The organism is Streptomyces sp. NPDC048484 (genome assembly GCF_040651415.1).
In the GTDB taxonomy this organism is placed as follows: Bacteria; Actinomycetota; Actinomycetes; order Streptomycetales; family Streptomycetaceae; genus Streptomyces.
This window is the reverse complement of sequence record NZ_JBEZJY010000014.1, coordinates 1-57,671: the sequence shown is the minus strand read 5'-3', so window position 1 is coordinate 57,671 and position 57,671 is coordinate 1. Positions and strand designations below refer to the sequence as shown.

The following is a 57,671-nucleotide window of genomic DNA, read 5'->3' as shown; positions in this document are numbered from 1 at the left end:
GCCGCGCCGCCCAGCCGAAGGCGGAGCGCGCCGCGACCCCCACCGCGACCGAGCCCGCCGAGGCCGTTGTCCGCGACGAGCGCAGGGAGGCCCCCGTGGCCGCCGCCAAGGACGACCGGTCCGCCGAGACCGAGGCCCCCGCCGACGCCGAGGACGCCACCCCGCGTCGCGCCCGCCGCCGGGCCACCCGCAAGGCGGCCGGAGGCTTCTCCGCTCCCGCGCCGCGCACGGCCGCGCAGGCCGAGGAGGAGTCGGGCCGGCGCCCCGCCCGCCCCGCCGTCGCCGTGTTCCAGGCGCCGGTCTTCGCCGAGCCCATGTTCCAGACGCCGGAGCGTGCCGCGGCCGCCGCCGCGGCAGAGGCCGCCGAGGAGACCGAGGACGTCACGGAGCCGGTCCAGGAGGCCGCCCCCGTGGTCGTCGAGGAGGAGACCGGCGGATCGCGCCGTCGCCGCCGCAGGAAGTCCGAGGAGCCTGCCGCACCGGTGGAGCGGCCGGTGGAGCGGGCCCCCGAGGCCCAGGAGCCTGTCACCGAGGAACCCGCCGAGGAGGAGTCCGCCGAGGACACCGCCGACGGTGACGACGGCGAGGAGACCGGCTCGCGCCGCCGTCGCCGCCGTGGTGGCCGCCGTCGCCGCCGTGGCGAGTCCGCCGACGCCGACGACGAGTTCGGCAGCGAGCAGAGCGAGCAGACCGAGCGCGGCGAGAAGGGTGCCCGGGCCACCGAGGCCACCGAGGACGCCGCCGAGCAGGGCGAAGAGGACGCCGCGGACGCGGAGGACGAGCACGAGGACGCCGGCGGCTCCAGCAGCAGCCGTCGTCGTCGTCGCCGTCGCCGCCGCGCCGGTGACTCCTCCGGTGAGGCCGAGCCCGTCGGCAACAGCGACCCCGAGCGCACGGTCGTCAAGGTCCGCGAGCCCCGCAAGAAGGACGAGCGGTTGGCGCACGACGGCTCGGACGAGGTGCAGTCCATCAAGGGCTCGACCCGCCTCGAAGCCAAGAAGCAGCGCCGCCGTGAAGGGCGCGAGCAGGGCCGGCGCCGCGTCCCGATCATCACCGAGGCCGAGTTCCTGGCCCGCCGTGAGGCCGTCGAGCGGGTGATGGTCGTCCGTCAGAGCGGCGAGCGCACGCAGATCGGTGTCCTTGAGGACGACGTGCTCGTGGAGCACTACGTCAACAAGGAGGAGGCGACCTCGTACGTCGGCAACGTCTACCTGGGCAAGGTCCAGAACGTGCTGCCGTCGATGGAGGCCGCCTTCATCGACATCGGCAAGGGCCGCAACGCGGTGCTGTACGCCGGTGAGGTCAACTTCGAGGCGCTGGGCATGGCCAACGGCCCCCGCCGCATCGAGAGCGCCCTGAAGTCCGGCCAGTCGGTCCTCGTACAGGTCACGAAGGACCCGATGGGTCACAAGGGCGCCCGTCTGACGAGCCAGGTCTCGCTGCCCGGCCGCTACCTGGTCTACGTGCCCGAGGGCTCGATGACCGGCATCAGCCGCAAGCTGCCCGACACCGAGCGCGCCCGCCTGAAGACCATCCTCAAGAAGATCGTCCCCGATGACGCCGGTGTCATCGTGCGCACCGCCGCCGAGGGCGCGAGCGAGGACGAGCTGCGCCGTGACGTCGAGCGGCTCCAGGCGCAGTGGGAGGACATCCAGAAGAAGGCGAAGAGCGGCGGCAGCTCGAACGCGCCGACGCTGCTGTACGGCGAGCCGGACATGACCGTGCGAGTCGTCCGGGACATCTTCAACGAGGACTTCACCAAGGTCATCGTCAGTGGTGACGAGGCGTGGGACACCATCCACGGGTACGTCGCCCATGTCGCGCCCGACCTGGCCGACCGGCTGTCGAGGTGGACCTCCGAGGTCGACGTCTTCGCGACGTACCGGATCGACGAGCAGCTCGCCAAGGCGCTTGACCGCAAGGTCTGGCTGCCGAGCGGTGGTTCGCTGGTCATCGACAAGACCGAAGCGATGATCGTGATCGACGTCAACACCGGCAAGTTCACCGGTCAGGGCGGCAACCTCGAAGAGACGGTAACCAGGAACAACCTGGAGGCGGCCGAGGAGATCGTGCGCCAGCTGCGGCTGCGCGACCTCGGCGGCATCGTCGTCATCGACTTCATCGACATGGTCCTGGAGTCCAACCGGGACCTGGTGCTGCGACGCCTCCTGGAGTGCCTGGGCCGCGACCGTACGAAGCACCAGGTGGCCGAGGTCACCTCGCTGGGCCTCGTCCAGATGACCCGTAAGCGGGTCGGCCAGGGCCTGCTGGAGTCGTTCTCGGAGACCTGCGTCCACTGCAACGGCCGTGGCGTGATCGTGCACATGGAGCAGCCGACCTCCGCCGGAGGCGGCGGCAAGCGCAAGAAGCGCGGTCGCGGCGGTGCCGAGCAGACCCACGAGCACGAGCACACGCACGAGCACACGTACGAGTCGGAGACGGCCGACGTCTTCGAGCCCGTCGAGACGGCGGCCGAGGTCGCCGCGGAGGTTGCCGCGCCCGTCGCGCTTCCCGAGCCCGAGTTCGTACCGGACGAGGATCTCTACAACAGCGCCGCCGAGGCGGAGGCCGCGGCCACTCGTGGTGGTCGTTCGCGTCGTCGTGCGAGCCGGCGGGCGTCCGCCCCGGCCGGTACGCCGAGGTCTGAATCCCGCAGGTTCGACGGGTCCGACAGGTCCGAGCGTCGGAGCGAGGCTCCGACGGCGCAGTCCGTGACCCCGGAGGACGAGGTCGCGCGTCCCGTGCAGCAGGAGCCGGCCACGGTCGCACAGGCCGCGCCCGCCGCCGCCGAGGACCCGGTGGTCGAGGCTCCGGCCGTCGCCGAGGCCCCTGTCGTCGACGACGCCGCCCCCAAGGGCCGTACGCGCCGTCGGGCGACCCGCAAGGTGTCCGCGCCGGCCGGTTCGCCCAAGGCCGCCGAGGACGCCGTGGTGACGGTGACCGAGCCGGTTGCCGCGCCCGCCGAGCCGAAGGCGGAGCAGACCGCCGAGGCTGCCTCCACAACGGAGCGGACGGCGTCGACGGAGCCGACGGAGCAGTCCGGCACCGACAGCGCCGCCCCGGCCCGTCCGAGGCGTCGTGCGGTCCGTAAGGCCACCGCGCCGGCCTCGTCCGCGGAGACCTCCGTCGTGGTCGTCCCGTCGTCATCCTCGCAAGCCCCGGCGCAGGCAGCCGAGGCGCCGGTCGAGGCTCCCGCGGAGTCGTCGCCGGAATCGGCGGAGTCGTCCGGCGAGGGCGACGAGGCTCCGGCCAAGAAGACGGCCCGCAAGACGGCCAAGAAGGCGACCGCCAAGAAGGTTGCCGCGAAGAAGACGACGCCGGCGGCGGCCAAGAAGACGGCCGCCAAGAAGACCACGGCCAAGAAGGCGACGAAGACCGCCAAGACGGCCGCGAAGTCGACGTCGAAGAAGACCGCGGCGGCGGAGCAGCAGACGCCGTCCGGCGTCACGGCCTCCACCGACGAGGGCTGACGGGTTCGAGTACGGCCTGAGGCGCGAGTAGCACCTGAGGCACGAGTAGCAGCACCCGAGGCGCGAGCCTCGAACACGACGCCCCCCGACCGGCGGTCATCCAGCCGGGCGGGGGGCGTCGGCGTACCCGGCGGGGGAAGGGGCCGGTCCACCGGCAGGGGCGCCGTCGTCGCGCGTACGACCCGCGCTGTTACCTGAACTGCCGTCCAGGGCGCCCTGTTTGACGTACCGTGACCTGCTTTCGGAAGCGCCTCGGAGGCAACAGGGCCATCACATTCACCCCCCGCCTCTTGGAACGCGATCGCTTACCTGTAAAACTCATGCGGTCACACGTAGTCATCACACGAAGTTGTCACACGAATTCGTCACACGAAGTCATCGGTACGCACACGCGGGTGCGCGTTGGGGAGAACGCTCGCACGTGTCAGGGGAGGGGAACACATGGCGCGCGTGCGCCTGAAGAGCACTGGGCGACACCGCGCTGTGAAGCCGGCCAAGGGAGCCCGCCAGGCCGTCGCGCTGGCGACGGTACTGTCCGCGGCGGGCGTCCAGGCCGTCACGTCGACGGGTACGGCGGAGGCTGTCCCCGACCCGACGTGGACCGAGGGGCCGATCTTCAACGATCCGCTCGGCACCACCGACCAGCAGGCCGCGATCCGTACCCGGCTGATCGAGCTGACGGACTCCGCGTTGCCCGGCTCCACGATCAAGGTCGCGGTCTACCACGTCTGGGAGGCAGGCGTCGTCAGCGCGCTCGTCGCCGCCAAGGACCGCGGCGTGGACGTGCAGGTGCTGCTCGACGAGTCCAGCGTCAGCGACCGCCCGACCAACACCGCGTACGGGACGCTCGCCTCGGGCCTCGGCACGGACCGCACTCAGGGCTCGTACGTCGCGACCTGTCCGGCGAACAGGTCGTGTCTCGGCGACCCGCAGTTCGGGCAGTCGATCATGCACAACAAGTTCTGGCTGTTCTCGGCGGTCGAGGGCGCCACGAACGTGGTCGTCGAGACCACCTCGAACTCCACGCCGTCCGCGCACACCCGCTTCTTCAACGACGCGCTGCTGCTGCCGAACAACCCGACGATGTACGACGCGTACGCGGACTACTTCGACACGATGGTCACGCGGGACTGGAAGTCCTGGAACTACCGCACGGTGAGCAACGGCCGCTACAAGGCGTACTTCTTCCCGCGGTCGGGCAATACGCGGGCCACCGACACGGTGTACTCGACGCTCAACAACGTCACCTGCAAGTACAAGGACACCGCGGGTGTCACCCAGTCGACCAAGGTCCGGGTGGCGATCTTCAAGATCACGCGGTTGGCGATCGCGGAGAAGCTGGTCTCGCTGAAGAAGGCCGGCTGTTCGGTGAGCATCGTCTACGCGGAGTCGGACAGCGCCAAGAGCAGCGGCGGGACCAAGGGCACCTGGGAGAAGATGCACACCACGGGGGGCCCGACCGTACGCTGCTACAACGACGACCGGGACCCGCTGAACCCCGGCCAGAAGCTGGCGGCGCCGTACATCATCCACTCCAAGTACATCCTCGTCGACGGCATGTACGACGGCGTGAGGAACAAGATCAGCTTCACCGGCTCCGGGAACTACACGGGCCCCGCGCTGCGCGAGAACGACGAGTCGATCGTGAAGGTCGACGACGACGCCGTGCACGACATGTACAAGATCCACTTCGACCGGGTGACCAGGGTCGCCTACCCGGGGACCGCGGACACCACGGACCTGTGCAGGGGTGTGAAGCCGCTGCCCGCGGACGGCGAGCCCACCTAGGGCCTGTCCAGGCGGCCAGGTCGGGGCCCGGTTTGACCCCCAGGTCGGGGCCCCGTAACCTTGACCCTCGGTGTGTTTAGTGATGCACCGCATTCCCGTAAACCTCTTCCTCCCGACGGCTCGCGCCCCGGGAGAGGCTGCCTGCTTGCTTACTTCGGTGGCTGGACTGCGGGGATTCCGGTTTCGAGCGAAAGAGAGATCCGTGTACGCCATCGTGCGCAGCGGTGGTCGACAGCACAAGGTTGCTGTCGGCGACATCGTTGAGGTTGACAAGATTCCCACCGCCCTGGTTGGCGACACGGTCGAGCTCTCGACCCTGCTCGTTGTCGACGGCGACGCTGTCACCAGCGACCCGTGGGTACTGGCCGGCATCAAGGTCCAGGCCGAGATCGTGGATCACCACAAGGGTGTCAAGATCGACATCCTTCGCTACAAGAACAAGACCGGTTACCGCCGTCGTCAGGGCCACCGCCAGCAGTACACGGCGATCAAGGTCACTGAGATCCCCGCGGCTGCGAAGTAAGGGACTGAGGAGAGATGGCACACAAGAAGGGCGCATCGTCCACCCGGAACGGTCGCGACTCAAATGCTCAGCGGCTCGGCGTGAAGCGCTTCGGCGGTCAGCTCGTCAACGCCGGTGAGATCCTGGTCCGTCAGCGTGGCACCCACTTCCACCCCGGCGTGAAGGTCGGCCGTGGCAAGGACGACACGCTGTTCGCGCTGGCCGCCGGTGAGGTCGAGTTCGGCAAGCACCGTGGTCGCAAGGTCGTGAACATCGTTCCGGTCGCCTGACCGGATCTTTCGCGAGGCGGACCTCACTTCCCGTACGGGAAGCGGGTCCGCCTTTCGCGTGTTTTAACTGAGTAGTGATCACTGTGACCGCGACCGCGACTGCGACCGCGTGGTGATCACCGATGAGAGATTTCCCGTACGTAACTGGAGGCACATCCCATGACCACCTTCGTGGACCGCGTCGAGCTGCATGTCGCCGCGGGTAGCGGAGGTCACGGCTGTGCCTCCGTCCACCGGGAGAAGTTCAAGCCCCTCGGTGGCCCGGACGGCGGCACCGGCGGCCGTGGCGGTGACGTGATCCTGGTCGTCGACCAGTCCGTCACCACGCTCCTCGACTACCACCACTCCCCGCACCGCAAGGCCACCAGCGGCAGGCCCGGCGAGGGCGACAACCGGTCCGGCAAGGACGGGCAGGACCTGGTTCTGCCGGTGCCGGACGGCACGGTCGTCCAGGACAAGGCCGGCAACGTGCTCGCGGACATGGTGGGCCACGGCACGACGTACGTGGCCGCGGAGGGCGGCAGGGGCGGCCTCGGCAACGCGGCACTGGCCTCGGCGCGCCGTAAGGCTCCGGGCTTCGCGCTGCTGGGCGTTCCCGGCGGCATGCAGGACATCGTCCTGGAGCTGAAGACCGTCGCGGACGTGGCGCTGGTCGGCTACCCGAGCGCGGGCAAGTCCTCGCTGATCTCGGTCCTGTCGGCCGCGAAGCCGAAGATCGCCGACTACCCCTTCACCACGCTCGTCCCCAACCTCGGTGTCGTGACGGCCGGTTCGACGGTCTACACGATCGCCGACGTGCCGGGACTGATCCCGGGGGCCAGCCAGGGCAAGGGCCTGGGGCTGGAGTTCCTGCGCCACGTGGAGCGCTGCGAGGTGCTGGTCCACGTTCTGGACACGGCGACCCTGGAGTCGGACCGTGACCCCGTCTCCGACCTCGACGTCATCGAGGAGGAGCTGAAGCAGTACGGCGGCGGTCTCGACCGCCGGCCGCGGATGGTCGTCCTGAACAAGATCGACGTGACGGACGGCAAGGACCTGGCCGAGATGGTCCGCCCGGACCTGGAGGCGCGCGGCTATCAGGTCTTCGCGATCTCGGCGGTGGCCCACACGGGCCTCAAGGAGCTCTCCTTCGCCCTGGCCGAGCTGGTCTCCCAGGCCCGTGCGGCGAAGCCCAAGGAAGAGGCGACCCGGATCGTCATCCGCCCGAAGGCGGTCGACGACGCCGGCTTCACGGTGGTGCCGGAGGAGGACGGCCTCTACCGCGTGCGCGGTGAGAAGCCGGAGCGCTGGGTCCGTCAGACCGACTTCAGCAACGACGAGGCCGTCGGCTACCTCGCCGACCGCCTTGCCCGTCTCGGCGTCGAGGCCTCGCTGATGAAGGCGGGCGCCCGCACGGGTGACGGCGTCGCCATCGGCCCCGAGGAGAACGCCGTCGTCTTCGACTGGGAGCCCACGGTCATGGCCGGCGCGGAAATGCTCGGCCGCCGTGGCGAGGACCACCGCTTCGACGCGCCGCGACCTGCCTCGCAGCGCCGTCGCGACAAGCAGGCGGAGCGGGACGACTCGGACCAGGAGTACGACGACTTCAACCCGTTCTAAACGGCTGCCCCCGCCTGCCCTCGGCGCCTCCGAGGGCAGGCGGGGGATTCCCTGCGGACCCGGTGGGGGTTGCCCGCGCAGTTCCCACCGCCCCGCAGCCGACGACGCACCACGCACCACGCACCACAAGAACGAGGGGCCCGGAGAATCTCCGGGCCCCTCGTTTCACTTCACTCGCTCACCGCGGCAGCGCTCACGGCTTCGCGGCTACGCCGCTACGCGTTGACTGAGTCCTCCGCCTCGTTCGGATCCTGCGCGGACTCCTCCGCCGCATCCTCCTTCGCCGACCGAGGCGAAGGAATCTCCGCGGCGAGCCGCGACTCCATCCGCACCCGCCGCTCGTCGGCCTTGGTGCACAGGTCGTCGATCGCCGCGTTGAAGCGGTCCATCGACGGCGGGTCGGAAGGACCGAGCAGGTGCTCCTTCAGCGCGGCACGGGCAGCCGTGAACTGGTCCTTCTCGGGCCGCCGGACCGACTCCAGGAGCGTCGGCACGGCCTCCGCGCCGGGCGCGAGCACGACGCCGGCGGACACGGTCGGGAACCCCGTGCGGAACGCCGACTCGGACATCCCCGAGGTGTTGGCGACCGCGTACGGCTTCTCGCTCGACAGCCAGTCGGAGACGACCGACGAGACATCGCTGACCAGCAGGTCCGCCTGGTTGAAGCAGGCGAAAATGGCCGGCCGGGCCTCCGTGATGATCTGGTGCTCCCACTCGGGGAGAGACGCCCAGTACGCCTTCTCCCAGGCCAGCGTGGCGTCCGTGATGGCGGCCTCGCGGTTGCCCCGGGGCGTGCCCTGGAGCAGCATCCGCTCCATTTCGTCGGCGCTCTGCCGGAAGTCGGTCGAGGTCAGCTTGTCCAACTCGGCCGTACGACGCGCCAGTTCGGCGGCGGCACCGGCGTCGGGACGGGCGCCCGACCGCTTGGTGTTGGCCTCGCGGATCATCGCCTTGATGCGCTCGTTCGCGGCGCCCGCGCGCAGGTCGACGGAACCGGTCATCGGGTGCGGCTTGTAGAGGAGCCGTACACCGTCGTCGGCCAGCAGCCGCCGCACGATGTTCTCGCCGGCCAGCACCACCGACGTGTTGCCGGGGTTGCCGTCCCAGCCCTCCCAGGTGGGGGCGTACAGCACGGTCGTGAACGCGCCCGTCGGCGCTCCCGAGTACGGGCGGATCGGCGCGAGCTGAGGGCGGCCGACCTCCACGATGTCCTTGTTCTCGACGCCGACCTCGGCCAGCTCGTACCGCTCGCGGGCCGCGGGGCCGGCCACCCACACCTCGTCGTACGCCTTCGCGTACGGGTTGCAGGAGGAGAGCTTGTCGCTCTCGCCGTGGTTGATGAAGGCGTGCTTGACGGTGGGGATGCGCAGGGCCTGCGAGGTCTTCGCGGCGTTGGCGGGGTGCAGCATCATCTTCAGCGTCGAGTTCTCCAGCGAGAACATCGTCGAGACCTTCGGGAAGCAGATGACCGGCACGTCGGTGGCCTCGATCTTCTGCACCATGAACCGCTCGCGGAGCACGATCAGCGGCTTCGCATCGACCGCGGAGACCGTGGAGAGCCACATGTTCGCCTGGTACGCGGAGGTCGTACCGCCGGAGAAGTACATGGCCACCGTCGGCCGGTAGTCGGCCAGCCACTGGTCCAGCCACTCCATGACCTGCTGGTCGCTCTTGGCGCGCTTCTTCGGCAGCAGCCAGGTGGCGAGGTAGGCCGTGCCGCCGCCGATCAGGGCGAGGGCGATCCCGAGGCCGATGGCGCCCCAGTACGCGTCCGTGGTGGCCGCGGTGACCAGCAGGCCGGCCGTGGTCGGGACGGAGAAGGTGAGCAGCCGGTGGCCGGGGCGGCGGGCCAGTATGCGCGGCGGCGCGGTGGTCAGGCGCAGCGCGGACGCGTCGATGTTCCGGGTGACGATAGGCAGCGTACGGGTGCGGCGGACCATGATCGCGGCGGCCTGGCAGGCGAAGTGCAGGGCGTAGAAGAAGCACAGTCCGACCAGCAGCGGCGCCTGCTCGTGCGTCGGGTTGACGCCGTCGATCCGCAGGAGCCCCACCAGGATCAGCATGTCGCGCAGCAGCTGCCGGACCGTGGCGTCGAAGCGGACCTTGCCGAGCAGCGAGAGCAGGCCGGGATCCCGGTACTGCAAGTACACGTCGAGGGTCAGGCCCGCAGCGCTGGCGGCGATGAACACCGGGACGTTCGGCAGCAGAGCGGAGACGATCTGAGCCGTGAAGAGCGCGAGCATCGAGAGCAGTACGGACAGCTGCACGATGCGGCGGGTGGCGAGTCCGGCGGAGGGCACGGAATGGGCTCCTGCAAGGGATGCGGCGGATGGGGGGAAGCGTGGAGGTCGGGCCTCGCCGTACCTCCCTACAGCTCGTACGGGAGAGGCCGATCCCTGACCGTATGACCTCTGGCGCCGCCTAGCAATCTTGCGTGAGAACTATCACCGGATATGGGTTTAAAACGATGAGAGCCTGTGGGGCTCCTTTGTCGCCCTCCGCAGGCCCGTCACCTCGCCTCCACCCCGCGTCCGCCCCTCGAAACACGAAGGCGTCCGCCACCCACTGTCACGTAGATTGCACGGACCGGGCAGGTCGGAACATTGGGGTACAGCGTGTCAGCGGCTAGGCAGGCGGCAAGCAGGCAGGGTGTGGTGGAAGCCCGCAGAATCGTCGTCAAGGTGGGCTCCTCATCCCTGACCACGGCGTCCGGAGGCCTCGACGCAGACCGCGTGGACGCCCTCGTCGACGTACTCGCCAAGAATCACCGGGGCGGGGAGAAGGAGGTCGTCCTCGTCTCGTCCGGTGCCATCGCCGCGGGCCTCGCCCCCCTGGGCCTGCGCCGCCGCCCCAAGGACCTCGCCCGCCAGCAGGCCGCCGCCAGCGTCGGCCAGGGCCTCCTCGTCGCCCGCTACACCGCGTCCTGCGCCCGCTACGGCATCCGGGTCGGTCAGGTGCTGCTCACCTCGGACGACATGAGCCGCCGCGCCCACCACCGCAACGCCTCCCGCACCCTCGACAAGCTCCTCGCGATGGGCGCCCTGCCGGTCGTCAACGAGAACGACACCGTCGCCACGGACGAGATCCGCTTCGGTGACAACGACCGACTCGCGGCCCTCGTCGCCCATCTCGTCCGCGCCGACCTGCTGGTCCTCCTCTCCGACGTGGACGGCGTGTACGACGGGGACCCCAGCAGGCCCGGTACGTCGCGGATAGCCGAAGTGCGCACTCCGGCGGACCTCGCCCACGTCGACATCGGCAGTGCGGGCAGGGCGGGCGTCGGTACCGGAGGCATGGTCACCAAGGTCGAGGCGGCCCGGATCGCGGCCGCGGCCTGCATTCCGGTGGTGCTGACGAGTGCCGTCCACGCCGCGGACGCCCTCGCGGGAAGGGACACCGGCACCTACTTCCACGCCACCGGCCGCCGCTCCGCCGACCGTCTGCTGTGGCTCCAGCACGCGTCGACCCCGCAGGGCGCCCTGGTCCTGGACGACGGGGCCGTGCGCGCGGTCGTCGAGCGGCGTACGTCACTGCTGCCCGCGGGTATCGCGGCCGTCGAGGGCGACTTCACCGCGGGCGACCCGGTCGAACTGCGCGACAGCGCGGGGCGGGCGGTCGCCCGGGGCCTGGTCAACTTCGACGCCAAGGAGATTCCGCAGCTGATCGGGCGCTCCACGCACGAACTGGCCCGCGAGCTGGGCCCCGCGTACGAACGTGAGGTCGTCCATCGCGACGATCTGGTGCTGCTGCACCCGTGAGACGCCGTGAGGCGTTGTGAGGCGTTGTGAGGGCCCGCGGAGTCGGCGGGGTCGTCGGGGAGGCCTACGCCGGCGTACGCCTGGTGCCGTGGCCGACAGGGGGCGCCGTGCCCGGTCGTGGCCGCGACCGGCGGCCGGGCCCCCGGCCGAAAACAGTGGGGAACGCCGGACAAAGCCCCTGCCTGGAGGGGGACCTTCGGTAAAAGTGCCACGCGGCGCGTTCCCACCTGCTCAACTTTGTCTCAGGGAGACCCCCTGGAGTCCGAGCGGACCCATTGCGTAAAGGAGGCCGTCGTGAGACGAGTGCGCCCTGGGACGGTGGCGTCCCGAGGTGTTGCCGGCTCCCGCGCGGCAGGCGAGGAGCGGGCGCTCACCAGCGTCGCGGCCGGTGTCACGTACGAGGCCGAGGAGCCGCAGGACCTGCCGAGGCTGTGGCACGTCACGCTGAGCGTCTCGGGCGGTGAAGCCCCGCTGAAAGAGGTCAGGCGCGGTCTGGAACAGCTCGCCCACGACCACCCCTTTCTGCTGACCAGCCGGTACGCCAACGACCATGCGGAGATCCGTTACTGGGAGGAGGCCCGCGACCTGCACGACGCGGCTGCGGTCGCGCTGCGGCTGTGGGGCGAGCACCGCCAGACCGCGAAGCTGCCGCCCTGGGAGATCGTCGGCCTGGAGGTCATCGACCGCGAGACCTACCACCAGCGGATCGCGGAGGGGTACGGGCCGCTGCCCGCCACCCCCGTCGGCGTACACCCGTTCTAACCTCTACCCTTTAACCCCTGGCCTCTGGTTCTCTGCGAACCTCTGGCCTCTGAACCTCTGGCCTCTGAACCTCTGGGGTTCCTGGGGGTACACGCTTTCTACGGTCATTTCAGGACCTGTCTCGCGGTGTGGGACAACGGCTGAACACCCCTCGCGGGCGCACTACCCTGCGGGATATGACCACGCTCTCGCCGTACGACTCGATGTCCCCGGTCACCCAGGCCGCCTACCGGGCCAAGGGCGCCGCCGCCGATCTCGCTCCGCTGCCCCGGGCCGAGAAGGACGACGCGCTGCTCGCGATCGCGGACGCCCTCGAGGTCCGTACGAGCGAGATCGTCGAGGCCAATGCCAAGGACATCGAGCGCGCCCGCGAGGCCGGCACCAGCGAGACCGTCATCGACCGGCTCACGCTCACCCCCGAGCGGATCCGCGCGATCGCCTCCGACGTGCGCGACGTGGTGGCGCTGCCCGACCCGGTCGGCGAGGTCGTCCGCGGGTCGACCCTCCCGAACGGCATCGACCTGCGCCAGGTCCGTGTCCCCCTCGGCGTCGTCGGCATCATCTACGAGGCCCGCCCGAACGTGACGGTCGACGCGGCCGCCCTGTGCCTGAAGTCCGGTAACGCGGTGCTGCTGCGCGGCTCGTCCTCGGCGTACGAGTCCAACGCCGCCCTCGTCCGCGTCCTGCGCGACGCCGTCGGCGGCTCGGGCCTGCCCGCCGACGCCGTCCAGCTCGTGCCGGGCGACAGCCGCGAGTCCGTACGGGAGCTGATGCGCGCCCGGGGTCTCGTCGACGTGCTCATCCCGCGCGGCGGCGCCTCGTTGATCCGTACGGTCGTCCAGGAGTCCACTGTCCCGGTCATCGAGACGGGCACCGGCAACTGCCATGTGTACGTGGACGCGCACGCCGACCTCGACATGGCGATCGACATCCTGATCAACTCCAAGGCGCAGCGGCCCAGCGTCTGCAACTCCGCCGAGACGCTCCTTGTCCACCAGGACATCGCGCCCGAGTTCCTGCCGCGCGCCCTCGACGCCCTCGCGGCGGCCGGCGTCACCGTGCACGCCGACGAGCGCGTCCTCGCCTACGCCAAGGGCTCCAAGGCCACCGTCGTCGAGGCGACGATCGAGGACTGGGAGACCGAGTACCTGTCGTACGACATCGCGGCGGCCGTCGTCGACTCGCTGGAGCGGGCCGTCGACCACATCCGGCTGTGGACCTCCGGGCACACCGAGGCGATCGTCACCACCTCGCAGCAGGCGGCCCGCCGCTTCACCCAGCTGGTGGACTCGACGACGGTGGCCGTGAACGCGTCCACGCGCTTCACGGACGGCGGTCAGTTCGGCTTCGGCGCCGAGATCGGGATCTCCACGCAGAAGCTGCACGCGCGGGGGCCGATGGGGCTGCCGGAGCTGACGAGCACCAAGTACATCGTCACGGGCGACGGGCACATCCGGCGCGGATGAATCTCCCTACTGTCTGCCCAAATTGACCACCCCGGTTTACTCTGGATTCGTGCCGGAGGACGTGGGGGGCATGCCGTTCCCTGACGGCTGGGAGCCCGACGACGACCGCGACCGCGGGGGTGCGGACGAAGAGTTCGCCTCCGTGGTCTTCGACGAGGCCTTCGTGCGGGCGGCGACGGTCCACGAACCGACCGCCGTCGAGCGCCTCCTGGCCGCGGCACAGGCGAGAGTGGAAGCCTCCGAGGCCGAGGCACGCCGGGCGCACGCCCGGGGCGTACGAGGGGACGACGAACTCTACGAAGACGGGTTCGGCCCCGATGGCCTGGGTGATGTCGGCCATGACCCGGATCTGGACGACCTGAACGACAGAGACGTCCTCCACGGCGACTACAACGACCCTGGCACGTACGGGAAGCAGACCCGCTGGCACCGCCCCGTGGCCTGGATGCTCGCTCTCGTGATGGGCGTCGGCATGGTCGCGCTGGCTTTCGCGGCGGTCTACCGGGGTTCCTCCTCCGGCAGCGGGGACCAGGCCCCGCCGCCCGCCTCCACCGGGCTCGAACAGGGGAGCGGTGTGGGCCCCTCGGCCTCCGCCGACTACTCCCAGCCGGCCGCTTCCGCGGAGCCCCGCTTACCGTGAGGGTTTCCGCGAGCCCCCGTGAGGCCTCACGGGGACCCGTGAGGCCCCGTGAGATCTCGTGAGATCAGCGCCAGATCTCGTGAGATCAGCGCCGGAACAGGTTTGAAAAGCCTCTTCCGCAGCCTGTGAGGCCGGCCCGGGACGCTGTGGCGCATCTGGTGAGAACCTGTCAGAACTTGTCGTGTAGCAGGGCGTTTACCTGAGGTCCAGGAGACCTACTCTGAAAGTATGGGCAGTCCTGGAGAGCCACCTGAAGGGACATCCGAGGGTGTTCCCGGTGGTGGCGAGGAGGAGTACCGGTCCGTCGTCTTCGACGAATCGTTCGTCAAGGCTGCCCGCCTCCAGGAATTCTCCGCGCAGGAGCGGATCGGCGACCACACCCCGGCCGTCCGCCGCCGCCCGCCGATGCGCCGCGGTCTGTCCCGGCAGGCGCTGATCCTCGTCGTCCTGATCGCCGTGGCGTTCGGCACGGCGATCTACATGGGCGTACGCCATCCGTACCAGACCCCCGTCGCGAAGCACCCCGAACCGCTGCGGATGACCGTGATACCGCTCGCGCCACAGAGCCGCGTGCCGGGCTCGGTCGATGTGGACGGGCTCTTCGCCCACAGCCCCGCCGACCAGTTCCGCATCGGCGCCGACGGCATCACCCTGCCGGCCTCCCGGCGCACCGCGCACTTCTCCGACAGCCAGGTCGTCACCGCGCTGACCACGGCGAAGGACTACCTCGTCGAGTCCTCGCTGGACCCGGACGTCCTCACCGGCGGCGTCAGCCGGTCCGTACGGATACTGCTCGACCCGCAGCAGCTCGACCAGTTCGACCAGAGCTTCCAGCGCCCCACCGCGGACGGGCGGCACGCGCCCACCGGCTGGCTGGTCCGCTTCGACCCGAAGCAGGCCGAGCTGGCCGACCCCAAGATCCGGGTGCAGGGCACGCTGACCACCGCCGAGACGGACTCCGACAGCCTTGAGGTCAGCTCCGACCACACCTTCGTCTACGCCCTGCGGCCGGCCGGCTCGGACGAGACGGCCGAGGTCTCGCTGTTCACCGTGCGGCGCGAACTGCACTTCCGGTTCGACCGCGACGACCTGCGCATGCACCAGGCCGAGCTCCTCGTCTCCTACGTCCAGGCCGGGCCGCTGGCCTGCGCAGAGGACGCGACGAACCAGCTGCGTCCGCTCCTCGCGGGAGAGACGGCCAAGGCGGGCGGCCCGGCCGGCACCGACCCGTTCGCCACGGGCAGTGCCACGGCGCTGTGCGGGTCGCTGGCGGCCAGTGCCCAGCCCAAGCTCTAGAGCTTGAAGAGCTTGAGCAGAGCTCCGGTGGAGCTTCAGCAGAGCTCCGGTCGGCCGTGGTCGAACGCTCATGCCCGGATCGGATCAGGCGCTTCCGTTGGGGCTCTCGTCGTCCGGACGGTCGGTGGGCGGCTGCTCCTTGGGGGAGCTGCTGGAGCCCCCGCTGTCACCGCCGCCGCTGTCACCGCTGCTGCTGCCGCTCGCGAAGCCGCCGAAGCCGCGCCGGACCCGGCCGCCGAGGTCGCCCGCCCCGCCTGCGATGTCGGTGACCAGCTTCATCAGCGGGTCCTTGGAGTTCTTCATGTCGGTGGCGTAGCTGGCCGCCGACTGGCGGAAGGAGTCCGTGACCGAGGTGTCGCGGTCCTCGTCGCGGCGCGGGTAGTGGCCGTCCATGATCCGCTGGTAGTCGCGGGACTCCGCCCACTTCTTCAGCTCCGCCGCCCTGACCGTGGTGAACGGGTGGGAGCGGGGCATCACGTTCAGGATCTTGAGCACGGAGTCGCGGAGGTCGCCGCCGGCCTCGTACTCCTCGGCCTGCGCGAGGAACGCGTCCACGTTCATCTCGTGCAGGTGGTTGCCGCCCGCGATCTTCATCAGGCCGCGCATCGAGGACCGCAGGTCCTGGCCGACCAGAAGGCCCGCGCGGTCCGCGGACAGCTCGGACTTGCGGAACCACTCGCGCAGGGCGGTCACGATCGCCATGATCGCGAGGTTGCCGAGCGGGATCCACGCCACGCGCAGGGCGAGGCTGGTCAGGAAGAGCAGGATCGTGCGGTAGACGGAGTGGCCCGACAGCGCGTGGCCCACCTCGTGGCCGATGACCGCCCGCATCTCCTCCTCGTCGAGCAGCTCGACGAGGCCGGTGGTGACGACGATGATCGGCTCGTCCAGGCCGATGCACATCGCGTTCGGCTGAGGGTCCTGGTTGACGTACATCGGCGGGACCTTCTCCAGGTCCAGGATGTAACAGGCGTCGCGCAGCATCACGTTCAGGTGGGCGAACTGGGCGTCCGAGACACGCACCGAGTCCGACAGGAACAGCAGCCTCAGACTGCGCTCCGGGAGCAGGCCGCTGAGCGCCTTGAAGACCGTGTCGAAGCCGCTGAGCTTGCGCAGGGCGACCAGAGCCGAGCGGTCCGCAGGGTGCTCGTACGCCCGGGAGGAGATCCCCTCGAAGCGCCTGCGCTGCCTGCTCGGTACGTTCTCGTGGCTGTCTTCTGGCATGTGGTCCCCCATGCGTTTGATTGCCTTCTGTGCCCCCAAGGCGGGGTCCAGCCTAGGCGGAGATACCGTGGACGGGCAGTACAGCGAAGGAGTAGTACGTCATGGAGCATCTCCCCGGATCCTGGCTCACCGAGGCCGCGAGCGCCGCCCAGCAGCAAGGGGCCGGCAATCTCCTCCGCATCGTGCTGATCGTGATGGTCGTCGGCTGTGGGCTGGCCGCCTGGTTCCTGTTGCGCGGCTACAAACGGGACGACTGAGACCCCGCGGAAGGTTCCCGCCCCGGCGGGTTCGGGTGGCGGACTCCGACATTCCCGATGGCGGAGTCGAAGTGAGGGGGGAGAGGGCATCCGCTTACGATGTGCGGAAGTCTTTATCCCGCCCTCCCCCACTTTCGGCTTCGTCCGAGCGGGGGACCCCCATCGGATAGGTCCTGCCGAAGATGAGCCTCCACAGCACCGCTGCCCAGTTGGTCACACTCGCCGCCGAGGGCGAGGAGCACGGCGGCAACCACCAGAGCCTCAACCCCCTGTTCGTCGGCGGTGGAGCCTTCCTCGCCCTCCTGCTGCTGTTGTGGATCACCACCCGCTTCAACCGGGACCGCTGACGCCCGTGCGACCGAGCCCGCCGCGCGGGCCGGTAGGGTCTGCACGCATGGGAGAGCAGGACATGCCTACCGGTCCGGCGGGCGGCACGGCGCACGGCGTACGGCGGGGCACGGGAAACGGCCCGTCGAACCCGGGCAAGCGCCGCCTCGGTGTCATGGGCGGAACGTTTGACCCGATCCACCACGGACACCTCGTGGCCGCCAGCGAGGTCGCCGCGCAATTCCACCTCGACGAGGTGGTGTTCGTGCCGACCGGCCAGCCGTGGCAGAAGTCCGACCGCAGCGTCTCTCCGGCCGAGGACCGCTATCTGATGACAGTCATCGCGACCGCCGAGAACCCGCAGTTCTCCGTGAGCCGCATCGACATCGACCGCGGTGGCCCGACCTACACCACGGACACGCTGCGCGACCTGCGCGCGCTCAATCCCGACACGGACCTCTTCTTCATCACGGGCGCCGACGCGCTCGGCCAGATCCTCACCTGGCGCGACGCCGAGGAGCTGTTCTCCCTCGCGCACTTCATCGGGGTCACCCGGCCAGGCCACATACTGACCGACACCGGTCTGCCGGAGGGCGGCGTCTCGCTCGTCGAGGTTCCCGCGCTCGCGATCTCGTCCACGGACTGCCGGGTCAGGGTCGCAAAGGGTGATCCGGTCTGGTACTTGGTGCCGGACGGTGTGGTGCGCTACATCGACAAGCGAGACCTGTACCGCGGCGAGTGAGCCGAGAGGGGCACCGGTGAACGACCGATACGACGCTGGGTACGGGGGCGACCAGTACGAACTCGTCGGCTACGACGAGTTCGGGCAGCCTGTGTACCGGCAGGTGCCGCAGCCCGGGCAGTCTCCGCAGTACCCGCCGCACCCCGGGCAACAGGACGAGTACGGCTCGTACGACCCCTACGGCGGGCAGGGGCAGGGGCACGACCCTGGTCAAGGGCAGGGCCATGGGCAGACGCAGACGCACGCTCAGGGCTACGGGCAGGGTGGGCAGGAGTACGGCCAGGGGTACGGGCAGGGCTACGGCTACGACCCGTACGCGGGTCAGCAGGCGTCGCCCGGCGGGTCGTACGACACCGGGCAGCAGCAGCCTGTGTCGTCCTATGACACCGGCCGGCAGCAGCCTGTGTCGTCCCATGACACCGGCCGGCAGCAGCCCCATGTCGCCGAGCAGACCGCCTACATCCCGCAGCAGGCGGGCCCCTCGGAGTCTCCGACGCCAACGCCAACGCCAACGCCGTCGCAGTCGCCGTCGCCGGGTGAGCCGCGGAGTGAATCCGACTACCGCACCGAGCAGTTCGCGTTCGTCGAGGAGCAGCCCGAGGACTCCGAAGACGTCATCGACTGGCTGCAGTTCACCGAGAACCGCACCGAGCGGCGCGAGGAGGCCAAGCGCCGGGCGCGGGGCCGGGTCGTCGCTCTCGTCGTCGTGTTCGCGCTGGTCGCGGTCGGCGGATCCGGTTACCTCTGGTACGCCGGGAAGCTGCCCGGAGTGTCGTCGGACTCGAAGGCCGGGACGACCACCGCGGCCGGCGCCCAGAAGCGTGACGTGATCGTCGTCCACCTGCACAACACCAAGGGCAGTGGCACCTCGACGGTGCTGCTCGTCAACAACACCACCACCAAGCGGGGCACCACGGTCCTGCTGCCCAACTCCCTTGCCCTGACGGACGACAACGGCACCGCGACCACTCTCTCCAAGTCGGTCGACGACGACGGTTCCTCGGGGACGCGCGACGAGCTCGACACCGTACTCGGGACGGACATCGAGGGCACCTGGCGCCTCGACACCCCGTATCTCAACAACCTGGTCGAGCTGGTCGGCAACATCGACATCGACACCGACACGGACGTGCCGGACCCCGAGGCGAAGAAGAAGGGCGAGGCCCCGCTCGTCAAGAAGGGCGAGGAGCAGACGCTCAGCGGCAAGATGGCCGTCGCGTACGCCACGTACCGCGGTTCCGGGGAGCCGCAGAACGCGCAGCTGCAACGGTTCGGTCAGGTCATGCAGGGAGTGCTGCGCAAGCTGTCCTCCGACGCGCAGGCCGCGACGACCACCGTGCAGTCGCTCGCGCAGATCCTCGACCCGTCATTGACCGACAACGACCTGGGCACGTTCCTCGCCAAGCTCGCGGACCGTGCCAAGGAGGGCGACTTCAAGACGGCGCTGCTGCCCGTCCAGACGGACGGCCGGCTCAGTGCCCAGGCCGCCGACGGCGTGGTCAAGGAGGTGCTGGGCGGCGCCGCCAAGAGCCCCGGGAAGGGCGCCGCCGTCCAGGTCGGCATCCGCAACGCCACGGCCGACGAGGACGCCACCGAGCAGGCCCGTGTCGTCCTGCTCAACGGCGGCTACACCTTCGTCGACGCCGGTACGGCCGATGGCACGCAGACGGTGTCCGAGATCACATACACCGACGCCGCGAAGAAGGAGGACGCGGCGGAGGTCGCCAAGACACTGGGTCTGCCCGCGACCGCGGTGAAGAAGGGCAAGGTCACCTCGAACGCGGATGTGTCGGTGGTGCTGGGCCAGGACTACAAGGTGAGCGAGTAGGCCTGCCGGGCAGGCCCCATTCCGAGGGGCTCGCTCCGAGGGCGGGCCTCACGCCGGACTCGCTCCGAGGAGCGATCCGTTTATCGCGTGGGGTGCCGTCGGCGGTCCGTGAGACCCTTGAGGTATGACCCCCCGGGGTTTCCTGACCGTCTACGGAAAGCCTTGTAGTGACCGCCACTGACCGCTCTACCGAGCTCATCACCACCGCCGCGCAGGCGGCCGCCGACAAGCTCGCGCACGACATCATCGCGTACGACGTCAGCGACGTGCTGTCGATCACGGACGCCTTCCTGCTGGCCTCCGCGCCCAACGACCGCCAGGTCAAGTCGATCGTCGACGAGATCGAGGAGCGGCTGAACAAGGAACTCGGCGTGAAGCCGGTGCGCCGTGAGGGCGACCGCGACGCCCGCTGGATCCTGCTCGACTACGTCGACATCGTGGTGCACGTCCAGCACAGCGAGGAGCGTGTGTTCTACGCGCTGGAGCGGCTCTGGAAGGACTGCCCCGAGATCGACCTCCCCGCGGACGCCAAGGCCACGCGGGGCAAGGCCGCCGAGCACGTCGAGCTCCAGGACGCGGAGGACGCCGCCGAACTGCACGGAGAACTTCGATGACCGCCGGCGCGGGCCGTCCGGCGGCGGACGGCAGACCGCTGTCCGAGGCCGGGAAGACGGCAGCCCGGGGGCGCCGCGTCATCCTGTGGCGCCACGGTCAGACGCTGTGGAACGTGGAGCGTCGCTTCCAGGGCACCACGGACGTCGAGCTCACCGAGACCGGCGTGGGCCAGGCCCGCCGCGCCGCCCGGCTGCTCGCGTCCCTGGAGCCCGACGCGATCGTCGCCTCGGACCTGAAGAGGGCGGCGAACACCGCCGGTGAGCTGGCCGCGCTCACCGGCCTCGACGTGACGCACGACGAGGGCCTGCGGGAGACGTACGCGGGCGCCTGGCAGGGCCTGACGCACGAGGAGATCATCGCGCGGTACGGCGAGCAGTACGCGGGCTGGAAGCGCGGCGAGCCCGTTCGCCGGGGCGGCGGCGAACTGGAGACCGAGGTCGCCGACCGTGCGGCCCCCGTGGTGCTCCGGCACGCCGAGAAGCTCCCGGACGACGGCACGCTCGTGGTCGTCAGCCACGGCGGCACCATCCGTACCACCATCGGCCGCCTCCTCGGCCTGGAGTCCCAGCACTGGGAGAGCCTCGGCGGCCTCTCCAACTGCTGCTGGTCCGTCCTCGGCGAGGGCGCCCGAGGATGGCGGCTCCTGGAGCACAACGCGGGAACTCTGCCGGAGCCGGTGCTGGGCGACGACGACTAGGAGCTCCGGCCGGGACGAGTGGGCACGCCGGGGCCCACTCATGTCGGCCGGAGGACTGCTCAGCACCGGATTTCACTTTCCGGCTGGTCGCAGGCTAAAGTTCTTCTTGTTCCGCCGCCGAGAAAGCGGCTGGGGCAGCACAAGGGGCTATAGCTCAGTTGGTAGAGCGCCTGCATGGCATGCAGGAGGTCAGGAGTTCAATTCTCCTTAGCTCCACAGGTCGATGATCCCGTTCCCACCAGGGGGCGGGATTTTTCGTTGCCCTCCTCGTTCCCGAGGGCCCGAGGGTGCGCTGCGAGGGCCGGTGGACGTCGGCGCGGACTCTTCTTGAACCGGCTTGGGTCCGGCTTGAGTCACCTGGGGCTTCGTGGGCGTATACCTCTTCGGACGCGCACTCGTCTGCATGTTCGCGCTGGCCGCGACTGCCGCGAGGGGTGCCGTGTCCGGACTGGTACGAAGGCGTCGCTGACCGTATTGCTCCGGGCGTGGCAGAATCAAACGGCCGGAAGGGAGCGCGGCCCGACGGGAGGGAGTGGCGATGCCTGTGAGCATCCTCGGGGAGGTCGGCGACCTTCCCGGATCCGGGGTGACACGGGACCCGACCACGCGCCTCGACTGCCCTTCCTGCGGTTCGGCCCACGTCGCTCAAGTCCTCGGAGACAACGGAGGAGTTTCCTACGTGTGCACGGCCTGCGGCCACGGCTGGAGCTGATCGATGGGTGCGCACAGGCGAAAGTGCGATTGGTGCGGCAGTGGCACGCCGATCGTCCGCGACATGGAACCGGTCAACCACGACTACCAGTACTGGTGCGAGGAATGCGCACGGGCACTGATCATAAAAGGCGACGCGATCGAGACGTACCGCGAGCTGGAGGGGGAGCCGATCTACGGCCGGCTCCTCGACGAGCACTGCACGCTCAAACGCTTCTATTCGTTCGCCAGGGCCTGAGTTCGGGCTGAGTTCGGCCTGGGCGGTGCGGGCGGCGCGCGTGGCGCCCGGCGACGGTCGGAAACGATTTGGTGGTGCACCAGGAGGACCGGTAATGTTGGGGTCATCGCCGGGGAGACCTGGTGGGACACCGCAAGGGGCTATAGCTCAGTTGGTAGAGCGCCTGCATGGCATGCAGGAGGTCAGGAGTTCAATTCTCCTTAGCTCCACAGCAGATGAAAGCGGGCCATCCGATCAGGATGGCCCGCTTTTCGTATGAGGGGCACTGTGCGGTGCGGCGGGGTGTGCGGCGCGGCGGCCCGGGCTTCCGGGCCGCCGGTCGGTCAGCGCCCGCGGCCCAGGGCGCGACGGCCGCCCCCGCCGCCCTCGCGTACGGCGGGGAGGTTCTGCCGCGGGGCCGCCCCGCGGGTGTCCTCCTCCAGGCGCAGAGCGAGCGCGGGGCAGCGTCGTACGGCCCGCAGCGCCTTCGCCTCCGCGTACCGGGGCACCTGCGCCTGGGCGACGGTCGGGAAGCCGTCGGCGCCCAGCTCGAAGACCTCCGGGAGGATGTCCGCGCACAGGCCGTGCCCGCGGCACAGCGTCCAGTCCACGAAGATCTTCTGGCGGGGTGGGCCCTGCTCCTCCTGCGGCTGGCCGCCCGGGATGCCGGTGGGCTGCTGGCCGCCCTCGAAGAGCGGCAGAACGCCCTCCACGGGCCGTCCGCAGCCGTTGCCGAGGACGTGGGCTGCCAGGTCGTCCGTGAACGCCTTGATGGTCGACTCCAGGAACATCGCGGAGCCGTCCGGATGTGAGCAGGCGCCGCGCCGCTTCACGGAGTTGGCGACCTGCTTCAGTGCCTCCAGGGCGGCGGGGCCACCGCCGTTGAGGATGTCCTCCAGGCCGCGGGCCGCGGCCGGCAGCCCGAGGTAGCAGGGGCCGCACTGGCCGGCGCTCTCCTCGGCCAGCCACTGGGCCACGCGCAGCGACTCGCCCAGCGGGCAGGTCGCCTGGCTGATCGGGAGGATCGCGCCGGCGCCGAGCGCGCCGCCCACCGCGGCCAGGGAGTCGCGCGAGACGATCGCCTCGTTGACCGTCGCGGAGTCCAGCCACTTGCCGTGGTAACCGCCGGTCAGCACGCCCTGGGGGAGCGGCGGAGCGCCGGCCAACTGCAGGATGTAGCGCAGCGGTACACCGGTCGGGGCCTCGATCACCATGGGGCGGGCGACCGCCCCGGAGACGGTGAGCAGGACCGTGCCGGGCTCGTCGTACAGGCCGGTGTTCCCGTAGCGCTCGGCGCCGATGCGGGCGGCGATCGCCAACTGGGCGAAGGTCTCGGCGTTCGACAGCAGTGTGGGCGCACCGCCGACGCCGTTCTGCGACGCGCTGGTCTTGCGGCCGGGCGGGATCGCCGGGCCGCCGTCGATGGAGCGGACCAGCGAGGCGGCCGCCCCGGTCACCATCCGCACGGGGTTGCGCTGCACCCGTGCGCGGATGGTCGCCCCGCGCCTGTTGGTCAGCCCGCGCTCGGAGAGCGCCGCCTCCATCGACCGCTGGGTGGATTCGCGGGTCACGCCGATGACCAGGGTGCGGGCACCCAGGGCCTCCGCGACCAGCAGGGCGCCGTCCAGGATCAGGTGCGGGGCACGGTTGATCATCACCGTGTCCTTGCGGCAGGCGGGCTCGTCCTCGCTGCCGTTGACGACGACCACGGGCCGTACGCCCCGGCGGATCGCAGCCTCGGCGACCGCCCGCAGCTTCTTGTGGAACGGGAAACCCGCGCCACCGCGGCCCTTCAGGGAGATTCGTTCGGAGAGCTGCGCGAGCTGCTCACCGCCCATCGGCTCGAGTGGCCCGTGCACCTTCAGGTGCATGGGCAGGTCGAGCCTCTCGACGAGATCGAATCCGGAGGTGAGCTGGGGAAGGCCCACCACTCGGACTTCGGGGACGTCGGGAAGGGCCTCGTTCACTAAAATCCTCCGGAAGGCGCGTTCCAGGGTTCGCCGTTGCTCGGTGCCTCGAAGGAGCCGGGCAGCGTTTCAGTGGCGGGACCGCTGTTGTACGTGTCATTCGTGTTGTACGTACCGAGAGGGTCGTTCGTCTCACCGGTGTTGTACAAGTCACTTTGGCCGTACGGGGTGCCGGGGGGAGGGGTGTCGTAGGACACGGCGCTGAACGTACCCGTGTCGTAGTTGGGCCCCTCGGTGCGCGGCGGGGCCTCGTAGAGCGGCGGCGACGGAGTCGGCCAGCGGGCCCCGGTGTTGCCGTCGACACGCGGCAACGACTCCGTGGCCTGCATGTCCATCGGCACCTGCATGCGCTGGGTCGGGTCGGGCATCAGCGGGTCCTGCGCGCGCGGAGTGCTGGAAACGGCCCGGTAGGCGGCCGCGAAGCCGCCGGTGTCGGTGAGCGACCCGGTGTCGGTGAAGGACCCGGTGTCCTGGATGCCGGGTCGCTGCGGGGAGGCGCCCCGCTGCTGGGGGATCGGCTGGTCGGGGAAGCCGGGCCGGCTGCCGCCCCGCGGGGCCTCCGCGGCACGGCGTGCCTCGGGCTCCTCACGGAACGACCTGTTGTTGCCGTTGTCGAGCATGGACAGGACGCGCCTGGCGAACTTCCGCTTGAACGGCAGGGGGGCCGACCGCAGGAGCAGTGCGCCCACGACGGCGATCAGGGCGAGGCTGTAGAGGATCACGAAGATCGGCTTCGCCTCGCGGCCCGCGAAGAGGCCGTGGATCAGGGCCGAGCACCAGGCGGGGTAGGCCAGCATGTGCACGGCGCGCCAGCGGGCGGCGACCTGCACGGGGGACGCGAACGCGCTGCGCAGCGCGCCGGTGAGAGCCGTGAAGACCATCAGGAGACCGGCCAGGGTGCCGAACCCGATGAGTCCGTTGGAGCCGGTGACGCCGAGGCCGAAGGGGACGATGGCCGCGATCGCCGACGTGTGGTCCAGCGCGAGTTTGACCGAGACGTGCAGCAGCAGGAAGCCGACCGAGCTCACCGCGGTGGTCCGGTGCACGGCCTGGGCGATCAGACGCTGGCGGGTGTTGAGGAAGACGCGGTCGGTGGCGACGAGGCCCCAGAGCACCGAGAGGGTGAGGGTGACGAGCGACAGAACACCCGCACCGAAGTTGAGGAAGTCCCGCAGACCGTCACCTCCGATCACGACGATGAGGGGTATGAGCAGCAAGACGGCAGCCATCACTCCGCCCTGGACCGAGCGACTCGGTCGGGAGAGTGTGCTGTTGTTGCGGCGAGAGTTCATGGGGGCAACTCCGAACAGTTCGGGAAAGCGGTCCCGCTGCCGCACTCTAGGTCGAGCCATACCGAGGGGTACGAGGTTTGAGTTATATCGCTGTTATCAAAGGGCAGTGCGGGAGTTGTGATGTCCCTTAGTAGCCCTTACGCGAAGTAACCTTTGATCGTTGTTCAGGTTTTTGCCGAGCGGTGCGGGAACGACACTCAGTGCCGGAGCGTAGCCGAAAGCGCGTCGCGGTCCGCTCGGCCGCTGCGGTACCCTGACGCCATGCGTGCCGTACGCCTTCTGCTTAGTGAGCCGCGCTGATCACACCCGGTCGCCGGAAAACCGCGACCGGCATCGGCGCGGCGCCCCCTCCTGTGCGAGGGGTTTTTTCATTTCCTGAGCCGCTGGCAGAGACGATCGATGGAGCTTTGAGGATCATGAGCGAGACGAACACCGCTGCCGCCTCGGAGGTGGCTGCGCCGCACCGCTACACGGCGGCCATGGCCGAGCAGATCGAGGCACGCTGGCAGGACGCCTGGGACGCCGACAACACCTACGCGGCACCCAACCCGAAGGGTGACCTGGCCGGCGACTCCGAGTCGGTCGCCAAACCCAAGAAGTTCATCATGGACATGTTCCCGTACCCCTCGGGTGCGGGCCTGCACGTCGGTCACCCCCTGGGCTACATCGCCACCGATGTATACGCCCGGTACCAGCGCATGACCGGCCACAACGTCCTGCACACCCTGGGCTTCGACGCCTTCGGCCTGCCCGCCGAGCAGTACGCCGTACAGACCGGCACGCACCCCCGTGTGTCCACCGAAGCCAATATCGCGAACATGCGGGTCCAGCTGCGCCGCCTGGGCCTGGGTCACGACACGAGCCGGTCGTTCGCGACGATCGACCCGGAGTACTACAAGTGGACCCAGTGGATCTTCCTGCAGATCTTCAACTCCTGGTACGACCACGAGGCCGACAGGGCCCGCCCGATCGCCGAACTGATCGCCCAGTTCGAGAGCGGCGAGCGCCCGGTCCACGGTGGACGCTCCTGGAGTGAGCTGACTCACGCCGAGCGCGCCGACATCCTGAGCGACCACCGCCTGGCGTACGCCTCGGACGCTCCCGTCAACTGGTGTCCCGGCCTGGGCACCGTCCTGGCGAACGAGGAGGTCACCGCGGACGGCCGCTCCGAGCGCGGCAACTTCCCCGTCTTCAAGGCCAAGCTGCGCCAGTGGAACATGCGCATCACCGCGTACGCCGATAGGTTGCTGGACGACCTGGCCGCCCTTGACTGGCCCGAGGCCATCAAGCTGCAGCAGCGCAACTGGATCGGCCGCTCCGAGGGCGCCCGCGTCGACTTCCCCGTGAACGGCGACGCCATCACGGTCTTCACCACGCGCCCGGACACCCTGTTCGGCGCGACCTACATGGTGCTGGCCCCTGAGCACCCGCTGGTCGAGAAGTTCACCCCGGCCGCCTGGCCCGAGGGCACCCACGACGTCTGGACGGGCGGCCACGCCACGCCGTCCGAGGCCGTCGCCGCCTACCGCGCCCAGGCCACCTCGAAGTCGGACGTCGAGCGGCAGGCCGAGGCCAAGGACAAGACGGGCGTCTTCATCGGCGCGTACGCGACCAACCCGGTCAACGGCGAGCAGGTACCCGTCTTCATCGCCGACTACGTCCTGATGGGTTACGGCACCGGCGCGATCATGGCGGTCCCGGCGGGTGACCAGCGTGACTTCGAGTTCGCGCGGGCCTTCGAGCTGCCGATCCGCTGCGTGGTCGAGCCCACCGACGGACGTGGCACCGACACGTCGACGTGGGAGAACGCCTTCGGATCGTACGACGCGAAGATCATCAACTCCGCGAACGGCGACATCTCGCTGGACGGCCTGGGCGTCGCCGAGGCCAAGGCGCGCATCACCGAGTGGCTGGAGCGCGAGGACGTCGGCCGCGGCACCGTCAACTTCCGGCTGCGCGACTGGCTGTTCAGCCGTCAGCGCTACTGGGGCGAGCCCTTCCCGATCGTCTACGACGAGGACGGCATCGCCCACCCGCTGCCCGAGTCGATGCTGCCCCTGAAGCTGCCGGAGGTCGAGGACTACTCACCGCGCACCTTCGACCCGGACGACGCGAACACCTCCCCGGAGACCCCGCTGTCCCGCAACGAGGACTGGGTCGACGTCGAGCTGGACCTGGGCGACGGCCGCGGCACGCGCGCGTACCGCCGCGAGACCAACACCATGCCCAACTGGGCCGGTTCCTGCTGGTACGAGCTGCGCTACCTGGACCCGCACAACTCCGAGAAGCTGGTCGACCCGGCGGTCGAGCAGTACTGGATGGGTCCGCGCGAGGGCCAGCCGCACGGTGGCGTCGACCTGTACGTCGGCGGCGCCGAACACGCCGTACTGCACCTGCTGTACGCGCGTTTCTGGTCCAAGGTGCTGTTCGACCTGGGGCACATCTCCTCGACGGAGCCGTTCCACAAGCTGTTCAACCAGGGTATGATCCAGGCCTACGTGTACCGCGACAGCCGTGGCATCGCCGTACCGGCCGCCGAGGTGGAGGAGCGCGACGGCGCCTACTACTACCAGGGCGAGAAGGTCTCCCGACTGCTGGGCAAGATGGGCAAGTCCCTGAAGAACGCGGTCACTCCGGACGAGATCTGCGCCGAGTACGGGGCGGACACCCTGCGCCTGTACGAGATGGCGATGGGCCCCCTGGACGTGTCGCGGCCGTGGGACACGCGCGCGGTGGTGGGCCAGTTCAGGCTGCTGCAGCGGCTGTGGCGCAACGTGGTGGACGAGGCCACCGGTGACGTCACCGTCGTCGACGTCGCGGACGCCGCCATCGACGTGGACACGCTGCGCGCTCTGCACAAGGCGATCGACGGCGTACGCCAGGACCTGCAGGGGCTGCGCTTCAACACAGCCATCGCCAAGGTCACCGAGCTGAACAACCACCTGACCAAGGCGGGCGGCCCGGTCCCGCGGACGGTGGCCGAGTCGCTGGTGCTGCTGGTCGCGCCGCTGGCCCCGCACATCGCCGAGGAACTGTGGCGCAAGCTGGGCCACACCGACTCGGTCGTCCACCGGGACTTCCCCGTGGCCGACCCGGCGTACGTCGTGGACGAGACCGTTACCTGCGTCGTGCAGATCAAGGGCAAGGTCAAGGCGCGCCTGGAGGTCTCCCCGTCGATCTCGGACGAGGAGCTGGAGAAGGTGGCGCTGGCCGACGACAAGGTGGTCGCGGCGCTGGACGGGGCGGGAATCCGCAAGGTGATCGTGCGGGCTCCGAAACTGGTGAACATCGTTCCGGCGTAGGTGACGGCCGGGTCTGACGACTGGGTTTGACGGCCAGGCCGTTCGGTGGGGTCGTCAGACCCGGCGGTCAGACCCGGTCGGCAGGCTTGGGGTAATCCCCTACGGGCAGGGTGGGGGTTCCGCTGGAACCCTCGGCCTGCCTTTTCCGTTTACGGTGAAAGAGTTCGGCAGGCACGGGTAAAGAGCCGGCAGATACTGGACGCAGCACCCGAGAGGACCGTCATGGAAGCCGTGGTTGCCATCGTGGCGCTGATCTTCGTGCTGTTCGTGGCACTGGGCGTGTATGCCACGGTGAAGGCGGTCGGCGCCGCCAAGCGGGGCGTGGACCGTACCGTCGAGCAGGCCCGCCGCACCGTGGAGGACCACACTCTCCGGGCGAAGACCTTCGCCCAGCCGGGATCCCAGGGCCAGCTCGCCCAACTGCGCCTCTCCTTGCGCACGTCGATGCGAGCCACCCAGGACGCGCTGCAGGCCGGCGTGAGCGAGGACGAGTCGCTGAAGGAGTCTCTGGCCCTCTTCGACAGGCTCAGCGCGCACGGCCACGAGCTGGACGGCGAGCTGAAGCGGCTGCAGCGCGAACCGGACAGGGCACGCCTCGCCGAGCGGCTGCCCGCCCTGCGGGATCGCACCGAGCAGATAACGAAGTCGGCCGACGCACTGCGCTGGGCGGCACGCGACCGTGCCCAGCGTTTCGGGGACGACGACCTGGACTCGCTGAGCACGCAGATCGGCATGGAGGCGGGCGCACTGCGGCACTGGGAGGCGGAGCCGTCTCCCACACCGAAGGCCGAGCCCTCGCCTGCGAGGGTGACGAAGCCGGCCGCCGCTCCGTCCTCACCGCCGTGGCCGGAGGCACCGAGTGCCGCCGCCGACCAGCAGACCTGGCCGGAGAACTCCGAGTCGCGCAGGGCCGAGGAGCCCACCCGACCCGCGATCGACGCGCCCAAGCAGCGGGCCGCCTACCCTTGGGAGAAGAAGCCCCGCCCGGAGAGCACGACTTGATCCCGCCGGTCCGGCCGCAGGCGGGAGGGGCCGGGCTGCCGTCCACCTCCCCTGACAGGTAATCTCCAGCTCATGTCCCGCCATGTCGCGATCGTCACCGATTCAACGGCCTACCTGCCGCCGCGGACGATGGAGCGCCACGACATCACCGCGGTGCCCCTGACCGTGGTCCTCGGCGACCGGGCACTCGAAGAGGGCACCGAGATCTCGGCCCGCTCGCTGGCCCAGGCACTGCAGAAGCGGCAGTCCGTCACCACCTCGCGGCCCAGCCCCGAGGTCTTCGCCGAGACCTACCGCCGCGTCGCCGAGTCCGGTGCCACCGGCATCGTCTCGCTGCATCTGTCCGCCGAGTTCTCCGGCACGTACGACGCGGCGGTCCTCGCCGCGCGTGAGGCACCTGTGCCCGTGCGGGTGGTGGACACCGGGATGGTCGCGATGGCCCTCGGCTTCTGCGCACTGGCGGCCGCCGAGTCCGCGGAGGCGGGCGGCACGGTCGACGACGCGGTCACGGCGGCGGAGAAACGGGCGGCGGGCACGTACGCGTACTTCTATGTCGACACCCTCGACTATCTGCGCAGGGGCGGCCGGATCGGAGCGGCGCAGGCGCTGTTCGGGTCCGCGCTGGCCGTCAAACCGCTGCTGCAACTGGACGGCGGGTCCATCGAGCTTCTGGAGAAGGTGCGAACCGCCACCAAGGCGATCGCCCGCCTCGAAGAGATCGTGGCCGACCGGGCGGGGAGCGCCCAGGTCGACATCGCCGTCCATCATCTCGCCGCACCCGAACGCGCCTCGGCGCTCGCGGAGCGGCTGCGGGTACGGGTGCCGACCCTGGCCGACCTGTATGTGAGCGAGGTCGGAGCGGTGATCGGGGCGCACACCGGGCCGGGCCTGCTGGGGGCGGTTGTCTCCCCTCGGTGAGGGGCCCGGGTTCTGAGCACACGTTGCGACTCGTTCGAGTGGCGAGGTTATCCACAACTGGGCGGTAATCCCCCGGATTTGAGCAAGATCATCGCGGTTCGGGTGTCATGCCCGATTCTCGTCGCATGGCGCTACTTCGATCACCTTCACGGACCACGACAGCCACCAGCGGCCCGGGCCGCGGCCCGGCCTCCGACGGCCGCACGCGACACCGCGGTCAGCCCTACCGCAGCCGGTCCCGGCGCCGAGAGGCTTCGGCGGAAGCGTTGCGCCTGCGCGCGGAGACGCTCTTCGCCCCTGAACGGACAAGAGTGCGTGGCGAGTCGCGACACGGGCCACCGTCGTGGGCGCGAGACGAGCCGCTGGTCGAGTCCGAGTCTGAGATCGAGTCCCAGATCGAGTCCCAGACCGAGATTGAGATCGAGACCGTGGGAGATGCCCGCACGGGTGCGGGTGCGGGTGCGGGTGCGGGTGCGGGTGGAGGCAGGGCTGGGGACCGGACGGGAGCCGCGTGGCGGGTGCGGGCCGGGCTTGCCGTGCGGGAGCGGATGCCCTTGTGGCTGCAAACCAGGTGCGGGCTGGAGCGCAAAAGTGTGACCGCGCTCGCTGTGGTGCTGGTCGTCGCGGCGGTTCTCGCCGCGCAGCATTTCTGGACGGGGCGGACTGAGCCGGTGCGGGCCCCGCACACCGTACGGGCCGCGGTTCCGTTCGGGGAGGAGGGCGAGGGCGGGCAGAAGACGGCGCCCGGAACGTCCGCCGCCGCAGGAACCCCTGTGGGCGCGGCCGGCACCGCGATCGTCGTGGACGTCAGTGGCAAGGTGCGCGAGCCCGGTATCCACCGGCTGCCGGCCGGCTCCCGGGTCGTCGACGCGCTCAAGGCCGCGGGCGGCGTGCGTCCCGGTACGGACACCGAAGGTCTCAACCGCGCACGGTTCCTTGTGGACGGCGAGCAGGTGGTGGTCGGAGTCCCGCTGGCAGCGGTGTCGGGGCCCGGCGTGACAAAGGCCTCGGGCGGCGCGGGTCCCGGCGGAGCTGCCCCCACCGCGGCCGCTCCGGTCGCCCTCAACACGGCCACCCTGGAACAGCTGGACACGCTGCCCGGCGTCGGACCCGTGCTCGCGCAGCACATCATGGACTACCGCACCCAGCACGGCGGCTTCCGTTCGGTGGACGAGCTGCGTGAGGTGAACGGAATCGGGGACCGCCGTTTCGCCGACCTGCAGAACCTCGTACGGCCATGACGCGACCGACGAATCGGCCGACCGTGCACGCAGGCTCCGCCAGTCCGCTCGGTGCCGCGCATCCTCGCCAGGAGGGGCCGACGGATCTGCGGCTGGTCCCGCCGGCGCTGGCGGTCTGGGCGACAGCGGCGGTGGCGTTGGACGCACCGCCGGGGTGGGTCGCGGGGGTGGTGTGTGTCTGCGTGGCTGTGGCGGGGCGGCTCCTGCTCGCGGGACGCGGCCGTATGCGGGAAGCGCCGCCCATCCGGGTGCCTGAGCCTGAGCCCGATCCGGAGCCGGAGCCGGAGCCGGAGCCGGGGCCCGGAGGCCGACGTGCCGGTTCGTGGTGGGGCGGGTGGCGTTCCTGGTCACGGGCCTCGGTCGCAGCCGTGCTGCTCTGTGTCGCGGCTGCGGCCGCCTCCGGTGGGTTGCACGGTGCGGATCTGCGCAGGGGCCCGGTCCCGGAGCTGGCGCGGCGGTACGCCCAGGTGACCGCCGAGGTGCAGGTCACCTCGGACCCACGGCTCACCCGCCCCCGGATCAAGGGGGACCACGCCGCTCCGACCGCGATCCTGCTCAACGCCGAGGTCCGGCATGTCGAGAGGCCGGACGGGACGGTGGCGCGGACCCGTACACCGGTGCTGCTGATCGTGGACGCCGGCCCGGGTGCGGGCCGTGAGCGGGCGCGCTCGCCCTGGCTCGCACTCCTGCCCTCCACCAGGGTGCGGGTGACGGCACGTGTCGTGCCCGCGCTCGGGGGCGGAGACGGCATCGCGGCGGTACTCCGTGTGCGCGGCAGCGGGCCACCGAGGGTGGTCGGGCGACCGTCCGGCACCCAGCGGTTCGCAGGAGAGTTGCGAGGCGGGTTGCGAGCGGCGACCGACGGGTTGGAGCCGGACGCACGGGCGTTGCTGCCGGGACTGGTGGCGGGGGACACCTCGCGGATCACACCGGAGCTGGACGAGTCGTTCAGGGCGACCGACCTCACTCACATCCTGGCTGTCAGCGGGGCCAACTTCACGATCGTGCTCGCCCTGCTGATCGGTCCGCCGGGCCGGGCCCAGCGGATCGAGCGCCGCGGCCTCGCGCCCCGGCTCGGCCTCCCGCTGCGGGCGACCGCCCTGTGCGGTGGCGTGCTCACACTCGGCTTCGTGATCGTGTGCCGGCCGGACCCGAGTGTGCTGCGAGCCGCGGCCTGCGGAGCGATCGCGCTGCTGGCCATCGCCACCGGGCGTCGCAGATCCTTGATCCCGGCGCTGGCCGCGGCGGTGCTGGCACTGGTGCTGTACGACCCCTGGCTGGCCCGGAGCTACGGGTTTCTGCTCTCCGTGCTCGCCACCGGCGCGCTGCTCACGCTGGCCCCACGGTGGAGTGCGGGACTCCGTAGGCGTGGGGTGCCACCGAGGCTGGCCGAGGCGTTGGCGGCCGCCGGCGCGGCGCAGGCGGTGTGCGCACCGGTCGTCGCCGTCCTCTCGGCGCGGGTCAGCCTGGTGGCGGTGCCGTGCAATCTGCTCGTGGAGTTCGCGGTGGCACCGGCCACGGTGCTGGGCTTCGCGACGCTGGCCACCGCTCCCTGGGTGATGCCGGTCGCGAAGCTGTCGGCCTGGTGCGCGAGTTGGCCCGCCGGATGGATCGCGGACATCGCCCGAGCGGGGGCGGCCCTGCCGGGCGGAGGCGTGGACTGGCCCGGGAGCTGGACCGGGGCGCTGCTGCTCGTCTGCGCCATCGCCGTCGTCGTGCTCGTCGGGCGCAGGCTCCTGCGGCATCCCTGGCTGAGCGGCGCCTGCGGAGTGCTGCTCCTGCTCGTGATGGTGCAACCACCGCCTCTCACGCGGGTGATCACAGGGTGGCCGCCGCCCGGTTGGCGGTTCGCCATGTGCGATGTCGGCCAGGGTGACGCGACGGTCCTCGCGGCGGGCGACGGCAGCGGTGTGGTGGTCGACGCGGGACCGGACCCGATGCTGGCCGACCGGTGTCTCAGCGCGCTCGGCATCACCCGGATCCCACTCGTCGTACTGACGCACTTCCACGCGGACCATGTGGCGGGGCTGCCGGGCGTGCTGCGCGGGAGGGAGGTCGGCGCGATCGAGACGACGGGCTTCGGGGAGCCGCTGGATCAGGCCGAGTTCGTGCACCGGCAGGCGGCGGTCCGGCGCATCCCGGTGACGCGGGCGGTGGCGGGAGAACGGCGTCGTACGGGACCGCTCGACTGGCAGGTGCTGTGGCCGCCGCCGAGTCCGGTTCCGGAGCTGGAGGGCCCGAACGACGCGAGCGTCACTCTGCTCGTCCGGTCGGCCGGGTTGACGATGCTGATGCTCGGAGACCTCGAGCCACCCGCTCAGCAGGCGTTGTTGCGATCCCCGGCCGGAGCCGGTCTGAAAGCCGTGGATGTGCTCAAGGTCGCCCACCACGGGTCGGCCTATCAGGATCCGGACCTCATACGCCGGGCGGCGCCACGCCTCGCGTTGATCTCTACGGGTGCCGGCAACCCGTACGGGCACCCTGCTCCGAGCACGGTGACGGCACTGGAAGCAGGGGGCGCGCAGGTGCTGCGCACGGATGTGGACGGGGCGGTAACCGTGGGAGGAGGAGACGATCACCTGCTGATCACGCGAGACTGAGGGAATGAAACCCGCACAGGTCGATGCCTACCTCCGCCGGATCGGCGTCACCCACCCCGCCTGGCCCACCGCCGACGTACTCCGTGAACTCCAGCTGCGCCACCTGCTGACCGTCCCGTTCGAGAACCTGTCGATCCACCTCGGTGAGGAGATCGCGCTGGACGAGAAGCGGCTCCTGGACAAGGTGGTGGGCGCTCGCAGGGGTGGCTTCTGCTACGAACTGAACGGGGCGTTCGGCGCGCTGCTCAAGGCGCTGGGCTTCGACGTGACACTGCTCGCCGGGCGGGTGTACGGGGAGGAGGAGCGGCTCGGGATTCCGTACGACCATCTGGCGTTGCGGGTCCGGACGGTGGACGGGGGCGACTGGCTGGCCGACGTCGGGTTCGGGGCGCACAGCCACTACCCGCTGGCCTTCGGGGAGCGGGGCGAGCAGGCGGATCCGGCCGGCACGTTCCGGGTGATCGTGGCCGGGGCGGATCCGGCCGGGGTGCGGGGGAGCGCGGGGGAGTTCGGGGATCTGGAGGTGGTGCGGGACGGCAAGTCGCAGTACCGGCTGGAGACGCGACCGCGGGTGCTCGGGGACTTCGTGGCCGGAGCGTGGTGGCACAGCACGTCGTCGGCGTCGCACTTCACACAGTCGCTGGTCTGCTCACGGGTCACCGAGGACGGCGGGCGGATCACGCTCAGCGGGCGCACTCTCACGGTCACGGACCCCGACGGCGGGAAGGAGGTGGCGGAGCTGGCCTCGGACGAGGAGGCGTTGGAGGTGTACCGGGAGCGGTTCGGGATCGTGCTGGAGCGCGTCCCGGTTGTCCGGAAAGGCAGCGCCTGAAGGGAAAACGCACCTGAGGGGAGAACGTAAACGGAACGAACAATTCGGGCTACTCGTTCGCAGTGCCAGCGCATGTGCTGGTTTCCTGCGATGTAGTCGTGTGTTGCCTCGAAAGTCGCATCAGTGGTCGAATACCTCCCCAACAACGAGTGTTTTCACGGTGTGTGTTGACGCGAGGGTGGGTCGCAGATGGTCGGCAGCTGGCTGGGGAACCGTTCGAACCGGGCGCAGGCGGCGGGTCGTCTCGCCGCTGTGCCGATGCCGGCCGGTGCCGGAGTGCTCGGCTGCCGGGTGCTGGACCCCGTCAACCAGCCGGTGCCGGACGCGGAGTTCGTGGTCACGGACACCGCGGGGCGCAACGTGGTCGGAGGGGAACTGGACCCGTTCGGGTCCTTCCTGGTGACGGTCCCCGCCGGTGAGTACCGGCTCGCGGTGTCGGCCGAGGGATTCGCCCCGTACCGGTCGAACGTCACGGTGCCCGAGAACGAGGTGGCCGCGGTCGGCGATGTGATCCTGAACCTCGCTGCACCGCCCTCCTTACCGGGGCCGGGGGACTGGGAGATAGAGCCGACCCATTCCTCGATCGGTTTCACCGCACGGCATATCGGGATGGCGCGGGTGCGGGGCAGGTTCAACACCTTCGCGGGAATAGTGCGGATGACCGAGGGCATGGAGCGGTCGGCCATGCACGTGGTGATCGACGCGGCGTCCGTCGACACCAACGTCAAGATGCGCGACGGGCACCTGAAGTCCGCGGACTTCCTGGATGTGGACCGGTTTCCGACGGTGGAGTTCTACAGCGACCGGTTCACGCACCGGGGCGGCAGCCGGTGGGGGATCACCGGAGCGCTGTCGTTGCACGGGGTGACACGGACGGTCACGCTCGATGCGGAGTATCTCGGAGTCGGCAGCGGCACGGAGGGCGAGGTGCGGGCGGCCTGCCGGGCCACCACCGAGTTGCGGCGCGACGACTTCACGGTGAGCTGGCAGTCGATGCTCGCGCGGGGTATCGCCATGGTCGGGACGAGCATCACGGTCGACCTGGACATACAGATCGTCCCCAAGGGCTGACCCGGGGCCGTCCCCGAGGGCTGCCCCGGTGCGAGGCGCCGTTCCGGTGCCGGAAAATGGCCGGGTGAGCGACGTGAGACATGTACTGGTGCTGCCCGACCGCGATGCCGCGCAGGAGGCGTCGCAGGCGCTCGGGGAGCGGTTCGCCCTCGAAGAGGAGCCACAGCTCGTACGGGACGCCCTGGCCGGTGAGGACGATGCCGAGGACGCCCAGTGGCTGCTCGTACTGCGGGACGAGAGCGGGCGGCTCGATGCCCGGGAGCTGGACGAGTTCGCGGGGGAGTGGGACGGCTGGCGCGAGGAACCGTAGAGGAGCCGAGGAACCGTGGAGGGGAGCTGTGGCAGAGGCGTAGTCGCGGGCCCGTTGTCGGTGGTGCGTGGGATGCTAGGGCGCGATGGCCAGGAACTCTGCACACGACAATCCGCTCGCTCCTGTCACGATCGCCGTGGGGCAGGAGGACCTTCTGCTCGACCGTGCCGTGCAGGTGGTGGTGGCCGCCGCGCGCGCCGCCGACGCGGACACCGACGTACGGGACCTCACGTCGGACCAACTGCAGCCGGGCACGCTCGCCGAGCTGACGAGCCCGTCGCTCTTCGCCGAGCGCAAGGTCGTCGTGGTGCGGGGCGCGCAGGATCTGTCGGCCGACACGATCAAGGACGTGAAGGCGTACCTGAACGCTCCGGCCGAGGAGATCACGCTCGTGCTGCTGCACGCGGGGGCGGCCAAGGGCAAGGCGCTGCTCGATGCCGCGCGCAAGGTGGGGGCGCGGGAGATCGCCTGCCCGAAGATGACGAAGCCGGCGGACCGGCTGGCCTTCGTGCGGAGCGAGTTCCGGGCGCTGGGCCGGTCGGCGACGCCTGAGGCGTGCCAGGCCCTCGTCGACTCGATCGGGAGCGACTTGCGGGAGCTGGCTTCCGCGGTGACCCAGTTGGTCGCGGACGTCGAGGGGACGATCGACGAGGCGGTCGTCGGGCGGTACTACACCGGCCGCGCGGAGGCCTCCAGCTTCACGGTGGCGGACCGGGCGGTCGAGGGGCGGGCGGCGGAGGCGCTGGAGGCCCTGCGGTGGTCCCTGTCGACCGGGGTCGCCCCCGTCCTGATCACGAGTGCGCTGGCGCAGGGTGTGCGGGCCATCGGAAAGCTGTCCTCCGCGCGGGGTGGGCGTCCGGCCGACCTGGCGCGAGAGCTGGGGATGCCGCCGTGGAAGATCGACCGGGTTCGGCAGCAGATGCGGGGGTGGACTCCTGATGGGGTCGCTGTCGCGTTGCAGGCGGTTGCGGAGGCCGATGCGGGGGTCAAGGGGGGTGGTGATGACCCTGCGTACGCGTTGGAGAAGGCTGTCGTCACGGTTGCCCGTGCGGCTCGCCTGCGGCGTGGCTGACCGGCCCCTGGGCGTCGCTGGCCGGCGTTTGCCGCTTGACCGCCGCCAGGCGCCGCTGAGCGGCGTTGCCGCCTGACCGCCTGACCGCCTGACCGCCTGACCGTCCGGTCGTCCGGCCAGCATCCGCCACCGTTTCTCGCCCCCGCCGCCCCTCCCCGTCCCGACCCTGGGGGCTGCGCCCCCAGACCCCCCTGTCGGCCTGGACGGCCTCGTCCTCAAACGCCGGACGGGCTGAAAGACGCCGCCGGACGGGCTGAAAGACGAGCCCCGGTCCTCGCCCTGGAAAGGGTGAGGACCGGGGCCCGGTTCAAGCTGGGGACTCGTACCCGCGTGGCGAACGCAGTCGCGTACGAGTCGGGGTGCCGGTCGGGAGCGGATGAGAGAGGGCCCGCTCAGGTCCTTCCGGCGTTCGAATCATTCGAATCAAGTGAGTGCAGGGCCGTGGCCCGGCGCTCGGCAGAGGTTCAGACCTTGAGGGTGGCGACCTTCGAAGCAAGCGCCGACTTCTTGTTGGCGGCCTGGTTCTTGTGGATGACGCCCTTCGAGACAGCCTTGTCCAGCTTGCGCGAGGCTTCGCGCGCGGCAGCCGTGGCCTTCTCGACGTCACCCGCGGCAGCGGCCTCGCGGGCCCTGCGGATCGCGGTCTTCAGGGAGGACTTGACGGCCTTGTTGCGCAGCCGAGCCTTCTCGTTGGTCTTGATCCGCTTGATCTGGGACTTGATGTTCGCCACGAAATGAGCCTTCTCAGGTTCAGGCGCGCAAGACGGTCACGTCTCGAGCGCCGATGAGTTCTTACTGATTCCTGCGTGTCCCCTGCAGAGAGGGCATGAGACACAGCTGCCCAGATTAGCAGTCGCCCTGCGGACGGCCCAAACCGGTCGCACGCCGCCACCCGTGGGACCATGGAGCCTACGTATCGATCCGACCCGAGGCGACAGGCGCCTCAAGAGACAGGACCCTGCGTGCCCGCGATCCCTAACAACGTGCCCGAGCCGAGCCGTACCGACCCGGCCCTGCTCCGCAACTTCTGCATCATCGCGCACATCGACCACGGCAAGTCCACGCTCGCCGACCGGATGCTCCAGCTCACCGGAGTGGTCGACGTGCGGCAGATGCGCGCTCAGTACCTCGACCGCATGGACATCGAGCGCGAGCGGGGCATCACGATCAAGTCCCAGGCCGTGCGACTGCCCTGGGCCCCGACCTCCGGGGACAACCAGGGCGAGACCCACGTCCTCAACATGATCGACACCCCCGGGCACGTCGACTTCACGTACGAGGTCTCGCGGTCGCTCGCCGCCTGTGAGGGCACCGTCCTCCTCGTCGACGCCGCTCAGGGCATCGAGGCCCAGACCCTCGCCAACCTCTACCTGGCGATGGAGAACGACCTCAAGATCATCCCCGTACTGAACAAGATCGACCTGCCGGCCGCCCAGCCCGAGAAGTTCTCCGAGGAGCTGGCCAATCTCATCGGCTGCCAGCCGGAGGACGTGCTCAAGGTCTCGGCGAAGACCGGCATCGGCGTCGACGCGCTGCTGAACCGGGTCGTCCGTGACGTCCCGGCCCCGGTCGGCGCCGCGGACGCCCCGGCCCGCGCGATGATCTTCGACTCGGTCTACGACTCCTACCGGGGCGTGGTCACGTACGTCCGTGTCATCGACGGGCAGCTCAGCAAGCGCGAGCGCATCAAGATGATGTCGACCGGCGCCACGCACGAGCTCCTCGAGATCGGCGTCTCGTCCCCCGAGATGACCCCGGCCGACGGCATCGGCGTCGGCGAGGTGGGCTACATCATCACCGGCGTGAAGGACGTCCGTCAGTCCAGGGTCGGTGACACGATCACCAGCAAGGACAAGGGCGCCACCGAGGCCCTCGGCGGGTACAAGGACCCGAAGCCGATGGTCTTCTCCGGTCTGTATCCGCTGGACGGCTCGGACTATCCCGACCTGCGTGAGGCGCTGGACAAGCTCCAGCTCAACGACGCCGCCCTGGTCTACGAGCCCGAGACCTCCGCGGCCCTCGGCTTCGGCTTCCGCGTCGGGTTCCTCGGTCTGCTGCACCTCGACGTCGTCCGTGAGCGCCTGGAGCGCGAGTTCAACCTCGAACTCATCGCCACCGCGCCCAACGTGGTCTACCGCGTGATCATGGAGGACGGGAAGGAACACACGGTCACCAACCCGAGCGAGTTCCCCGAGGGCAAGATCGACAAGGTCTTCGAGCCGGTCGTCCGGGCCACGGTCCTCGCTCCCAGCGAGTTCATCGGCTCGATCATGGAGCTCTGCCAGACCCGTCGCGGCACCCTCCTCGGGATGGACTACCTGTCCGAGGACCGCGTCGAGATCCGCTACACGCTCCCGCTCGCCGAGATCGTCTTCGACTTCTTCGACAACCTGAAGTCCAAGACCCGCGGGTACGCCTCCCTGGACTACGAGCCCACCGGCGAGCAGGACGCCTCGCTGGTGAAGGTCGACATCCTGCTCCACGGCGACCGCGTCGACGCCTTCTCCGCCGTGACGCACAAGGACGCGGCGTACGCGTACGGAGTGCGGCTCGTCGCCAAGCTGCGCGAGCTGATCCCGCGCCAGGCGTTCGAGATTCCCATCCAGGCCGCCATCGGCTCCCGGGTGATCGCCCGCGAGACCATCCGCGCCATCCGCAAGGACGTCCTCGCCAAGTGCTACGGCGGTGACATCTCCCGTAAGCGGAAGCTCCTTGAGAAGCAGAAGGAGGGCAAGAAGCGGATGAAGATGGTGGGCTCTGTGGAGGTTCCGCAAGAAGCGTTCATCTCCGTGCTGTCCAGTGACGACAGCGGCGGCACCGGCAAGGGGAAGAAGTAGCCCCCAGCAACCATCGGGCCAGGCCCGAGAACGTGGGCCCGTCGTGCTTTCGCGCGGCGGGCTCACGGCGTCAACGGACCGCCTCGTTCTGCCCAGGCTCTGTAGGAAGTGACAGGCCGCGGCCTCTTACGCGCCGGGCGGACGGGCTTTACTCTGATCACCACTCGACGTTACTCGCGAGTTAACAACGACCGCAGCCAAACCGCAACGAGCCAGTCATACGCGCTGTCGCGGGCCCCGGAGGATGTCGTGAGCGACACACAGACCCTGATCGAGAACCGTCCGCCGTCCGTGGCGGCCCTCTTCCTGGAGCGGGTGGCGGCCACGCCGGACGCGGAGGCGTACCGCTATCCGGTGCCCGCCGCCTCGGGCGCGGGGCCCGACGAGTGGAAGTCGCTGAGCTGGGCCCAGGCGGCCGACCGGGTCTACGCGATCGCGGCCGGTCTGATCGAACTGGGCGTGCTGCCGGAGCAGCGCATCGCGCTCGCCTCCGCCACCCGCGTCGAGTGGATCCTCGCCGACCTCGGCATCATGTGCGCCGGTGGGGCGACCACCACCATCTATCCGTCGACCAAGGCGGACGAGTCGGCCTTCATCCTCTCCGACTCCGACAGCAAGGTGCTGATCGCGGAGGACGCGGAGCAGCTTGCCAAGGCCCGCGAGAAGCGCGCCGAGTTCCCCGGGCTCACCCACGTCGTGGTCATCGACTCCACCGGTGTCGAGTTCGCCGACGACGAGGGCGACTGGGTGCTCAGCCTCGCCGAGCTGGAGCAGCGGGGTGCCGCGTATCTGGAGAAGAACCCCGACCTGATCAAGGACAAGGTCGGGGCGATCACCAAGGACCAGCTCGCGACTCTCATCTACACCTCCGGCACCACCGGCCGCCCCAAGGGCGTACGGCTGCCGCACGACAACTGGTCGTACATGGCCAAGGCCATCTCCGCGACCGGTCTGGTCGGCCGGGAGGACGTCCAGTACCTGTGGCTGCCGCTCGCGCACGTCTTCGGCAAGGTGCTCACGTCCGGGCAGATCGAGTGCGGGCACGTGACGGCCGTCGACGGCCGCGTGGACAAGATCATCGAGAATCTGCCGATCGTGCAGCCGACGTACATGGCGGCCGTGCCGCGTATCTTCGAGAAGGTCTACAACGGGGTCGCGGCCAAGGCGCGGGCAGGCGGCGGCGCCAAGTACAAGATCTTCCAGTGGGCGGCCGGGGTCGGCCGCGAGTACGCGAAGGTCACGCAGGACAACTTCCGCCGTACCGGCGTCGCCTCCGCGCCCTTCCCCCTCTCCGCCAAGCACAAGGTCGCGGACGCGCTCGTCTTCGCCAAGATCCGTGAGGCCTTCGGCGGCAATCTCCGCGCCTGCGTCTCCGGCAGCGCCGCGCTCGCGCCCGAGATCGGCTACTTCTTCGCGGGCGCCGGCATCCACATTCTGGAGGGTTACGGACTCACGGAGTCGTCCGCGGCCTCCTTCGTGAACCCCGGAGAGGCGTACCGTACGGGCACGGTCGGCAAGCCGCTGCCCGGCACCGAGGTGCGGATCGCGGACGACGGAGAGATCCTGCTGCGCGGTCCCGGCATCATGGAGGGCTACCACGGGCAGCCCGAGAAGACCGCCGAGGTCCTGGAGTCCGACGGATGGTTCCACACCGGCGACATCGGGGAGCTGTCCCCGGACGGCTACCTGCGCATCACGGACCGCAAGAAGGACCTCATCAAAACCTCGGGTGGCAAGTACATCGCGCCCGCCGAGGTCGAGGGCCAGTTCAAGGCCGTCTGCCCGTACGTCTCCAACATCCTCGTGCACGGCGCCGACCGGAACTTCTGCACCGCGCTCATCGCCCTGGACGAGCCGTCCCTCCTCGGCTGGGCCGCGGACAACGGTCTGGAGGGCAAGTCGTACGCCGAGGTCGTCGCCGACCCCACGACGGTCAAGCTGATCGACGGCTATGTGAGGACGCTCAACGAGGGCCTCCAGCGCTGGCAGACCATCAAGAAGTTCAAGCTCCTGCCGCGTGACCTCGACATCGAGCACGGCGAACTGACCCCGAGCCTCAAGCTGAAGCGCCCGGTCGTGGAGCGGGAGTACCGGCACCTGATCGACGAGATGTACGCGGGTACGCGGGAGGCGTAGTCGTCGGTGAGGGGAGCCGGCCCCGTCCCCGGCCTCCGGGGGGCCGGCTCCCGCACCCGCGCGGGCTCACGGCTCGCCGGTGTACGGCCGCTGCGTGGCAGTTCCGCAGCGGCCTGAGAGGAGGGGCGGGGTCACAGACCCCGTCCCCTCCGCATCTCGCGCAACAGGTCTTCCATGTGGCGCACATGCTGGCGCAGTGAGGCCACATCGGCGAGATCGCTGGCCGACATGTGCGTCTCGATCGCGTGCAGACGGTCGGCGAGTTCGTCGAACTGCGCCTGCTCACGGGCGAGCATCCGCTCCAACTGCCGGTTCTTGCGGTGCAGATCGAGGAAGACGGTCACCTTGGCACGCAGCACCCAGGGGTCGAACGGCTTGGTGAGATAGTCGGCGGCTCCGGTGGCGTACCCGCGGAACGCGTAGCCCGCGTCGGAGTCCGTGCCGGTCAGGAAGATGATCGGTACATCTTTGGTCTGGTCGAGCCGCTTGATGTTCGCGGCGGTCTCGAACCCGTCCATGCCCGGCATTCGGATGTCGAGCAGGACGACCGCGAAGCGCTGCCGCAGCAGCGCCTTCATCGCCTCCTCACCGGACTGGGCGCGGACGAGCGGCTCGTTGAGGGACCCCAGGACGGCCTCCAGCGCGACCAGGTTGTCCTCCATGTCGTCCACGAGGAGGATGCTGGCGCGCTCGTCGGTCGATGCCTCAGTGCTCATGGTGATCGATTGCCTGCCTCATTCGTTCGGCGGTGGGACAGCGGGATCATCCGAAACGCCGGCTCCAGCGATGGCGGTTGTGGCGGAGCCCTCCAGTTCTTTGGTGCCCAGCTCCTCGGCCGTGTCCCGCTCCTCGGTGTTCTGCCCATCGGCGTCCGGGCCCTCGGGGTCCAGGAGGGCGCAGACGACGGTCAGCAGCTGATCGACGTCCACCGGCTTGGGTACGTAGTCGTTCGCACCGCGTGCGATGGACTTCTCGCGGTCGCCCGGCATCGCCTTGGCGGTGAGGGCGACGATGGGAAGTCCGGCCCAGCGCGGGGTGCGCCGGATGACGGAGATGGTCTCGTACCCATCCATCTCCGGCATCATGATGTCCATCAGGACGAGTCCGACGTCCGGGTTGCGCTCCAGCGCCTCGATGCCCTCGCGACCGTTCTCCGCGTACAGGACGGGCATCCCGACCCGGCCCAGTACGTGGGTGAGCGCGAAGACGTTGCGGATGTCGTCGTCCACGATCAGCACCCGTCGCCCCGGCAGGACCTGACCCGCACGGCCCGTCTTCCACTCCTCCAGTTTGGTGGGCGCGGGCCAGCTGTCGTCCTGGTCGTGGACGCTGAAGGGCTCGCTGGACAGTTGTTCGGGCACGAGCATGGGCAGGGCCCGGTCCTCGATGCCCGGCCCGGTCGGGTGTCCGGGGCTGACGACAGGCACGTACAGCGTGAAGGTGGAGCCCTTGCCCGGCGTGCTCTCGGCGATGATGCGGCCGCCCAGCAGGCCCGCGATCTCCCTGCTGATGGACAGGCCGAGGCCGGTGCCGCCGTACTTGCGGTTCGTCGTGCCGTCGGCCTGCTGGAACGCCTCGAAGATCACCGGGAGTTTCTCCTGGGCGATACCGATGCCGGTGTCGGAGACCGCGAACGCGATCACGTTGTCGCTGCTCTCGCGGGTGATGTGGGGCTCGGGGTTCTTGACGCGGTTGACGCGCAGCTCGACCCGGCCCGACGCGGTGAACTTGATCGCGTTGGAGAGCAGGTTGCGCAGGATCTGCTGGAGCCGCTGCTCGTCCGAGAACATCTCGCGCGGTACGTCCTCGCCGACGGCCACCTCGAAGGCGAGGCCCCGGTCGATGGTGAGCGGGCGGAAGGTGGCGTGCACGTAGTCGAGCAGCTTGATCAGCGGCAGCTTCTTGGGGCGTACGTCCATCCGGCCGGCCTCGATCTTCGAGAGGTCGAGGATGTCGTTGATGAGCTGCAGGAGGTCGGATCCCGACCGGTGGATCGTCGTAGCGAACTGCACCTCCTGGTCGGAGAGATGACCGTCCGGATTGTCGGAGAGCAGCCGGGCGAGGATCAGCAGCGAGTTGAGCGGCGTGCGCAGCTCGTGCGACATGTTCGCCAGGAACTCCGACTTGTACTGGGACGACGTCGCCAACAGCGCCGCCTTCTCCTCCAGCGCGGCGTTCGAACGCCGCAGCTCGGCCTGCTGCGACTGGAGCTCGTCGGAGCGGTCCTGGAGCTGGATGGCCAGCCGCTGGGACTCGCCGAGCAGGGACTCCGTACGGGAGTTGGCGATGATGGTGTTGATCGCGACGCCGATGGTGTTCACGAACTGGTCGAAGAACGCCAGGTGGACGTCGGAGAAGCGGGAGAACGAGGCGAGCTCGATCACGCCGAGCAGCTTGTCCTCGAAGGGGATCGGGATGATGACGACGCTCGCGGGGGACGCCTCGCCCAGACCGCTGTTGATCTTGATGTAGTCCGGCGGGGCCTCCTCCACCAGGATCCGCTTCCGCTCGCGGGCGGCCTGCCGTACGAGCCCGTGCACCGGCATGCTGACCGTGTCGACCGTCGCGCTCTGCGCCGACCCGTATCCGGCGATGAAGGCGAGCCCCTTGATGGGCAGGGCCGTCTGCAGGGTCGTCTTGTCCATCTCCGGGTCGGCCAGGAAGAAGGCGCCGTACTGCGCGTTCACCAGCGGGGTCAGCTCGCGCAGGATCAGGTCGGCGACCTCCATCAGGTCCCGGTGGCCCTGCATGAGGGCGGCGAGACGGGCGAGGTTCGACTCCAGCCAGTCCTTGGCGCGGGTGGTCTCGCGGAGGTTGGCCACCATCAGGTTGATGTTGTCCTTGAGCTCGTCGACCTCGCCCTGGGTCTCCACCGTGATGGAGCGGGACATGTCGCCCTGGGCCACCGCGGACGCCACCTCGGCGATCGCGCGGACCTGGGTGGTGAGGTTCGACGCCAGCTCGTTCACGTTCGTCGTCAGGCGCTTCCAGGTGCCGTACACGCCCTCGACCCGTGCCTGGCCGCCGAGCTGTCCTTCGGAGCCCACCTCGCGGGCCACGCGCGTGACCTCGGAGGAGAAGGACGACAGCGTGTCCACCATCGTGTTGATGGTGCTCTTCAGCTCCAGGATCTCGCCGCGCGCGTCGACGTCGATCTTCTTCGACAGGTCGCCCTGGGCCACCGCGGTGGCGACCTGCGCGATGTTGCGGACTTGTGAGGTCAGGTTGTCCGCCATGTAGTTGACGTTGTCGGTGAGGTCCCGCCACACACCGGAGACGCCGAGCACCTGGGCCCGGCCGCCGAGGCGTCCGTCGGTGCCGACCTCGCGGGCCACCCTCGTCACCTCGTCGGCGAAGGCCCGCAGCTGCTCCACCATCGTGTTGACGGTGTCCTTCAGCTCCAGGATCTCGCCGCGCGCGTCGACGGTGATCTTCTTGGAGAGGTCGCCGTTGGCGACGGCCGTGGTCACCTGGGCGATGTTGCGCACCTGGGAGGTGAGGTTCAGCGCCATGAAGTTGACGTTGTCGGTGAGGTCCTTCCAGACGCCGGACACGCCGCGGACCTGGGCCTGACCGCCGAGGTTGCCCTCGGTGCCGACCTCGCGGGCCACGCGGGTGACCTCGTCGGCGAAGGCGGAGAGCTGGTCGACCATGGTGTTGATGGTCGACTTCAGCTCCAGGATCTCGCCCTTCGCCTCGACCGTGATCTTCTTGCCGAGGTCGCCCTGGGCCACGGCGGTCGACACGAGCGCGATGTTGCGCACCTGCGAGGTCAGGTTGTCGGCCATGAAGTTGACGTTGTCGGTGAGGTCCTTCCAGACGCCGGACACGCCGCGGACCTGGGCCCGGCCGCCGAGGTTGCCCTCGGTGCCGACCTCGCGGGCCACGCGGGTGACCTCGTCGGCGAAGGCGGAGAGCTGGTCGACCATGGTGTTGATGGTCGACTTCAGCTCCAGGATCTCGCCCTGGGCGCCGACGGTGATCTTCTGGCTCAGGTCGCCGTTGGCCACCGCCGTCGTCACCTGAGCGATGTTGCGCACCTGCGACGTCAGGTTCGAGGCCATGAAGTTGACGTTGTCGGTGAGGTCCTTCCAGACCCCGGACACGCCGCGGACCTGGGCCCGGCCGCCCAGCTCGCCCATCGTGCCGACCTCGCGGGCCACGCGGGTGACCTCGTCGGCGAAGGCGGAGAGCTGCTCGACCATGGTGTTCACGGTCAGCTTCAGTTCGAGCAGCTCGCCGGTCGCCTCGACCGTCACCGTGCGGGTCAGGTCGCCACGAGCCACCGCCGTGGTCACCAGGGCGATGTCGCGGACCTGGGCGGTCAGCCGGGCCGCCATCGTGTTGACCGCCTCGGTCACGTCGCGCCAGCTTCCCGACAGGCCGCTCACCTTGGCGCGGCCACCCAGCCGCCCCTCCGTGCCGACCTCTCGCGCCACCCGGGTCACCTCACCCGTGAACAGGGAGAGCTGATCGACCATCTTGTTGACGGCCTGGCCCATACGACGCAGATCGCCACGGAGTTGACGGTTCCCGTCGTGCAGGTCGACCCGCTGTGTCAGATCACCGCCCGCCACGGCGTCGAGGACGCGCGTCGCGTTGGCGGCCGGCGCCACCAGGGCGTCGAGCAGGCGGTTCACGTCGTCGACACGGGTCGTCCAGTGGCCCTGGCCGGGGCTCGCGGAGAGCCGCTCGTCCAGCCGGCCGTGGCGCACGACCTCGCGACGGACGCGCTGGGCCTCCGAGTTGAAATGCAGACTCCGGTCCAGTATCTGGTTGAACACCGCGCCCAGCTCGGCCGCTATGCCGTGTCCCGTCTCGGGCACCTTGCGGAAGTCGCCGTCACGGGCGGAGGTCATGGCGGCGAGGAGCGGCCGTAGATCCGATGCCCGAAGCTGTCCGTCTTCGAGCACATGCATAGCACTGTTCTCACTCATGGTGGCCCACTTCGGTAACTCGGCGCTTATGGGCGTAGCCAGTCTGTCACTGTGGCGGCATCGCCTGAGGCGTATTCGTCCGAACTGCTCAGGGAGCCGCACAGTGGGGGCCATTCCGACGCAACGAGAGTCCGAGTCCCGCGCCCCTGGAACCACGGTACGCCCGCACGCAGTGGCGCGTATGTCGTTGCCGGGTAACTCTCTGGCGCCGGGCGCGGCACGTAGATTCGTCCGTTCGACACTCGCAAAATGGACCGAACTGGTCCTGGACGACGAGGAGTTGATTACCGACCGGCTTGTCGGTGACGCGATGGTGGTCGTCAGCGAACTCGTGACGAACGCGGTCGTGCACGCCGGCACGGACGTGGAACTGCTGTGCCGGCTCGACCCCTGCACGGAGGGCTGCTCGGCGACGGTCCCGGGCAGTACGGAGACCGCGCCGACGGGTCCGGAGGCTGCCCGGACACCCTCCGCGCAGGGGTTCGCGTCCCCGAAGGGGTCCGCCTCCGTGCAAGGGCTTTCTTCCGTGCAGGGATCCGTTTCCGTGAGTGCGCCCGGCGTCGTGAAAGCCTTCGTCATAGAGGTCTCCGACCACCACCCCGAGCGCGTCCTGCGCGACGAGGGTGCCGGGCGGACGCACGACGCCGTCGAATACGGCCGCGGTCTGCGGCTCGTCTCCGCGCTCTCCGAAGCCTGGGGCATCACCTACCGCACCGGCATCAAGACCGTGTGGGCGCGGCTGCCCGTCGAGGAGTCGGGAGCTACGGGAGCTACGGGAGCTATGGGGGCCGCGGGAGCTGTGGGGGCCATGGGAGTCACGGAGGCCTACGAAGGGGAGCACGCCCTGCGGCGGGGACAGCGGGCCGCCGAGATCCTCGCCCCCGCGCCCCGGCGCAGCGTGCAGGACCAGGACTGGCTCAACCGCGGCGCCCTTTCCTTCCTCGCCGAAGCCTCCGACCTGCTCGCCGGCCAGCTCGACGAGGACCTGGTCGCCGCGCTCACCGGGCAGCTGCTCGTGCCGCGGCTCGCCGACTGGTGCGCGGTGTGGCTGGAGGACGAGGCACCGGGCCGCTCCGACGGGGGCCTCGTCGGCGGACCCCGGCTCGCCCGCGTCTGGCACAGCAGCGAGAACCGTATGGAGGAGCTGCGCCTGATCCTGGAGAAGGACCCGCCCGAGCTGCCCGAGTCGGCCCGCTCCAGGCCCGTACCCGTGCCCTGGCCCGCCGAGGCGCTGGGCGCGAGGACGGAGAGCGGATCGGCCCTCGCGTACCGGCTGATCGCCGGCGGCAGACCGCTTGGCACCCTCGTCATCGGGCGGGCCGGGCAGGACCACTTCCCCGACGAGATCACGGGGCTCGTCGAGGACCTCAGCCGCCGCGTCGCGCTCGCCATCGGAGCGGCCCGCCAGTACGCGCGCCAGGCCACCATCAGCCGCGTACTGCAGCGCGGGCTGCTGCCCGGGGCGGTCGCCGAGATCCCCGGGGTGCGCAGCGCGCTCGTCTACGAGCCGTGCGACAAGGGCGGACCGAGCGGGGACTTCTACGACCTCTTCCCCGCCGGGGACGGACGCTGGTGCTTCGCTCTCGGTGACGTCCAGGGCAAGGGACCCGAGGCGGCCGTCGTCATCGGCCTCGCCCGGCCCTGGCTGCGGCTGCTGGCCCGTGAGGGATACGCGGTGCCCGAAGTCCTCGACCGGCTCAACCGGCTGCTCCTCGACGACGCCACCGAGACCGCGGACGCGGCGGCCCGCGCCCTGGTGGCGGACGGTGGCGCGGGGCTCGCCGACGAAGGGCCGCAGACCCGTTTCCTCTCCCTCCTCTACGGCGAGCTCGTGCCCGTCGAGGGCGGGGTGCGCTGCACCATGGCCTCCGCCGGGCACCCGCTGCCGCTGCTCCTGGAGCCCTCCGGGGAGGTCTACGAGGTGGCCCAGCCGCAGTCCCTCCTCGGTGTCTTCGAGGACGCCGACTTCCTCTGCGAGACCTTCGAACTGCGGCCCGGCGACAGCATCCTCTGCGTCACGGACGGCGCGACGGAGCGGCGCAACGGCCACCGGCAGTTCGACGACGACAACGGACTCGCGGCGGCGCTCACCGAGTGCGCCGGGCTGAGCGCCGAGCTGATCGCAGAGCGGATCCGGCGGCTGGTGCACGAGTTCGGCGGGAAGCCGCCGGAGGACGATCTGGCGCTGCTGGTGCTGCAGGCGGAGTAGCCGGTCCGGGCGGAGCGGGCGGTGCGGGCGGAGTAGGCACATCCGTGCGTACGAGACATCCGTGCGTACGAGACATCCGTGCGTACGAGAGATCTGTGCGTACGAGACATCTGGGCGTCGGGGTGTCCGTGCGTACGGGACAATGGAGGACATGCCTTCCGCACTTCCCGACGGCGAGCCCGTCCCCGACGACGGGGCGCTGCCCGCGCACGCCCTGGCCGGCGCGGCCGACCGTCCGCTCGGGTTCTACCTCCATGTCCCGTACTGCGCGACGCGCTGCGGCTACTGCGATTTCAACACGTACACGGCGACGGAGCTGCGCGGCTCGGGGGGTGTGCTGGCCTCCCGTGACAACTACGCCTCGACCCTGACCGACGAGGTCCGCCTCGCCCGCAAGGTCCTCGGCGACGACCCGCGGCCGGTCCGCACGGTCTTCGTCGGCGGCGGTACGCCCACACTGCTGGCCGCCGACGATCTCGTACGGATGCTGGGGGCGGTCCGCGAGGAGTTCGGGCTCGCGGACGACGCCGAGATCACCACGGAGGCGAACCCGGAGTCGGTCGACCCGCAGTACCTGGCCACGCTCAGGGCCGGCGGTTTCAACCGGATCTCCTTCGGCATGCAGAGCGCGCGCCCGCATGTGCTGCAGATCCTCGACCGCACCCACACCCCCGGCCGGCCCGAGGCGTGTGTCGCCGAGGCCCGCGCGGCCGGCTTCGACCATGTGAACCTCGACCTCATCTACGGCACGCCCGGGGAGAGCGACGACGACTGGCGGGCCTCGCTCGACGCGGCGATCGGCGCCGGGCCCGACCACGTGTCGGCGTACGCGCTGATCGTCGAGGAGGGGACGCAGCTCGCGCGGCGCATCCGGCGGGGCGAGGTGCCGATGACCGACGACGACGTACACGCGGACCGGTACCTGATGGCCGAGGATCGTCTGTCGCAGGCTGGCTTCTCCTGGTACGAGGTCTCCAACTGGGCCACCTCGGAAGCCGGCCGGTGCCTCCACAACGAGCTGTACTGGCGGGGCGCCGACTGGTGGGGGGCCGGTCCGGGTGCCCACAGCCATGTGGGCGGGGTGCGGTGGTGGAACGTCAAGCATCCTGGGGCTTATGCGGGGGCGCTGGCGGCGGGGCGGTCTCCTGGTGCGGGGCGTGAGCTGTTGTCTGAGGAGGACCGGAGGGTCGAGCGGATCCTGCTGGAGCTTCGGCTCCTGGAGGGGTGCCCTCTGTCGCTGCTGCGGCCGGACGGTCTCGCGGCGGCCGCGCGTGCGCTGGCCGAGGGGCTGATTCAGGCCGTTCCGTACGAGGAGGGGCGCGCGGTGCTCACCCTGCGGGGGCGGTTGCTGGCGGACGCGGTGGTGCGGGACCTGGTGGACTGAGCTTTTCGCCCCCGCCGCCCCCTCCGCCCCTTCCCGTCCCGTCCCTGGGGGCTGCGCCCCCAGACCCCCGCGATCGCGCTGAACTCGCTCGTCCTCAAACGCCGGACGGGCTGGGAGAGTGCCCCGCGGTCTACTCCGGTGTCGTCACGAAGTCGATCAGTTCCTCCACCCGGCCGAGGAGTTCCGGCTGGAGGTCGCGGTAGGAGTGGACCGAACCGAGGATCCGCTCCCACGCCGCCCCCGTGTTCTCGGGCCACCGCAGCGCCCGGCAGACCCCCGTCTTCCAGTCCTGCCCCCGCGGCACGCGCGGCCACGCGGGGATGCCCACGGACGCCGGCTTCACGGCCTCCCAGACGTCGATGTACGGATGGCCCACGACGAGCGCGTACTCGCTCGTCACGGCCTCCGCGATACGCGACTCCTTCGTGCCGGGGACCAGATGGTCCACGAGGACCCCCAGCCGCGCGTCCGGCCCGGGACCGAACTCGTCGACGATGGCGGGCAGGTCGTCGATGCCCTCCAGGTACTCGACGACGACCCCCTCGACGCGGAGGTCGTCACCCCAGACCCGTTCCACCAGTTCGGCGTCGTGGCGGCCCTCCACGTAGATGCGCCCGGCCCTGGCCACCCGGGCCCGCGCCCCCGGCACGGCGACCGATCCCGATGCCGTACGTGTGCGGCGTACCGGCGCGGCGGACGGGCGTACGAGCGTCACCACGCGCCCCTCCAGCAGGAACCCGCGAGGCTCCAGCGGAAACACCCGGTGCTTGCCGAAGCGGTCCTCCAGCGTGACCGTCCCCGCCTCGCAGCGGATCACGGCACCGCAGAACCCGGTTCCGGGCTCCTCGACCACGAGCCCCGGCTCCGCCGCGACCTCGGGCACGGGCTTGGGCTTCTTCCACGGAGGGGTCATATCCGCTGAGTACTGGCGCATTCGGATGACGATAGACGATAGGAGAAGGCCCCGGCCGGATGCACGCCAGCCCTCCCACGACACGCCGAAGCACCGCTCAGGACGCGTGGGAACGCCGCCTACGACATGCCGAAACGCCGTGCCAGCGCGTCCCGTTGGGCCCGTACGAACGCCGCGTCCACCACCGCCCCGTGCCCGGGCACGTACACCGCGTCCTCGCCTCCGAGCTGCAGCAGCCGGTCCAGCGCGGCGGGCCAGTGGGAGGGCACGGCGTCGGGCCCCGCCTGGGGTTCGCCGGACTCCTCGACCAGGTCACCGCAGAAGACGATCCCCGGCGAATCGGCCCCGGCCCCGGCTCCGGCTCCGGTTCCCGTCCCGGTTCCGGTTCCGGTTCCGGTTCCGGTCACCAGGACCGCCAGGTCGTGGGCCGTGTGACCGGGACCCACGTCGGCCAGCAGGGCCTGTCGGCCTCCGCCCAGGTCGAGCGTCCGTTCGCCGGAGACGAGATGCCGCGGCTGGACCAGGAGATCCGCCGCCTCGGCCGCCTCCCGAGGATCGGCGCCGTTGCGCACGGCGTCCGCGCGCAGTTCCTCCCGGTCCTGGCCGAGAACCCGCTCCACGCCCACCGCGCCGAACACCTCGACCCCCGCGAACGCCGCCGCCCCGAACACGTGGTCGAAGTGCGGATGTGTGAGCGCGAGGTGCGTGACCCGCCCGCCCCCGAGCAGCCGCCGCGCCCGCGCGCGCAGCCACGCGCCCTCCCGCACGCTCGAACCCGCGTCGATCATGAGCGCCGCGTCCTCGCCCACCACGAGCCCGGCGGTGCAGTCCCACACCGGCAGCCGGCACCGCCCCACGTGCGGGGACAGCTCCTCCCAGCCGGGCCCGCCGCGCTCGGCCCCTTCCCAAGTCACCGTCATACGCCGACGCTATCCGCAGGCACAGCCGCATGTTCCGTATGTCCCCGATGTTCCCGACAGAGCGGGACAGCCCTGTACACGTCGCCCCATGTCGTTGCCATGTCGTTGCCATGTCGTCGCCGTGCCCGGTGTGCTCTTCGTCGCGGCATCGCAGGCCCGCCCTTGCCCGGGCCGTACCCACCGGCCGTACACTTGCCCGGGGATGCTGGCACTCGCGCGCGCTGAGTGCCAGGCGATGACATTGAAGACGACCGACGACCGACCACAGACGACCGCGGCGACGACGAACTGGAGGTGTGCGCGATGCTCAGTGAACGCAGGCTCGAAGTGCTGCGCGCCATCGTCCAGGACTACGTGGGCACGGAGGAGCCGGTCGGCTCGAAGGCGCTCACGGAGCGCCACCGGCTCGGCGTGTCCCCGGCGACCGTCCGCAACGACATGGCGGTCCTGGAGGACGAGGGGTTCATCGCGCAGCCGCACACCAGTGCCGGCCGCATCCCCACGGACAAGGGCTACCGGCTCTTCGTCGACAAGCTCGCGGGCGTCAAGCCGATGACCGCGCCGGAGCGGCGGGCGATCCACCACTTCCTGGACGGCGCCGTCGACCTCGACGACGTCGTCGGGCGGACCGTACGGCTCCTCGCGCAGCTCACCCGGCAGGTGGCCGTCGTCCAGTACCCCTCGCTCACCCGCTCGACCGTGCGTCACGTGGAGCTCCTGGCGCTGGCCCCGGCCCGCGTCATGCTCGTACTGATCACGGACACCGGCCGCGTCGAGCAGCGCATGGTGGACTGTCCGGCCCCCTTCGGGGAGGGCTCTGTGGCAGATCTACGCGCGCGGCTCAACAGCCGGATCACGGGCCGCCGTTTCGCGGACGTCCCGTTGCTGGTGCAGGATCTCCCCGACGCCTTCGAGTCGGAGGACCGGGGTACGGTCTCGACAGTGCTCTCGACTCTCCTGGAGACTCTGGTCGAGGAGACCGAGGAGCGGCTGATGATCGGCGGCACCGCCAACCTGACCCGCTTCGGACATGATTTTCCCCTCACCATCCGTCCGGTGCTTGAGGCGTTGGAGGAGCAGGTCGTGCTCCTCAAACTCCTGGGTGAGGTGAACGATTCGGGCATGGCCGTACGGATCGGTCACGAGAATGCCCATGAGGGACTCAACTCCACTTCTGTGGTGTCGGTCGGTTACGGTTCGGGCGGCGAAGCAGTCGCCAAACTGGGCGTGGTCGGACCGACGCGCATGGATTACCCCGGAACGATGGGAGCGGTACGAGCGGTGGCACGGTACGTAGGACAGATCCTGGCGGAGTCGTAAGTGGCCACGGACTACTACGCCGTACTCGGCGTGAGCCGCGAAGCGTCCCAGGACGAGATCAAGAAGGCATTCCGGCGGCTCGCTCGCGAGCTGCACCCGGATGTCAATCCCGATCCGAAGACGCAAGAGCGCTTCAAGGAGATCAACGCCGCGTACGAGGTGTTGTCGGACCCGCAGAAGAAGCAGCTCCACGACCTCGGTGGCGATCCGTTGTCCCAGGCGGGCGGCGGTGGCGCGGGCGGCTTCGGCGCGGGCGGCTTCGGGAACTTCTCGGACATCATGGACGCGTTCTTCGGCACGGCGTCGCAGCGGGGCCCCCGGTCCCGCACACGGCGCGGCCAGGACGCGATGATCCGGCTGGAGATCGAGCTCGACGAGGCGGCCTTCGGCACGACGAAGGACATCCAGGTCGACACGGCTGTCGTCTGCACCACCTGCAGTGGTGAGGGCGCCGCGCCGGGCACCTCCGCGCAGACCTGTGACATGTGTCGCGGTCGCGGTGAGGTGTCCCAGGTCACGCGGTCCTTCCTGGGCCAGGTCATGACGTCCCGGCCGTGTCCGCAGTGCCAGGGGTTCGGGACGGTCGTTCCGACGCCGTGCCCCGAGTGCGCGGGCGACGGGCGGGTGCGGTCGCGCCGGACCCTGACCGTGAAGATCCCCGCCGGTGTCGACAACGGCACGCGGATCCAGCTCGCGGGCGAGGGCGAGGTCGGACCCGGCGGCGGCCCCGCCGGTGACCTGTACGTCGAGATCCACGAGCTGCCGCACAACATGTTCCAGCGGCGCGGCGACGACCTGCACTGCACGGTCACCATTCCGATGACCGCGGCGGCGCTGGGCACGAAGGTCCCGCTGGAGACGCTCGACGGGCTCGAAGAGGTCGACATCCGTCCGGGAACACAGTCCGGGCAGTCGATTCCGAAGCACGGCCGCGGCATCACACATCTGCGGGGCGGCGGGCGCGGGGACCTCATCGTCCACGTCGAGGTCATGACGCCGACGAAGCTCGACCCCGAGATGGAGCGGGTGCTGCGTGAGCTGGCCGTGCTGCGCGGCGAGGAGCGGCCCACCGGGCAGTTCCAGCCCGGCCAGCAGGGACTGTTCTCCCGGTTGAAGGATGCGTTCAACGGCCGTTCGTGAGCGGTGGGGCCGGGCCCGCCGCAGGACGATTGCGGTGGCTTATGCCCGGCGGACGGCCGGATTCGGACTTGCGCGGAGGACGTGACAACATGCCGTCATGTCCTCCGCGCTGACCGATCTTTTCCCCCTCCCGATCGTGCAGGCCCCGATGGCGGGCGGCGTCTCCGTGCCGCAGCTCGCCGCGGCCGTGTCCGGGGCCGGGGGGCTCGGCTTTCTCGCCGCCGGGTACAAGACGGCCGACGGCATGTACGAGGACATCAAGCAGCTGCGCGGGGCCACGAGCCGGCCGTTCGGCGTGAACCTGTTCATGCCCCAGCCCGAGTATGCCGACCGGTCGGCCGTCGAGGTCTACGCCCACCAGCTCGCCGGTGAGGCCTCCTGGTACGAGACCGAGCTGGGCGACCCCGACAGCGGACGCGACGACGGCTACGAGACCAAGCTCGCCGTCCTCCTCGACAACCCGGTGCCGGTCGTCTCCTTCCACTTCGGCTGCCCCACGCGTGACGTACTGGACTCCCTGAGCCGGGCAGGCACGCTGACCCTGGTCACGGCGACCACCGCCGAGGAGGCGCAGGCCGTGCAGTGGGCGGGCGCCGACGCGGTGATCGTGCAGGGCGTCGAGGCCGGCGGCCACCAGGGCACCCACCGCGACAACCCGGAGACCGACGGCTCCGGCATAGGGCTGCTGTCGCTCATCGCGCAGGTCCGCGAGACCGTGCAGATCCCGATCGTCGCGGCCGGCGGCATCATGCGCGGCAGCCAGATCGCCGCCGCGCTCGCCGCCGGCGCGAGCGCCGCCCAGCTGGGCACGGCCTTCCTCGCCACCCCCGAGTCGGGCGCCAACGCCCTGCACAAGCAGGCACTGACCAACCCCCTCTTCGTACGTACGCAGTTGACGCGGGCGTTCTCCGGCCGGCCCGCCCGGGGCCTGATGAACCGCTTCATACGCGAGCACGGGCCGTACGCGCCCGCCGCCTACCCCGAGGTCCACCACCTCACCTCCCCCCTGCGCAAGGCGGCGGCCAAGGCCGGGGACGCGCAGGGGATGGCGTTGTGGGCGGGACAGGGGCACCGGCTCGCCCGCGAGCTGCCGGCGGGGCAGCTGGTGGAGGTGCTGGCGGCCGAACTCGCCGCCGCCACGACAGCGTTGTCTTCCCACCCGGGCGGCGGCGTGGTCCGATGACCGCTCCGGTGTTCGTGGTGGACGCGATGCCCGGCGGGCCCGAGTTCGTGCTCGAAGGACCCGAGGGGCGGCACGCCGTGTCCGTGAAGCGGTTGCGGCCCGGCGAGGACGTGGTCCTCACCGACGGGCTCGGCCGCTGGGCCGACGGCATCGTCAGGGCGGCCGAGGGCAAGGACCGGCTCGTCGTGACGGACCTCCACGAGGTGCGGGAGGAGCCCGCCCCCGTACCCCGTATCACCGTCGTGCAGGCCCTGCCCAAGGGTGACCGCGGTGAACTCGCCGTCGAGACCATGTCGGAGACCGGCGTCGACGCGATCGTCCCCTGGTCGGCGTCCCGCTGCGTCACGCAGTGGAAGGGCGAGCGCGGGCTGAAGGCGCTCGGGAAGTGGCGGGCCACCGCCCGTGAGGCCGGCAAGCAGTCGCGGCGGGTGCGTTTCGCGCAGGTCGCGGACGCGATGACGACCAAGCAGGTTGCCGCGTTTCTCGCCAATGCGGAATTCGCGGCGGTGCTGCACGAGGACCGGGAGTACCCGGGGTTGCCGCTCGCGACGGTCGAACTCCCCTCCGTCGGGGAGATCGTGCTGGTCGTCGGTCCCGAAGGGGGTGTCTCGCCCGAGGAGTTGACGATGTTCACCGGGGCCGGGGCGAAGGTGTGCCGGCTGGGGCGCAGTGTGCTGCGGACGTCGACGGCGGGGACGGCGGCGGTGGCGCTGCTGCTGGGCCGGACGGGGCGCTGGGCCTGACGGCCTGGTCGGGCGACGGCTTTTCCTCGCCCCCGCCGCCCCTACCCGTCCCGTTCCTGGGGGCTGCCGCCCCCAGACCCCCGCATCGCGCTGAACGCGCTCGTCCTCAAACGCCGGACAGGCTGGGATTCCAGCCCGTCCGGCGTTTGAGGA

43 protein-coding genes and 2 tRNA genes (1 of these 45 running past the window's edge) are annotated in these 57,671 nt (G+C 70.1%); 36 read left to right on the top strand and 9 right to left on the bottom strand.

Annotation, left to right across the window (positions count from 1 at the left end; genetic code table 11):
• The 5 genes from AB0D14_RS16170 to obgE form a co-directional block, all read left to right on the top strand.
• Nucleotides 1–3,470 carry the 3' portion of an Rne/Rng family ribonuclease gene (locus AB0D14_RS16170; protein ID WP_362779107.1) on the top strand. Its footprint begins 814 nt before the window's first position, so the window shows 3,470 of its 4,284 coding nt (coding positions 815–4,284); its start codon lies beyond the left edge, outside the window; its stop codon occupies nucleotides 3,468–3,470.
• A 441-nt stretch (nucleotides 3,471–3,911) separates the two neighbouring features.
• Complete coding sequence (locus tag AB0D14_RS16165; protein WP_362779104.1) at nucleotides 3,912–5,258, top strand: phospholipase D-like domain-containing protein; 1,347 nt, start codon at nucleotides 3,912–3,914, stop codon at nucleotides 5,256–5,258.
• A gap of 202 nt (nucleotides 5,259–5,460) precedes the next feature.
• Nucleotides 5,461–5,781 carry a 50S ribosomal protein L21 gene (gene rplU, locus AB0D14_RS16160; RefSeq protein WP_362779101.1) on the top strand — a complete coding sequence of 107 codons (321 nt, stop codon included), beginning with the start codon at nucleotides 5,461–5,463 and terminating at the stop codon, nucleotides 5,779–5,781.
• 14 nt (nucleotides 5,782–5,795) lie between these two features.
• Nucleotides 5,796–6,050, top strand: a complete 255-nt coding sequence (rpmA, locus tag AB0D14_RS16155; RefSeq protein ID WP_362779100.1) for a 50S ribosomal protein L27 — start codon at nucleotides 5,796–5,798, stop codon at nucleotides 6,048–6,050.
• Nucleotides 6,051–6,209: 159 nt separating this feature from the next.
• Entirely contained in the window at nucleotides 6,210–7,649 is a 1,440-nt protein-coding gene (gene obgE / locus AB0D14_RS16150; RefSeq protein ID WP_362779098.1) for a GTPase ObgE, read from the top strand.
• Nucleotides 7,650–7,864: 215 nt separating this feature from the next.
• Here the strand turns inward: obgE and AB0D14_RS16145 are convergent, their stop codons facing one another.
• Complete coding sequence (locus AB0D14_RS16145) at nucleotides 7,865–9,949, bottom strand: hypothetical protein (protein WP_362779095.1); 2,085 nt, start codon at nucleotides 9,947–9,949, stop codon at nucleotides 7,865–7,867.
• Between the two features lie 351 nt (nucleotides 9,950–10,300).
• On the opposite strand from AB0D14_RS16145, the gene proB reads away from it, so the two are divergent.
• From proB to AB0D14_RS16120, 5 genes are all read left to right on the top strand, one after another.
• Nucleotides 10,301–11,407, top strand: a complete 1,107-nt coding sequence (gene proB / locus AB0D14_RS16140; RefSeq protein WP_362779092.1) for a glutamate 5-kinase — start codon at nucleotides 10,301–10,303, stop codon at nucleotides 11,405–11,407.
• Between the two features lie 303 nt (nucleotides 11,408–11,710).
• Nucleotides 11,711–12,169 (top strand): hypothetical protein, encoded by a 459-nt coding sequence (locus AB0D14_RS16135; RefSeq protein WP_362779334.1) that lies wholly within the window; start codon nucleotides 11,711–11,713, stop codon nucleotides 12,167–12,169.
• A 176-nt stretch (nucleotides 12,170–12,345) separates the two neighbouring features.
• Nucleotides 12,346–13,635 (top strand): glutamate-5-semialdehyde dehydrogenase, encoded by a 1,290-nt coding sequence (locus tag AB0D14_RS16130; protein WP_362779090.1) that lies wholly within the window; start codon nucleotides 12,346–12,348, stop codon nucleotides 13,633–13,635.
• A gap of 49 nt (nucleotides 13,636–13,684) precedes the next feature.
• On the top strand, nucleotides 13,685–14,275 hold the full coding sequence (locus AB0D14_RS16125) for a hypothetical protein (RefSeq protein WP_362779087.1): 591 nt from the start codon (nucleotides 13,685–13,687) through the stop codon (nucleotides 14,273–14,275).
• A 228-nt stretch (nucleotides 14,276–14,503) separates the two neighbouring features.
• Complete coding sequence (locus AB0D14_RS16120; RefSeq protein WP_362779084.1) at nucleotides 14,504–15,571, top strand: hypothetical protein; 1,068 nt, start codon at nucleotides 14,504–14,506, stop codon at nucleotides 15,569–15,571.
• Between the two features lie 84 nt (nucleotides 15,572–15,655).
• Here the strand turns inward: AB0D14_RS16120 and AB0D14_RS16115 are convergent, their stop codons facing one another.
• A complete protein-coding gene (locus tag AB0D14_RS16115) occupies nucleotides 15,656–16,795 on the bottom strand; it encodes a M48 family metallopeptidase (RefSeq protein WP_362779081.1) in 1,140 nt (379 codons plus the stop codon).
• A 101-nt stretch (nucleotides 16,796–16,896) separates the two neighbouring features.
• Here AB0D14_RS16115 and AB0D14_RS16110 point away from each other — a divergent pair, with 101 nt between their 5' ends.
• The 9 genes from AB0D14_RS16110 (at nucleotide 16,897) to AB0D14_RS16070 (ending at nucleotide 22,419) form a co-directional block, all read left to right on the top strand.
• The gene (locus tag AB0D14_RS16110) at nucleotides 16,897–17,052 is read left to right on the top strand and encodes a hypothetical protein (RefSeq protein WP_362779078.1); all 156 of its coding nucleotides are present in this window, start codon (nucleotides 16,897–16,899) and stop codon (nucleotides 17,050–17,052) included.
• Between the two features lie 182 nt (nucleotides 17,053–17,234).
• A complete protein-coding gene (locus AB0D14_RS16105) occupies nucleotides 17,235–17,399 on the top strand; it encodes a hypothetical protein (RefSeq protein ID WP_362779076.1) in 165 nt (54 codons plus the stop codon).
• 47 nt (nucleotides 17,400–17,446) lie between these two features.
• Nucleotides 17,447–18,121, top strand: coding sequence for a nicotinate-nucleotide adenylyltransferase (nadD, locus tag AB0D14_RS16100; protein WP_362779074.1), 675 nt, complete (start codon nucleotides 17,447–17,449; stop codon nucleotides 18,119–18,121).
• 16 nt (nucleotides 18,122–18,137) lie between these two features.
• Nucleotides 18,138–19,949, top strand: a complete 1,812-nt coding sequence (locus AB0D14_RS16095; protein ID WP_362779071.1) for an LCP family protein — start codon at nucleotides 18,138–18,140, stop codon at nucleotides 19,947–19,949.
• Nucleotides 19,950–20,116: 167 nt separating this feature from the next.
• On the top strand, nucleotides 20,117–20,563 hold the full coding sequence (gene rsfS / locus AB0D14_RS16090) for a ribosome silencing factor (RefSeq protein WP_362779069.1): 447 nt from the start codon (nucleotides 20,117–20,119) through the stop codon (nucleotides 20,561–20,563).
• Nucleotides 20,560–21,261 carry a histidine phosphatase family protein gene (locus tag AB0D14_RS16085; RefSeq protein ID WP_362779066.1) on the top strand — a complete coding sequence of 234 codons (702 nt, stop codon included), beginning with the start codon at nucleotides 20,560–20,562 and terminating at the stop codon, nucleotides 21,259–21,261. The genes rsfS and AB0D14_RS16085 overlap by 4 nt, the downstream gene beginning before the upstream one ends.
• 143 nt (nucleotides 21,262–21,404) lie before the next feature.
• Nucleotides 21,405–21,477 (top strand) — tRNA-Ala (locus AB0D14_RS16080).
• A gap of 499 nt (nucleotides 21,478–21,976) precedes the next feature.
• The gene (locus tag AB0D14_RS16075; RefSeq protein ID WP_362779064.1) at nucleotides 21,977–22,210 is read left to right on the top strand and encodes a hypothetical protein; all 234 of its coding nucleotides are present in this window, start codon (nucleotides 21,977–21,979) and stop codon (nucleotides 22,208–22,210) included.
• 136 nt (nucleotides 22,211–22,346) lie between these two features.
• Nucleotides 22,347–22,419 (top strand) — tRNA-Ala (locus tag AB0D14_RS16070).
• Between the two features lie 114 nt (nucleotides 22,420–22,533).
• Here AB0D14_RS16070 and AB0D14_RS16065 read toward each other — a convergent pair.
• Together AB0D14_RS16065 and AB0D14_RS16060 are read right to left on the bottom strand one after the other, a co-directional pair.
• Complete coding sequence (locus AB0D14_RS16065; protein ID WP_362779061.1) at nucleotides 22,534–24,156, bottom strand: NADH-ubiquinone oxidoreductase-F iron-sulfur binding region domain-containing protein; 1,623 nt, start codon at nucleotides 24,154–24,156, stop codon at nucleotides 22,534–22,536.
• On the bottom strand, nucleotides 24,156–25,448 hold the full coding sequence (locus AB0D14_RS16060) for a cytochrome b/b6 domain-containing protein (RefSeq protein ID WP_362779058.1): 1,293 nt from the start codon (nucleotides 25,446–25,448) through the stop codon (nucleotides 24,156–24,158). Before AB0D14_RS16060 ends, AB0D14_RS16065 begins: the two co-directional genes overlap by 1 nt.
• A gap of 416 nt (nucleotides 25,449–25,864) precedes the next feature.
• Here AB0D14_RS16060 and leuS point away from each other — a divergent pair, with 416 nt between their 5' ends.
• The 9 genes from leuS to holA all read left to right on the top strand — a co-directional run bounded on the left by leuS (nucleotide 25,865) and on the right by holA (nucleotide 37,796).
• Nucleotides 25,865–28,750, top strand: a complete 2,886-nt coding sequence (leuS, locus tag AB0D14_RS16055) for a leucine--tRNA ligase (RefSeq protein WP_362779056.1) — start codon at nucleotides 25,865–25,867, stop codon at nucleotides 28,748–28,750.
• Between the two features lie 222 nt (nucleotides 28,751–28,972).
• Nucleotides 28,973–29,752, top strand: a complete 780-nt coding sequence (locus AB0D14_RS16050) for a hypothetical protein (RefSeq protein WP_362779053.1) — start codon at nucleotides 28,973–28,975, stop codon at nucleotides 29,750–29,752.
• A gap of 72 nt (nucleotides 29,753–29,824) precedes the next feature.
• Entirely contained in the window at nucleotides 29,825–30,670 is an 846-nt protein-coding gene (locus AB0D14_RS16045) for a DegV family protein (RefSeq protein ID WP_362779051.1), read from the top strand.
• A gap of 107 nt (nucleotides 30,671–30,777) precedes the next feature.
• Complete coding sequence (locus tag AB0D14_RS16040; protein ID WP_362779048.1) at nucleotides 30,778–31,911, top strand: ComEA family DNA-binding protein; 1,134 nt, start codon at nucleotides 30,778–30,780, stop codon at nucleotides 31,909–31,911.
• Entirely contained in the window at nucleotides 31,908–34,511 is a 2,604-nt protein-coding gene (locus tag AB0D14_RS16035; protein WP_362779045.1) for a ComEC/Rec2 family competence protein, read from the top strand. The genes AB0D14_RS16040 and AB0D14_RS16035 overlap by 4 nt, the downstream gene beginning before the upstream one ends.
• Before the next feature lie 4 nt (nucleotides 34,512–34,515).
• Complete coding sequence (locus AB0D14_RS16030; protein WP_362779043.1) at nucleotides 34,516–35,343, top strand: arylamine N-acetyltransferase; 828 nt, start codon at nucleotides 34,516–34,518, stop codon at nucleotides 35,341–35,343.
• Between the two features lie 189 nt (nucleotides 35,344–35,532).
• The gene (locus AB0D14_RS16025; protein WP_362779040.1) at nucleotides 35,533–36,414 is read left to right on the top strand and encodes a YceI family protein; all 882 of its coding nucleotides are present in this window, start codon (nucleotides 35,533–35,535) and stop codon (nucleotides 36,412–36,414) included.
• A gap of 64 nt (nucleotides 36,415–36,478) precedes the next feature.
• Nucleotides 36,479–36,724 carry a hypothetical protein gene (locus tag AB0D14_RS16020; protein WP_362779038.1) on the top strand — a complete coding sequence of 82 codons (246 nt, stop codon included), beginning with the start codon at nucleotides 36,479–36,481 and terminating at the stop codon, nucleotides 36,722–36,724.
• An 85-nt stretch (nucleotides 36,725–36,809) separates the two neighbouring features.
• Nucleotides 36,810–37,796, top strand: coding sequence for a DNA polymerase III subunit delta (gene holA / locus AB0D14_RS16015; RefSeq protein WP_362779036.1), 987 nt, complete (start codon nucleotides 36,810–36,812; stop codon nucleotides 37,794–37,796).
• 464 nt (nucleotides 37,797–38,260) lie between these two features.
• On the opposite strand, the gene rpsT is transcribed toward holA, so the two are convergent.
• Nucleotides 38,261–38,527, bottom strand: coding sequence for a 30S ribosomal protein S20 (rpsT, locus tag AB0D14_RS16010; RefSeq protein ID WP_362779033.1), 267 nt, complete (start codon nucleotides 38,525–38,527; stop codon nucleotides 38,261–38,263).
• Between the two features lie 231 nt (nucleotides 38,528–38,758).
• Between rpsT and lepA the strand changes: the two genes are divergently transcribed.
• Both lepA and AB0D14_RS16000 read left to right on the top strand, forming a co-directional pair.
• On the top strand, nucleotides 38,759–40,633 hold the full coding sequence (gene lepA / locus AB0D14_RS16005; protein ID WP_362779030.1) for a translation elongation factor 4: 1,875 nt from the start codon (nucleotides 38,759–38,761) through the stop codon (nucleotides 40,631–40,633).
• 249 nt (nucleotides 40,634–40,882) lie between these two features.
• A complete protein-coding gene (locus AB0D14_RS16000) occupies nucleotides 40,883–42,769 on the top strand; it encodes an AMP-dependent synthetase/ligase (RefSeq protein WP_362779028.1) in 1,887 nt (628 codons plus the stop codon).
• A 131-nt stretch (nucleotides 42,770–42,900) separates the two neighbouring features.
• Here AB0D14_RS16000 and AB0D14_RS15995 read toward each other — a convergent pair whose 3' ends face one another.
• Both AB0D14_RS15995 and AB0D14_RS15990 read right to left on the bottom strand, forming a co-directional pair.
• Nucleotides 42,901–43,485 carry a response regulator gene (locus AB0D14_RS15995; protein WP_362779025.1) on the bottom strand — a complete coding sequence of 195 codons (585 nt, stop codon included), beginning with the start codon at nucleotides 43,483–43,485 and terminating at the stop codon, nucleotides 42,901–42,903.
• An 18-nt stretch (nucleotides 43,486–43,503) separates the two neighbouring features.
• The gene (locus tag AB0D14_RS15990; protein WP_362779022.1) at nucleotides 43,504–47,706 is read right to left on the bottom strand and encodes a HAMP domain-containing protein; all 4,203 of its coding nucleotides are present in this window, start codon (nucleotides 47,704–47,706) and stop codon (nucleotides 43,504–43,506) included.
• A 181-nt stretch (nucleotides 47,707–47,887) separates the two neighbouring features.
• Between AB0D14_RS15990 and AB0D14_RS15985 the strand changes: the two genes are divergently transcribed.
• Both AB0D14_RS15985 and hemW read left to right on the top strand, forming a co-directional pair.
• Nucleotides 47,888–49,915 (top strand): SpoIIE family protein phosphatase, encoded by a 2,028-nt coding sequence (locus tag AB0D14_RS15985; RefSeq protein WP_362779020.1) that lies wholly within the window; start codon nucleotides 47,888–47,890, stop codon nucleotides 49,913–49,915.
• A 151-nt stretch (nucleotides 49,916–50,066) separates the two neighbouring features.
• A complete protein-coding gene (hemW, locus tag AB0D14_RS15980; RefSeq protein WP_362779018.1) occupies nucleotides 50,067–51,299 on the top strand; it encodes a radical SAM family heme chaperone HemW in 1,233 nt (410 codons plus the stop codon).
• A 130-nt stretch (nucleotides 51,300–51,429) separates the two neighbouring features.
• Here the strand turns inward: hemW and AB0D14_RS15975 are convergent, their stop codons facing one another.
• Together AB0D14_RS15975 and AB0D14_RS15970 are read right to left on the bottom strand one after the other, a co-directional pair.
• On the bottom strand, nucleotides 51,430–52,233 hold the full coding sequence (locus AB0D14_RS15975; protein WP_362779015.1) for a DUF3097 domain-containing protein: 804 nt from the start codon (nucleotides 52,231–52,233) through the stop codon (nucleotides 51,430–51,432).
• A 98-nt stretch (nucleotides 52,234–52,331) separates the two neighbouring features.
• Nucleotides 52,332–53,132 (bottom strand): MBL fold metallo-hydrolase, encoded by an 801-nt coding sequence (locus AB0D14_RS15970; RefSeq protein WP_362779013.1) that lies wholly within the window; start codon nucleotides 53,130–53,132, stop codon nucleotides 52,332–52,334.
• A gap of 303 nt (nucleotides 53,133–53,435) precedes the next feature.
• Here AB0D14_RS15970 and hrcA point away from each other — a divergent pair, with 303 nt between their 5' ends.
• The 4 genes from hrcA to AB0D14_RS15950 all read left to right on the top strand — a co-directional run bounded on the left by hrcA (nucleotide 53,436) and on the right by AB0D14_RS15950 (nucleotide 57,518).
• Nucleotides 53,436–54,452, top strand: a complete 1,017-nt coding sequence (hrcA, locus tag AB0D14_RS15965) for a heat-inducible transcriptional repressor HrcA (protein ID WP_362779010.1) — start codon at nucleotides 53,436–53,438, stop codon at nucleotides 54,450–54,452.
• On the top strand, nucleotides 54,453–55,592 hold the full coding sequence (gene dnaJ / locus AB0D14_RS15960) for a molecular chaperone DnaJ (RefSeq protein ID WP_362779007.1): 1,140 nt from the start codon (nucleotides 54,453–54,455) through the stop codon (nucleotides 55,590–55,592).
• Between the two features lie 97 nt (nucleotides 55,593–55,689).
• Nucleotides 55,690–56,775 (top strand): nitronate monooxygenase, encoded by a 1,086-nt coding sequence (locus AB0D14_RS15955; protein ID WP_362779004.1) that lies wholly within the window; start codon nucleotides 55,690–55,692, stop codon nucleotides 56,773–56,775.
• Complete coding sequence (locus AB0D14_RS15950) at nucleotides 56,772–57,518, top strand: 16S rRNA (uracil(1498)-N(3))-methyltransferase (protein ID WP_362779001.1); 747 nt, start codon at nucleotides 56,772–56,774, stop codon at nucleotides 57,516–57,518. Before AB0D14_RS15955 ends, AB0D14_RS15950 begins: the two co-directional genes overlap by 4 nt.
• Nucleotides 57,519–57,671 lie beyond the last annotated feature (153 nt).

Bases quoted from the DNA above. Each gene is read 5' to 3' on its own strand.
- AB0D14_RS16165 (WP_362779104.1), top strand. From the start codon at position 3,912: ATGGCGCGCGTGCGCCTGAAGAGCACTGGGCGACACCGCGCTGTGAAG.
- rpmA (WP_362779100.1), top strand. From the start codon at position 5,796: ATGGCACACAAGAAGGGCGCATCGTCCACCCGGAACGGTCGCGACTCA.
- obgE (WP_362779098.1), top strand. From the start codon at position 6,210: ATGACCACCTTCGTGGACCGCGTCGAGCTGCATGTCGCCGCGGGTAGC.
- AB0D14_RS16130 (WP_362779090.1), top strand. From the start codon at position 12,346: ATGACCACGCTCTCGCCGTACGACTCGATGTCCCCGGTCACCCAGGCC.
- AB0D14_RS16120 (WP_362779084.1), top strand. From the start codon at position 14,504: ATGGGCAGTCCTGGAGAGCCACCTGAAGGGACATCCGAGGGTGTTCCC.
- AB0D14_RS16115 (WP_362779081.1), bottom strand. From the start codon at position 16,795: ATGCCAGAAGACAGCCACGAGAACGTACCGAGCAGGCAGCGCAGGCGC.
- AB0D14_RS16110 (WP_362779078.1), top strand. From the start codon at position 16,897: ATGGAGCATCTCCCCGGATCCTGGCTCACCGAGGCCGCGAGCGCCGCC.
- AB0D14_RS16105 (WP_362779076.1), top strand. From the start codon at position 17,235: ATGAGCCTCCACAGCACCGCTGCCCAGTTGGTCACACTCGCCGCCGAG.
- nadD (WP_362779074.1), top strand. From the start codon at position 17,447: ATGGGAGAGCAGGACATGCCTACCGGTCCGGCGGGCGGCACGGCGCAC.
- AB0D14_RS16085 (WP_362779066.1), top strand. From the start codon at position 20,560: ATGACCGCCGGCGCGGGCCGTCCGGCGGCGGACGGCAGACCGCTGTCC.
- AB0D14_RS16075 (WP_362779064.1), top strand. From the start codon at position 21,977: ATGGGTGCGCACAGGCGAAAGTGCGATTGGTGCGGCAGTGGCACGCCG.
- AB0D14_RS16060 (WP_362779058.1), bottom strand. From the start codon at position 25,448: ATGAACTCTCGCCGCAACAACAGCACACTCTCCCGACCGAGTCGCTCG.
- leuS (WP_362779056.1), top strand. From the start codon at position 25,865: ATGAGCGAGACGAACACCGCTGCCGCCTCGGAGGTGGCTGCGCCGCAC.
- AB0D14_RS16050 (WP_362779053.1), top strand. From the start codon at position 28,973: ATGGAAGCCGTGGTTGCCATCGTGGCGCTGATCTTCGTGCTGTTCGTG.
- AB0D14_RS16045 (WP_362779051.1), top strand. From the start codon at position 29,825: ATGTCCCGCCATGTCGCGATCGTCACCGATTCAACGGCCTACCTGCCG.
- AB0D14_RS16040 (WP_362779048.1), top strand. From the start codon at position 30,778: ATGCCCGATTCTCGTCGCATGGCGCTACTTCGATCACCTTCACGGACC.
- AB0D14_RS16035 (WP_362779045.1), top strand. From the start codon at position 31,908: ATGACGCGACCGACGAATCGGCCGACCGTGCACGCAGGCTCCGCCAGT.
- AB0D14_RS16030 (WP_362779043.1), top strand. From the start codon at position 34,516: ATGAAACCCGCACAGGTCGATGCCTACCTCCGCCGGATCGGCGTCACC.
- AB0D14_RS16025 (WP_362779040.1), top strand. From the start codon at position 35,533: ATGGTCGGCAGCTGGCTGGGGAACCGTTCGAACCGGGCGCAGGCGGCG.
- holA (WP_362779036.1), top strand. From the start codon at position 36,810: ATGGCCAGGAACTCTGCACACGACAATCCGCTCGCTCCTGTCACGATC.
- AB0D14_RS15995 (WP_362779025.1), bottom strand. From the start codon at position 43,485: ATGAGCACTGAGGCATCGACCGACGAGCGCGCCAGCATCCTCCTCGTG.
- AB0D14_RS15990 (WP_362779022.1), bottom strand. From the start codon at position 47,706: ATGAGTGAGAACAGTGCTATGCATGTGCTCGAAGACGGACAGCTTCGG.
- AB0D14_RS15985 (WP_362779020.1), top strand. From the start codon at position 47,888: ATGTCGTTGCCGGGTAACTCTCTGGCGCCGGGCGCGGCACGTAGATTC.
- hemW (WP_362779018.1), top strand. From the start codon at position 50,067: ATGCCTTCCGCACTTCCCGACGGCGAGCCCGTCCCCGACGACGGGGCG.
- AB0D14_RS15975 (WP_362779015.1), bottom strand. From the start codon at position 52,233: ATGCGCCAGTACTCAGCGGATATGACCCCTCCGTGGAAGAAGCCCAAG.
- AB0D14_RS15970 (WP_362779013.1), bottom strand. From the start codon at position 53,132: ATGACGGTGACTTGGGAAGGGGCCGAGCGCGGCGGGCCCGGCTGGGAG.
- hrcA (WP_362779010.1), top strand. From the start codon at position 53,436: ATGCTCAGTGAACGCAGGCTCGAAGTGCTGCGCGCCATCGTCCAGGAC.
- AB0D14_RS15955 (WP_362779004.1), top strand. From the start codon at position 55,690: ATGTCCTCCGCGCTGACCGATCTTTTCCCCCTCCCGATCGTGCAGGCC.
- AB0D14_RS15950 (WP_362779001.1), top strand. From the start codon at position 56,772: ATGACCGCTCCGGTGTTCGTGGTGGACGCGATGCCCGGCGGGCCCGAG.